44 protein-coding genes, 1 other RNA gene and 2 pseudogenes are annotated in these 45754 nt (G+C 73.5%); 21 read left to right on the top strand and 26 right to left on the bottom strand.

All coding sequences use genetic code 11. From position 1 onward, the window contains the following. Together CWIS_RS05040 and CWIS_RS05035 are read left to right on the top strand one after the other, a co-directional pair. On the top strand, positions 1-352 hold a 352-nt coding region (locus tag CWIS_RS05040), incomplete at its 5' end, for a hypothetical protein (RefSeq protein ID WP_197080766.1). A 4-nt stretch (positions 353-356) separates the two neighbouring features. Next, entirely contained in the window at positions 357-6437 is a 6081-nt protein-coding gene (locus CWIS_RS05035; protein ID WP_048342148.1) for a hypothetical protein, read from the top strand. Here CWIS_RS05035 and CWIS_RS05030 read toward each other — a convergent pair. The 3 genes from CWIS_RS05030 to CWIS_RS05020 form a co-directional block, all read right to left on the bottom strand. After that, complete coding sequence (locus CWIS_RS05030) at positions 6424-7137, bottom strand: BTAD domain-containing putative transcriptional regulator (protein WP_048342179.1); 714 nt, start codon at positions 7135-7137, stop codon at positions 6424-6426. The two genes, CWIS_RS05035 and CWIS_RS05030, sit on opposite strands and share 14 nt — an antisense overlap. Before the next feature lie 278 nt (positions 7138-7415). Beyond that, positions 7416-10463: a bifunctional [glutamine synthetase] adenylyltransferase/[glutamine synthetase]-adenylyl-L-tyrosine phosphorylase gene (locus tag CWIS_RS05025; protein WP_048342147.1), complete on the bottom strand. Its 3048-nt coding sequence runs from the start codon at positions 10461-10463 to the stop codon at positions 7416-7418. A gap of 4 nt (positions 10464-10467) precedes the next feature. After that, positions 10468-11805, bottom strand: coding sequence for a glutamine synthetase family protein (locus CWIS_RS05020; RefSeq protein ID WP_048342146.1), 1338 nt, complete (start codon positions 11803-11805; stop codon positions 10468-10470). Positions 11806-12321: 516 nt separating this feature from the next. Between CWIS_RS05020 and CWIS_RS05015 the strand changes: the two genes are divergently transcribed. The 3 genes from CWIS_RS05015 to panB all read left to right on the top strand — a co-directional run bounded on the left by CWIS_RS05015 (position 12322) and on the right by panB (position 16404). Further along, the gene (locus CWIS_RS05015; RefSeq protein ID WP_156186555.1) at positions 12322-13227 is read left to right on the top strand and encodes a hypothetical protein; all 906 of its coding nucleotides are present in this window, start codon (positions 12322-12324) and stop codon (positions 13225-13227) included. Between the two features lie 482 nt (positions 13228-13709). Then, positions 13710-15503: an NAD+ synthase gene (locus tag CWIS_RS05010; RefSeq protein ID WP_048342145.1), complete on the top strand. Its 1794-nt coding sequence runs from the start codon at positions 13710-13712 to the stop codon at positions 15501-15503. Between the two features lie 88 nt (positions 15504-15591). After that, positions 15592-16404, top strand: a complete 813-nt coding sequence (panB, locus tag CWIS_RS05005; protein WP_048342177.1) for a 3-methyl-2-oxobutanoate hydroxymethyltransferase — start codon at positions 15592-15594, stop codon at positions 16402-16404. A 37-nt stretch (positions 16405-16441) separates the two neighbouring features. On the opposite strand, the gene CWIS_RS05000 is transcribed toward panB, so the two are convergent. Continuing rightward, positions 16442-16624, bottom strand: a complete 183-nt coding sequence (locus tag CWIS_RS05000; protein WP_048342144.1) for a hypothetical protein — start codon at positions 16622-16624, stop codon at positions 16442-16444. 81 nt (positions 16625-16705) lie between these two features. On the opposite strand from CWIS_RS05000, the gene map reads away from it, so the two are divergent. The 4 genes from map to CWIS_RS04980 all read left to right on the top strand — a co-directional run bounded on the left by map (position 16706) and on the right by CWIS_RS04980 (position 20441). Then, complete coding sequence (gene map / locus CWIS_RS04995; protein ID WP_048342143.1) at positions 16706-17569, top strand: type I methionyl aminopeptidase; 864 nt, start codon at positions 16706-16708, stop codon at positions 17567-17569. Then, positions 17566-18318, top strand: a complete 753-nt coding sequence (ppgK, locus tag CWIS_RS04990) for a polyphosphate--glucose phosphotransferase (protein ID WP_048342142.1) — start codon at positions 17566-17568, stop codon at positions 18316-18318. Before map ends, ppgK begins: the two co-directional genes overlap by 4 nt. Before the next feature lie 26 nt (positions 18319-18344). Continuing rightward, positions 18345-19205 (top strand): MBL fold metallo-hydrolase, encoded by an 861-nt coding sequence (locus CWIS_RS04985; protein WP_053071558.1) that lies wholly within the window; start codon positions 18345-18347, stop codon positions 19203-19205. 204 nt (positions 19206-19409) lie between these two features. Next, positions 19410-20441 (top strand): DUF817 domain-containing protein, encoded by a 1032-nt coding sequence (locus CWIS_RS04980; protein WP_082156236.1) that lies wholly within the window; start codon positions 19410-19412, stop codon positions 20439-20441. Between the two features lie 92 nt (positions 20442-20533). On the opposite strand, the pseudogene CWIS_RS19245 reads toward CWIS_RS04980, so the two are convergent. The 3 genes and pseudogenes from CWIS_RS19245 to CWIS_RS04965 all read right to left on the bottom strand — a co-directional run. Beyond that, a pseudogene (locus CWIS_RS19245) lies at positions 20534-20788 on the bottom strand (copper resistance protein CopC); the annotation flags it as partial. 92 nt (positions 20789-20880) lie between these two features. Next, positions 20881-21675, bottom strand: coding sequence for a YcnI family protein (locus tag CWIS_RS04970; RefSeq protein ID WP_048342141.1), 795 nt, complete (start codon positions 21673-21675; stop codon positions 20881-20883). Positions 21676-21756: 81 nt separating this feature from the next. After that, positions 21757-22392: a hypothetical protein gene (locus tag CWIS_RS04965; RefSeq protein WP_053071555.1), complete on the bottom strand. Its 636-nt coding sequence runs from the start codon at positions 22390-22392 to the stop codon at positions 21757-21759. Between the two features lie 258 nt (positions 22393-22650). On the opposite strand from CWIS_RS04965, the gene CWIS_RS04960 reads away from it, so the two are divergent. Together CWIS_RS04960 and CWIS_RS04955 are read left to right on the top strand one after the other, a co-directional pair. Then, positions 22651-22884: a helix-turn-helix domain-containing protein gene (locus CWIS_RS04960; protein ID WP_156186553.1), complete on the top strand. Its 234-nt coding sequence runs from the start codon at positions 22651-22653 to the stop codon at positions 22882-22884. A 234-nt stretch (positions 22885-23118) separates the two neighbouring features. Further along, entirely contained in the window at positions 23119-23598 is a 480-nt protein-coding gene (locus tag CWIS_RS04955) for a helix-turn-helix domain-containing protein (protein ID WP_197080764.1), read from the top strand. A gap of 100 nt (positions 23599-23698) precedes the next feature. Here CWIS_RS04955 and CWIS_RS04950 read toward each other — a convergent pair whose 3' ends face one another. Beyond that, a complete protein-coding gene (locus CWIS_RS04950) occupies positions 23699-24583 on the bottom strand; it encodes an ATP-dependent Clp protease proteolytic subunit (RefSeq protein WP_197080763.1) in 885 nt (294 codons plus the stop codon). Next, positions 24580-24753 carry a hypothetical protein gene (locus CWIS_RS18625; RefSeq protein ID WP_197080762.1) on the bottom strand — a complete coding sequence of 58 codons (174 nt, stop codon included), beginning with the start codon at positions 24751-24753 and terminating at the stop codon, positions 24580-24582. Before CWIS_RS18625 ends, CWIS_RS04950 begins: the two co-directional genes overlap by 4 nt. A gap of 277 nt (positions 24754-25030) precedes the next feature. Between CWIS_RS18625 and CWIS_RS04945 the strand changes: the two genes are divergently transcribed. Then, complete coding sequence (locus CWIS_RS04945; RefSeq protein ID WP_156186551.1) at positions 25031-25498, top strand: hypothetical protein; 468 nt, start codon at positions 25031-25033, stop codon at positions 25496-25498. Positions 25499-25510: 12 nt separating this feature from the next. Here the strand turns inward: CWIS_RS04945 and CWIS_RS04940 are convergent, their stop codons facing one another. From CWIS_RS04940 to CWIS_RS04900, 10 genes are all read right to left on the bottom strand, one after another. Further along, entirely contained in the window at positions 25511-27352 is a 1842-nt protein-coding gene (locus CWIS_RS04940; protein WP_048342137.1) for a hypothetical protein, read from the bottom strand. Further along, positions 27345-27674, bottom strand: a complete 330-nt coding sequence (locus tag CWIS_RS04935) for a hypothetical protein (protein WP_156186550.1) — start codon at positions 27672-27674, stop codon at positions 27345-27347. Before CWIS_RS04935 ends, CWIS_RS04940 begins: the two co-directional genes overlap by 8 nt. 102 nt (positions 27675-27776) lie before the next feature. Beyond that, positions 27777-28565: a hypothetical protein gene (locus CWIS_RS04930; protein ID WP_048342135.1), complete on the bottom strand. Its 789-nt coding sequence runs from the start codon at positions 28563-28565 to the stop codon at positions 27777-27779. Next, the gene (locus CWIS_RS04925; RefSeq protein ID WP_048342134.1) at positions 28562-28894 is read right to left on the bottom strand and encodes a helix-turn-helix domain-containing protein; all 333 of its coding nucleotides are present in this window, start codon (positions 28892-28894) and stop codon (positions 28562-28564) included. Before CWIS_RS04925 ends, CWIS_RS04930 begins: the two co-directional genes overlap by 4 nt. A gap of 95 nt (positions 28895-28989) precedes the next feature. After that, the gene (locus CWIS_RS19820; RefSeq protein WP_082156227.1) at positions 28990-29286 is read right to left on the bottom strand and encodes a WhiB family transcriptional regulator; all 297 of its coding nucleotides are present in this window, start codon (positions 29284-29286) and stop codon (positions 28990-28992) included. Further along, complete coding sequence (locus CWIS_RS04920; RefSeq protein ID WP_048342133.1) at positions 29283-29789, bottom strand: hypothetical protein; 507 nt, start codon at positions 29787-29789, stop codon at positions 29283-29285. Before CWIS_RS04920 ends, CWIS_RS19820 begins: the two co-directional genes overlap by 4 nt. A 1-nt stretch (position 29790) precedes the next feature. Continuing rightward, positions 29791-30645, bottom strand: coding sequence for a helix-turn-helix domain-containing protein (locus tag CWIS_RS17450; RefSeq protein WP_231583663.1), 855 nt, complete (start codon positions 30643-30645; stop codon positions 29791-29793). Positions 30646-30647: 2 nt separating this feature from the next. Next, a complete protein-coding gene (locus tag CWIS_RS04910) occupies positions 30648-30896 on the bottom strand; it encodes a hypothetical protein (RefSeq protein WP_048342132.1) in 249 nt (82 codons plus the stop codon). Positions 30897-30960: 64 nt separating this feature from the next. Continuing rightward, complete coding sequence (locus tag CWIS_RS04905) at positions 30961-31677, bottom strand: hypothetical protein (protein ID WP_048342131.1); 717 nt, start codon at positions 31675-31677, stop codon at positions 30961-30963. Then, complete coding sequence (locus CWIS_RS04900) at positions 31674-31862, bottom strand: helix-turn-helix domain-containing protein (protein ID WP_048342170.1); 189 nt, start codon at positions 31860-31862, stop codon at positions 31674-31676. Before CWIS_RS04900 ends, CWIS_RS04905 begins: the two co-directional genes overlap by 4 nt. 92 nt (positions 31863-31954) lie before the next feature. Between CWIS_RS04900 and CWIS_RS04895 the strand changes: the two genes are divergently transcribed. The 3 genes from CWIS_RS04895 to CWIS_RS04885 are packed head-to-tail and all read left to right on the top strand — an operon-like array spanning position 31955 to position 34095. Next, positions 31955-32545 (top strand): helix-turn-helix transcriptional regulator, encoded by a 591-nt coding sequence (locus tag CWIS_RS04895; protein WP_082156226.1) that lies wholly within the window; start codon positions 31955-31957, stop codon positions 32543-32545. After that, the gene (locus tag CWIS_RS04890; RefSeq protein WP_048342169.1) at positions 32520-33611 is read left to right on the top strand and encodes a site-specific integrase; all 1092 of its coding nucleotides are present in this window, start codon (positions 32520-32522) and stop codon (positions 33609-33611) included. Before CWIS_RS04895 ends, CWIS_RS04890 begins: the two co-directional genes overlap by 26 nt. Beyond that, positions 33601-34095 carry a hypothetical protein gene (locus CWIS_RS04885; protein ID WP_048342129.1) on the top strand — a complete coding sequence of 165 codons (495 nt, stop codon included), beginning with the start codon at positions 33601-33603 and terminating at the stop codon, positions 34093-34095. The genes CWIS_RS04890 and CWIS_RS04885 overlap by 11 nt, the downstream gene beginning before the upstream one ends. 27 nt (positions 34096-34122) lie before the next feature. On the opposite strand, the gene rnpB is transcribed toward CWIS_RS04885, so the two are convergent. Next, an RNA gene (rnpB, locus tag CWIS_RS17455) (RNase P RNA component class A) lies at positions 34123-34519 on the bottom strand. A gap of 60 nt (positions 34520-34579) precedes the next feature. Between rnpB and CWIS_RS04880 the strand changes: the two genes are divergently transcribed. The 4 genes from CWIS_RS04880 to CWIS_RS04865 all read left to right on the top strand — a co-directional run bounded on the left by CWIS_RS04880 (position 34580) and on the right by CWIS_RS04865 (position 37403). Further along, positions 34580-34999 (top strand): VOC family protein, encoded by a 420-nt coding sequence (locus CWIS_RS04880; protein ID WP_048342128.1) that lies wholly within the window; start codon positions 34580-34582, stop codon positions 34997-34999. 69 nt (positions 35000-35068) lie between these two features. Beyond that, the gene (locus CWIS_RS04875; protein WP_048342127.1) at positions 35069-35401 is read left to right on the top strand and encodes a DUF6191 domain-containing protein; all 333 of its coding nucleotides are present in this window, start codon (positions 35069-35071) and stop codon (positions 35399-35401) included. A gap of 53 nt (positions 35402-35454) precedes the next feature. Beyond that, complete coding sequence (locus tag CWIS_RS04870; protein WP_048342126.1) at positions 35455-36234, top strand: YaaA family protein; 780 nt, start codon at positions 35455-35457, stop codon at positions 36232-36234. Then, positions 36231-37403, top strand: coding sequence for an SLC13 family permease (locus CWIS_RS04865; RefSeq protein ID WP_048342125.1), 1173 nt, complete (start codon positions 36231-36233; stop codon positions 37401-37403). Before CWIS_RS04870 ends, CWIS_RS04865 begins: the two co-directional genes overlap by 4 nt. A 93-nt stretch (positions 37404-37496) precedes the next feature. Here CWIS_RS04865 and CWIS_RS04860 read toward each other — a convergent pair whose 3' ends face one another. The 5 genes from CWIS_RS04860 to CWIS_RS04840 all read right to left on the bottom strand — a co-directional run bounded on the left by CWIS_RS04860 (position 37497) and on the right by CWIS_RS04840 (position 42826). Continuing rightward, entirely contained in the window at positions 37497-38702 is a 1206-nt protein-coding gene (locus CWIS_RS04860) for a bifunctional RNase H/acid phosphatase (RefSeq protein WP_048342124.1), read from the bottom strand. After that, complete coding sequence (locus CWIS_RS04855; protein ID WP_048342123.1) at positions 38699-39439, bottom strand: zinc ribbon domain-containing protein; 741 nt, start codon at positions 39437-39439, stop codon at positions 38699-38701. Before CWIS_RS04855 ends, CWIS_RS04860 begins: the two co-directional genes overlap by 4 nt. 79 nt (positions 39440-39518) lie before the next feature. Then, positions 39519-40706, bottom strand: a complete 1188-nt coding sequence (locus CWIS_RS04850; RefSeq protein WP_048342122.1) for a Nif3-like dinuclear metal center hexameric protein — start codon at positions 40704-40706, stop codon at positions 39519-39521. A 50-nt stretch (positions 40707-40756) separates the two neighbouring features. Beyond that, positions 40757-41926 (bottom strand): hypothetical protein, encoded by a 1170-nt coding sequence (locus CWIS_RS04845; RefSeq protein ID WP_048342121.1) that lies wholly within the window; start codon positions 41924-41926, stop codon positions 40757-40759. Between the two features lie 69 nt (positions 41927-41995). Further along, positions 41996-42826, bottom strand: a complete 831-nt coding sequence (locus CWIS_RS04840) for an MOSC domain-containing protein (protein WP_048342120.1) — start codon at positions 42824-42826, stop codon at positions 41996-41998. Positions 42827-43025: 199 nt separating this feature from the next. Here CWIS_RS04840 and CWIS_RS04835 point away from each other — a divergent pair, with 199 nt between their 5' ends. Together CWIS_RS04835 and CWIS_RS04830 are read left to right on the top strand one after the other, a co-directional pair. After that, complete coding sequence (locus tag CWIS_RS04835) at positions 43026-44771, top strand: FAD-dependent oxidoreductase (RefSeq protein WP_048342119.1); 1746 nt, start codon at positions 43026-43028, stop codon at positions 44769-44771. 62 nt (positions 44772-44833) lie between these two features. After that, on the top strand, positions 44834-45109 hold the full coding sequence (locus CWIS_RS04830; RefSeq protein WP_048342118.1) for a metal-sensitive transcriptional regulator: 276 nt from the start codon (positions 44834-44836) through the stop codon (positions 45107-45109). A 28-nt stretch (positions 45110-45137) separates the two neighbouring features. Here CWIS_RS04830 and CWIS_RS19240 read toward each other — a convergent pair. Beyond that, positions 45138-45754 (bottom strand): annotated as a pseudogene (locus tag CWIS_RS19240) (hypothetical protein); the annotation flags it as partial.

Raw genomic sequence — 45754 nt, 5'->3', positions numbered from 1 at the left:
CCTCGACGCGCTGCTCGCGCAGGTCGCGGGCGCGATCCGCGGGCTGGACCCCGCCGGTCTCATGCCCGACCTCTCGGGTGTCGCCGAGCAGGTCGCCCGCATCGCCGACGTGCTGCCGATCGCCGCGCTCGACGGCGTGGGGCAGCAGCTCGTGGAGGTCGGTGACCAGCTCCGCGAGCTCGACGTCGACGGCATGATCGCCACCGTCAACGCGATCCCGCCGCAGGTCGCCGACGCGGTGTCCACCCTGGTCGACTCGATCCGCGACGAGCTCGTCGCGCTCCTGGAGTCGATCCGCTACGCGGGCGGGTCCGCATCGGCGTCCGTCTCCGTCTCCGGATCCGTGGGGTGACGCCATGACCATCACCGACCCGACCCGCACGCCCGCGGCCGCCCCGGCACGGCCCGGTCCGGCACGTCCCGGTCCGGCACAGCCCGGTCCGGGACCGGACCTCGGCACGCAGACCGACGAGCTCGACCTGGGCGCCGCGGGAGTGCTCGAGATCGAGCGGGACGGCTCGTCGGGTGTCCTCGTCGCGCTGCGCGGCGGCGGGCGGGACTACCTCGTCGTGGACCGCCACGGCACCCGGACGTGGCCGGGCGTCGCCCGGAGCGTCGAGCGGATCGGTGAGGGCTCGCTCGTGCGCGAGGTGCATCCGGTCGTCGGCCCGTCGTGGAGCGAGCACTACCGCTGGGAGGGCGACGACCTCACGCTCGTCGACGGGGTCGAGGTGCGCCGCGACGCGCTCGGCCGCGTGGTCGCGTGCCTGCCCGGCGGCCCGGACCCGGCGCCCTCGTCGCACCGCTGGTGGTACACCCATGGTCCGCACGGGCTCGTCGAGGTCCGCGGCCCGGGCACCGCACGCCGCCTCGTGCTCGGCCCGGACGGCCGCGTGCGCGAGGTCCACGACGAGACCGGCACCCGGGTCCTGACGTACGACGACCGCGGCCGGCGCACGGTCGCGGCCCGGCCCGCGGGCGACGTCGTGGACGACGACGGCCGCACCTGGGTCACGCGGGACGCCGACGGCCGGGTGCGCGCGGTGTACCTGTGGGACGGCATGCGGTGCCTCGCGCGCGTCGACGGCCCGCTCGGTGCGCCGCTGGGCGCCGTGTTCAGCCTCGACCCGTCGGGCACGCCCGTGCGCGTGCTGACCAGCCGCGACGCGCTGCGGATCCCCCGCGACGCGTACGGCGAGGCGCTGCTGCGCCACCCAGGGGTCCCTGGGCTGTTCGGCGGCCGCGTGCACGGGCAGGTCGTCCATCTGCCGCTGCGCCGCCTCGACCCGACCACGGGCACCTTCGGCGAGCCGGACCCGTGCGACGGCGGGGACGACGACCCTCGTCGGCCGGCGGGGTACGAGGGCCCGCTGCCGGTCGAGAGCGCGCCGCGGTCGGCGTACGAGGTGTGCCGGGGCGACCCGGTCGGCCGGTCGGACCCCACGGGCGGGGTGTCCGGAGGCCTGGTCCTGTCGACGCTGACGTGGTCGTTCCAGAACAACATCATGTCGTTCTTCGGGATCGACTGGTGGTTCAACCTCTTCATGAGCCTGATCGCCGCGCCCTTCGCGGGCAGCCAGTACGACTTCTTCAGCTCGACCGGCATGAGCACGACCGACCGGCTCGGCGCGTTCGGCGTGCGACGCGACGGCTTCATGAACGTCATCACGGGCGGCCGCGCCTTCACCACGCAGCACATCGTGTGGGCGCCCGACAGCGCGTTCGAGGAGCTGCAGCGCGGCGAGGTCGTCGACCCGCTCGGTCGGTACGAGCCGACCCACTACGGCACCTACCTGTCCCTGGCCCCGACGGGAGCGGCGGCGTCCCTCCTCGCGTGCGGCCCGACGAGCGCGCCGTGGTTGCCCGGTGACCTCACCGCGTGGACGCGGCACGGTGGCGTGGGCGTGCCTGCCGCACCGGGCACGCTCACGCCGTGGTTCCCGTCGGGTGGGCTGCACCTCGACCGGACCCGCCTGGACACCCGGCACGACGTGACCGCCACGCTCACCGAGCTGCGGGCCGGGCCCGTGGCGGCCGGCGACTTCGAGCTCCGCTCGGTGCTGACGGCGCCCGCGCCGACCGGGCTCGCCGCCGGCGCACGCATCCTCGTCGACGACGGCACCGCGATGGCCATCGCCACCGTGCTCGGCGTGCTGCCCGTGCCCATGGGCGAACGCGTCCAGCTGACCGAGGACCTCCCGCTGACCGGCGCCGCGCTGACCGTGACCCCGCTCGCCGCGGCGCCCGCGTCCAGCGAGTCCCGACCCGCCGGCGCGCCGGCGAACTCCTTCAGCGCGCGCGGCACCACCGCGACGTACGCCGCGGGAGACCTGCTGCGGCTGACCGCGGCGACCGGTCAGGTGCTCGTCGCGCGCGTGGCCCGGCTCGAGGCGCGGCTCCCCCTCGAGCGCCCGCTGCCCGGCACGCTCGCCTCCCCGATCTCCGTCGCGGCCGGGACGCTCGGCCCGAACCAGACCGTGACCCCGAGCGGCACGACGCTCGACTTCGGACCGACGACACCCCCCGGCCAGGGCGCGACGGGCGTCGTCGAGGGCGGCACGCGCACCGGGGTGCGCGTCGAGGCACCGCCCGCGGGGAGCGTCGTGACCATCGACGTCGCCGCACCCGCCGGCACGACGTCGTTCCGGAGCGTCACCGCCGGGACGGTGCTCGGCGCCCGCGCGGACGCGGTCGAGACCGACCCCGCCCTGACCTACACGCCCGTGTCCGCGGGCACCGCGCCCGACGGGTCCGCGGGCACGGTCGTCCTGAGGGTCGAGGGCGGGGGCCTCGCGCACGCGCGCGTCGTGCCCGGTGCACCGACGCACGACGTCGTCGTGCTCGACCGCCCGCTCGTCGGCAGCGGGCCGTGGATCGTCGAACGGTGGACGACCTCCGGCTCGGCGATCACGTCGGTCGTCAGCACGAACCTGCTCGCGATCGCCGTCCCCTCGCCCGAGCGCTTCGAGGGCATGCCCGTCATGCTCACGCGCGTCACCGGTGAGCCGCCGACGGCGACCTCGCGGCTGACCGGCGACGCGGTGTCCGGCACGTTCACGCCCACGCCCTCCACGGCCACGCCCCCGGTGCCCGCGCTCGCAGCGGCGCTGCAGGTCGGCCGGCCCGTGCTCGTCGGGACCGAGCTGACCGCGATCCGCTCGCTGCGCTGCGCCGTGACGTTCGCCCCCGCGGTCGATCTCGGCGCGACCGGCCTGAGGCTCGTCCGGCTCGCGCCGACCGGCTACACCTACGACGCGGTCGTCGCCTCGGCCGCCGCCGTCGACCTGCGCGGGACGGTCACCCCGCCCGGTGGCACCACGGTCCCCGCGCCGTTCCTGCGCGCGGTGCCCGGCGACATCCTGGCGGTGACCCCGGCGGGCGCCACGACCACGTGGCACCGGGTCGCGTCGGTCGCGAACGGTCGCCTGACGCTGGCCGGCGGCCCCGCGCTCACCGCAGCGGTCGGGACGGCGGTCACGGTGCAGCAGGCCGCGGTCTCGGACCCGGACACCGGCGGACCGTTCCTCGGCACCGACGGCACTCGCACCGGGACCGGCGCGACGACCACGGCCACCTTCACGCTCTGGCGCTCCGACGACCTGCGCGGCACCACCTCGGTGCTCGGGATCGTGGACGGCGAGGTCACCCACCCCGTGATCCTGAACGGCGACGCGCCCGTCGCGGAGGTCACGTTCTCCACACCGGTGACCGCGACCGGCGCCGCGCTGTCGACCTTCGCGCACACGAGCACGACCACCGGCTCGACCCTCACGCGTGACACCGCCTTCTTCGACGCCGTCACGCGCGACGGCGCGTTGCTGCTGGCCGAGGTCCCGGCGGGGGTGACCCCGCTGACGACCGCCGCGAACCAGTCGGTCGTCGTCGTCGCGCTCGAGCCGGTCGGCGACGCGCGGACCGCGACGCTGGGGCCGGGCACGTTGCTCGTGCCCGACGAGGAGCCCACCGAGATCGACCGCGGGCAGTCCCTCGTCAACCACGAGCTCACGCACACCGTGCAGTACCACCGCTGGGGCCCGCTGTGGTTCTGCGCGTTCCCGATGATCGCGCTCGAGCTGCCCGGCATCCTGGCGAGCGACACCGAGCTGCCCGAGTTCTCGGCGTTCCTCGACGCGACGGTGGCCACCGGGACCGGCGGCACGTGGTCGGTCACGATCCCGCAGCACGCCACCGTCTCGATCGGCTCGGGCGCCACGTTGCAGGTCGTGCAGGGCGCGCGGATCGTCGAGGCGTCGGTGACCGCCGTGACCGGCGACGAGTTCAGCGTCCGGGTCGAGAACGGCGCGCTGCCCACGGGGCGCGTCGCCGTGCGCAAGAAGCAGGCGGTCGGGGGCTTCGACGTCCCGTTCGCGATCCTCGACCTCATGACCCACGGGGGCCTGGTCAACCTCCTCGCGGGCACGACGTGGGGCGGCATCTTCTGGCTCGTGGGCAAGGCGTTCTACGGGCTGGGCCGCGCGATGGTCGGCACGGGCGACCTGTTCGCGGCGACGGTCGGCGCGGGCGGGACGACGCTCACGCTCGCGCAGGCCGCCGACGCCGAGAAGCTCCCGGCGACGGGCCGCGTCACGATCCGGCGCGGCGAGGACACCGTGATCCGGTCCGCGACCAAGGACGGCACGACCCTCACCCTCACCGAGGCCGTCGCCTTCACCGGCGACGTCCGGGTGGGCGGCTACGACTCGCACGAGCCGGAGAGCGCGTTCGACTGGTACTCGTACAAGGCGGGGACGATCGACGCCGCGAACCACTTCGCGATCGACCTCGGCAGCGGGCACGGCCTGTCGCCGGAGGACCGCGTGGTCGTCCGCTACCGCGCCGGGCGGCCGTTCCGGACGGACGTGCTCGCGGTGAGCGGCGGGCGCGTCGAGCTGTCCACCGCCGTGCCCGTCACGGGCGACGAGCTGTCGGTCCGCGTCGCACGCGTGGGCGCGAGCGACCCGCTCGGCAACGCCGACTCCTCGGCGATGGTCGAGATGGGCATGGGCTGGATGAAGTGGCTGTTCGACCCGTACGGGCAGGTCGAGCCCGCCGTGGCGCCCGGCGACTGGACGCGCTGGCTGCTGCGCGTGATGCGCTGGCTGCTCGGCACGCAGAACTTCTCGCTCCTGCCGTTCGGCCACCTGTGGTGGGACCGGATGTTCCCGGGTGACGCCAACGCCCACAAGTCGCAGATCGAGCAGGAGGCCTCGAGCGAGTCCGGTGACGTGTACTCCCCGCTCGGGCGTCTGACGGGCGACGTCACGCACGACGGGCTCACCACCGCCCACGCCGTCGTCGGCGACGTCATGCGGTACCGCTACTGGCCCGAGTCCTCCAGCACGTCCTTCGTCGAGGACGGACGCCTCGACGCGCCGGGGGTCCACCTCACGCGCGACCTGCGGCTCATGCCGAACGGAGCCGCCGTCGGCACGTCCGCCGCGCCGAACGGCACGACCGTCCCCGACCCGACCGTCACCGACCCGGGCACGTTCGTCGCGAGCGACCTCACCGAGCGCGACCCCGACCCTCGCGCGATCGCCGTGACGGACCCGGCGGCGGGAACGCCCGACCCGCTCGGCTTCCGGGCCTCCGACCTGGGCACGGTGCCCGCCGGCGCGCGCATCGAGCGCAACCAGGCGGTCTACGCGGCGTTCACGCGCCCAGGAACCCACCGCGTGACGACCCGGAACGGGATCGGCGGCGCCCAGCAGTCGGTCGACGCGGTCGCGGCTGGGCGCCAGCCCCTGTGGTTCGACGTGCGGGTCGACGACGTCACGGTGACCGGTGCCGGCCAGACGCTGGACGCGTCCGCACCCGGCACGAGCGACCACCTGACCCTCGTGCCGTTCCAGTCGGTCGACCTCGTGATCGCCCCGGCGGTGCCGCGGATCCACCAGGTCACCGCGCTCGAGCCCACGGGTGCGCTGGTGATCGACACGGCCGCGCGGCTCACGGCCCGCTCCGCCACCACGACGCCCGTCCCGGTCGAGGTCAGCCGTCTGCACGCCGCGACCGACGGGCACTACCAGGGTGGGCTGGCCCTCGCCGGCATGCACCTGTCGCGCGACCTGCACGTGCCCGTGCGGACCCTGACCGTCGAGGTCGTCGCGACGCTCCCGCTGCGCGACGCTGCCCGTCGGGAGGCCACCGAGCTCACGACCCTCGCGCGCGGCACCGAGGCCTTCCTCCTGGTCCCGGCGCCGGTCACGACTCCCCCGGCGATCACCTCGATCAACGGCGCCGCACCGCCCTCGGGCACGGCCGACCCGGTCTCCCGCGCGGACGCACCCGACGCCGCAGCCTTCCTCGGGGCGACCGGCTCGGCGTTCCGCGTGCAGTTCGCCGACACCGCGACCACAGGGACCTACACGCTGTCGGTGCAGGTCGGTGACGGCGGTTCGTCCCAGACACTCACCTGCGACTTCACGCTGAGCTGAGCGCACGGTCGGGCACGAGGCGCGCGACGAGCGCCGCGGTTGCGGCCGACGGCTCGACTCCGAGCTCGCGGCGCAGCAGCTGACGGCACGCGGCGAACGCGCGGCGGGCCTCGGCCAGGTTGCCCTCCGCGAGGTGCACCGCGATCACGGTGCGGTGCGCGCTCTCGCGCAACGGGTCGGCGCGCAGCGCCGTCAGCGCGAGGTTCACCGCCGCCGCGAACCTGCTCTCGGACGCGAGCCGGCGGGCCACGGCCTCGAGCAGGTGCAGCCGCAGCTGTCGCACGCGCTCACGGTCCTCCGCGACCCACTCGTCGTCCCAGTCCGGGAGCAGGTCGGCGTCCGCGAGCCGCGACAGCGACGTGACCTCGTCGTCGGGCTCGTCGACGGCCAGCGCCCGCTGCGTGAGGTCCTGCACGTCCACCGTGACCGCGGGTCCCAGCTCGACCCAGCCGCGGTCGACCCGCAGCACGAACGGCGCCACGAGGCCCACCCGCCACAGTGCCGTGCGCAGGTTCGCCCCCGCGCGCTGGTCCGCGACCGACGGCCACAGCGTGCCCGCCGCACGTGCCCGGGGCACCGCTCCGCGCAGGCACACCAGGGCGACGACCCGCCGGCACGACCCGCCGAGCTCGACCGACCTCCCGGCCACCTGCAGGCGGAAGTCGCCGAGCAACGTCACGCGTGCGCCGGGCTCCTGCACGCCCGTCCGCGGCTGAGCCGCGCGCTCCGTCCCATGGTCGCCCATCGCCCGCCGCCCGTCACGCCCGGCCGGACCCGGGCGGTGCGGGCACGGGCGTCGTCACGTTCTCGCCGGACCTCGTCGTCACAGCGTCCCCCCACGCTCGGACCACCACGGACGACACGAAGGAGCGCACGAACGGCGCCGTAGATACTCGTGCGGCCGCGGGCTGAGTCAGTGCATCAAGGGCACCACCGTGGCACCGCCGCCGAGCTCGCGCTCGTCGGGGCGCGTACCCGTCAGCCGTAGAAGACGCGCTCGACCACCGCTCGGGCGCGCCGGGCGGTGCGCAGGTACGTCTGCTCGAGCTCGCCACCGGAACCCGACGGGTACCCGATGACGCGCGCGAGCCCGCCGAGCGCGTGGTGGTCGTGCGGCAGGGCGTCGGCGTGTGCGCCCTCCGCACGGCCGGTCCACAGCACGTTGGCGTCGCGCAAGCGCGACGCGAGCTCCCAGGCCTGGACCAGGGCGGTCAGGTCGTCCGCCTCGAGCAGGCCCGCACCGCACGCCGCGGCGAGCGCGTCGAGCGTGCTCGTCGTGCGCAGCCCCGCCACCTCGTGGGCGTGCTGCAGCTGCAGGAGCTGGGCGGTCCACTCGACGTCCGCGATCCCGCCCCGGCCGAGCTTGAGGTGCCGCGCGGGGTCCTGGCCGCGGGGCAGTCGCTCCGCCTCGACGCGCGCCTTGATGCGCCGGACCTCGCGCAGCGTGCTCGCGTCCAGTCCGCCCTCGGGGTAGCGCAACGGGTCGACGAGCGCGACGAAGCCCTCCCCGAGCTCGGCGTCACCGGCCACGGGCCGCGCACGCAGCAACGCCTGGCTCTCCCACGGCGACGACCAGCGCTCGTAGTACTCCGCGTACGCGTCGAACGACCGCGCGAGGGGGCCGTTGCGGCCCTCCGGGCGCAGGTCGGCGTCGACCGCGAGGGCGGGCTCGGGACCGAGCGCGCCCAGGAGCTGGCGCAGGGCGGTTGCCACCGCGACCGCGAACTCCTGTGCCGCGCGCGAGTCCGCGCCCGGCTCGGGATCGTGCACGAACAGCACGTCGGCGTCCGACGCATACCCCATCTCGCGCCCGCCCAACCGGCCCATCGCGACGACGAGCATGCGCGTCGGGTTCCGGTCGAGGCCCCGCGCCTGGCGGGTCTCGGCCTCCGCGACGCGCAGCGCCCCCGCGAGGACGACGTCGGCCGCGGCGGTCACGCTCTGGGCCGCCCGCGCGCCCGTCACGACTCCCAGGACGTCCGCGACCGCTGTGCGCGCGAGCTCACGACGACGCAGCCCACGCAGGAACGTGACCGCCGGCACGGGCTCGTGCGCACGCGTCAGCGCCGCGTCGACCTCGGCGGCCAGGCGCTCACGACCGCGGGGCTCGAGCTCGTCGTCGCCCGCGAGCCAGGTCACCGACTCGGGCGAGCGGGTGAGCGCGTCGGCCACGTAGCGCGACGTCGACACCGCGTGCGCGAGGCGCTGCGCGGCCGTGCCCGAGTCCCGCAGGAGCTTGAGGTACCAGTGCGTCGTACCCAGCTGCTCGGACAGGCGTCGGAACGCGAGCAGGCCGCCGTCGGGGTCCGGGCCCTCGGCGAACCAGCCGAGCATGACCGGCAGCAGCTGGCGCTGGATCGACGCGCGCCGCGAGACCCCCTCGGTGAGCGCGGCGATGTGCCGGGCCGCACCGGCCGGGTCGCGGTAGCCGATCGCCGCGAGCCGGGCGCGCGCGGCCTCGGGAGCCAGGCTCGCCTCCTCGTCGGACAGCCGCGCCGTCGCGGGCAGCAGTGGCCGGTAGAACAGCTCCTCGTGCAGGTGGCGCACGTCGCGCCGCACCTGGCGCCAGCGCTCGAGCAGTCCCTCGGCGCCTTCGGCGCGCATCCCGACCGAGCGCGCGAGCCGCCGCAGGTCCGCCTCACCCGTCGGCAGCAGGTGGGTGCGCTGCAGCCGGTGCAGCTGGATGCGGTGCTCGAGCAGCCGCAGGAACCGGTAGCAGACCGCGAGCCGGGCCGCGTGGTCGCGGCCCACGTACCCGTCGGCCGCAAGCGCCGCGAGGGCCGTGAGCGTGCTGCCGCTGCGGATGGCCTCGTCGGACCGGCCGTGCACGAGCTGCAGCAGCTGGACCGTGAACTCGACGTCCCGCAGCCCTCCGACGCCCAGCTTGAGCTGACGGTCGGCCTCCGCGGCGGGGATGTTCCCCTCGACGCGTCGGCGCATCGCCTGCGAGTCCTCGACGAAGTGCTCGCGCTGCACCGCCGACCACACGAACGGCTGCGTCATCTCGACGTACGCGCGTCCCAGGGCGACGTCTCCCGCGAGCGGGCGAGCCTTGAGCAGCGCCTGGAACTCCCACGTCTTGGCCCAGCGCTCGTAGTACGCGCGGTGGCTCGCGAGCGTGCGGACCAGCGGCCCGTCCTTGCCCTCGGGCCGCAGCGCCGCATCGACCGGCCACAGCGCAGGCTCGCCCGCGGGCGTCGAGCAGGCCCGGGCCAGCCCTGAGGCCAGCCGGGTGCCCGCCGCGAGCGCGTCCGCCTCGCTCAGGCCCGAGCCCTCGGCGGGCTCGCACACGTAGATGACGTCCACGTCGGACACGTAGTTGAGCTCACGGCCGCCGGCCTTGCCCATCCCGATCACCGCGAGCCGCACGCCCGCGCCGTGGTCGGGCAGGTCCGCCCGGGCCAGCGCGAGCGCCGACTCGAGCGCCGCAGCGGCCAGGTCTGCGAGCGCGGCCGCGACGCCCGGCATGCGGTTGAGGGGGTCGGGCACCGTCAGGTCGGTCGCCGTGATCCGCAGCAGCCGCGACCGGTACGCCCGGCGCATCGCGTCGATGCCGTCCGTCCCGACGACCGTCGCGACCGGCACGTCGTGCGTCGGGTCGGCACCCACGGCGCGCAGCAGCTCGGCGCGGACCTCCGCCGCCGGCACACCCGTCCCGGGGGTCGGGTCGGCGACCAGCCGCAGGTTGGCCGGGTGCGCGCCGAGCGTGTCGCCGAGCGCGACCGACGCGCCGAGCACGGCGAGCAGGCGGTGCCGCGGCTCGTCGTCGTGCGTGAGGGTCTGCGTGAGCAGCGCGCTCAGCCCGGCGTCGTCCCGGACCGCTCCCGCGAGCTTGGCGAGCGCGAGCAGCGCCGCATCGGGGTCGGCGACGTCGGCCAGGGGCCCGACGAGGACCTCCGCCGCGTCGGGCAGCACCTCGAGCAGCGCCGCGTCCGCGAGCAGCCGCTCTGCCCGCGGGACGTCGTCGACGCCCGCGCGCGTCAGGCGTGCGGCGAGCGACGCTCCGCGCTCGGGACGTTCGCTCATCGGTTCACAGGACCGGCAGGAACCGCTTCAGTTCGTACGGCGTGACCTGCGCGCGGTACTCGTCCCACTCGCGACGCTTGTTGCGCAGGAAGAAGTCGAACACGTGCTCACCGAGGGTCTCGGCCACGAGCTCCGACTTCTCCATCACCGCGATCGCCTGGTCGAGCGACTGCGGCAGCGGCTCGATGCCCAGCGCCCGACGCTCGGCGTCGGTGAGCTCCCACACGTCGTCGTCGGCACCCTCGGGCATCTCGTACCCCTCCTCGATGCCCTTGAGGCCGGCCGCGAGCAGGACGGCGAACGCGAGGTACGGGTTGGTCGCGCTGTCGACCGCGCGGTACTCGACGCGGCTCGAGTTGCCCTTGCCCGGCTTGTACATCGGGATCCGGACGAGCGCGGAGCGGTTGTTGTGACCCCAGCAGATGTAGCTCGGCGCCTCGGCGCCGCCCCACAGGCGCTTGTAGGAGTTCACGAACTGGTTGGTCACGGCGGTGATCTCCGCGGCGTGCTTGAGCAGTCCCGCGATGAAGTGGCGCGCGACCTTCGACTGCTCGAGGTGCGCACCCGGCTCGTGGAACGCGTTGCGGTCGCCCTCGAACAGCGACAGGTGCGTGTGCATGCCGGAGCCGGGCTGGTCGGCCAGCGGCTTGGGCATGAAGCTCGCGAACACGCCCTGCTCGAGCGCGACCTCCTTGACGACCTGGCGGAACGTCATGATGTTGTCCGCGGTCGTCAGCGCGTCGGCGTAGCGCAGGTCGATCTCGTTCTGTCCCGGGCCGGCCTCGTGGTGCGAGAACTCCACCGAGATGCCCATGGACTCGAGCATCGTGATGGCGGCACGCCGGAAGTCGTGCGCGGTGCCGCGCGGCACGTGGTCGAAGTAGCCGCCCTGGTCGACCGGGACGAGCGGCAGGCTCGGGTCTGCGGGCGCGTCGAACAGGTAGAACTCGACCTCGGGGTGCGTGTAGAACGTGAACCCCTTGTCGCTCGCGCGGCTCAGCGCGCGCTTGAGCACGTTGCGCGAGTCGGCAAGGCTCGGCTCGCCCTCGGGCGTCAGCAGGTCGCAGAACATGCGCGCGGTCCCGTGCCGCTCGCCACGCCACGGCAGCACCTGGAACGTGGACGGGTCGGGGCGGGCGATCATGTCGGCCTCGTACACGCGCGTCAGGCCCTCGATGGCGCTGCCGTCGAACCCGATGCCCTCGGAGAACGCGGCCTCGAGCTCGGCGGGAGCGACCGCCACCGACTTCAGGATCCCGAGCACGTCGGTGAACCAGAGACGGATGAAGCGGATGTCCCGCTCCTCGACCGTACGGAGCACGAACTCCTGCTGCCTGTCCATGCCGCCCATCCTGCCTGATCCCACCCCCTGCACACGTGCCCATCCCACCCACCGGCGCGCCCCGCTCCGAGCCGCCCACCCCCGACCCCGCCTTGCACCCCCCACCCACGCTCCCGTCCAGCGCAACGACACCCCGCCGCACCCCCCGAGCGCCACCACCCCCACCCCGCCCCCCTACCCACCTGCCATCGCTGCGTGGGTGCATGGATGAGTGCAGGCTTCATGCGCTCGACCACCACCCACCCTGCATTCATCACTGCAACGACGGGCGGAAGGGGGCGGCGTCGCGGCGTCGGAGCTCAGCGTGAGCGGGTGGCCGCCGGCCGGGGCTGGGCAGGGCGAGCCGATCTCAGCGTGCGGAGCGGGGCGAGCCGACCTCAGCGCTCGGGGCGGGGTGGCGCGTCCACAGGTGGGGCGGTCGTCGCGACGATCGTGCGGGGACACGCGGTGAGATGCGGTGTGGTCAGGACATCGATCGGCGAGCCACTGCTCGCACTGGCTGACGTGCAGGAAGGCATGCTCACACGCGCCCAGCTGCGCGCAGCCGGGGTCAGCGACGCGATGGTCCGAGGTCGGCTCGTCAGCCAGTGGCGCGCGGTGCTTCCCGGCGTGGTGCGACTCTCCCGCGCGCCGCTCGACGAGCACGCGAGGTACCTCGCCGCGACGCTCATGGCCGGACCGGACGCCGTCATCACCGGCATCGCGGGCGCACGGCTGCACGGTCTCACCAACGCCGGGACGCCCGAGGTCGTCGACCTGCTCGTCCCGGCTCGCCGCGCCCCGCGGCGCGCGGCGTTCGTCCGCGTGTCCCGCACGCACCGCATGCCGCACGCACGGCGTCAGCTCGGACCGCTGCCGGTCGCTCTGCCCGCCCGCGCGGTCGCCGACGCATGCCGGGCGAGCACCGACGCACGGTTCGCCGAGGCCCTCGTCATCGAGGCGGTGCAGCGCCGGGCGACGACGCTCACGCTGCTGCACGACGAGCTCTACGCCGGCCCACGCCAGCGCTCGGCGACGTTGCGGGCGGGCATCGCAGCGGCTGCGACGGGCGCCTGGTCCGTCGCCGAGCACGACCTGGTCCGGCTCGTCCGCCGGAGCGCGGTGCTGCCGACTCCCCTGCTCAACCCCGAGCTCGTCGGGCCCGACGGCGTCCGGCTGCCGACCCCCGACCTGTGGTTCGACGACGTCGGGCTGGCCGTCCAGGTGCACTCGCACGCGTACCACGCGAACGGTGACGCGTGGACGCAGACGGTTCGCGCCGACAGCGCACTCGCCGAGGCAGGAGTGATCCGCATCGCGTTGACACCCCGCGAGATCCGCGTCAGTCCGGACGACGTCCTCGCGCGTCTCGAGCGCACGTACCTGTCACTCCGGACACGTCCCCGTACGGCCGCCCGAGCAACCCCCCGCCCCGTCCGCTGACCGCGCCCACGACCCGCCCGGCCACGCCCTGCTCGCGCCGCCCGCGCGGCCGTTCGCCCGCCCATCAACGGCCCACGCCGCGCTGTCCGCGCACCGAACCGGTCGCAAGTCCTCACCGCCGTCCGACGGTGCAGCGATGAATGCAGGAAGCGCGCAGAGTGCGCTCTTCGTCGCTGCATTCATCGCTGCATCGACCCTCGAGACGCGGGCGCGGGTCGGCGGGGCGGCACGGCGGCGAAGCGCATGAGGTCCGGTGGGGCGGCGCGGGTGCCGGCCGACGGGGTGGGGTGGTGGGAGGTGCGCGACGGCGGTGGGCGTCGGAGGTGTCGAGCGCGTGGCACGACGCGGGCGGTGTCGGGCGCGGGTGGGAGGCACGCCGTGGCGGTGGGGGTGGAGTGCGATGGGGGTGGAGTGCGGTGAGGGTGGAGTGCGGTCGGGGTGGAGTGCGGTCGGGGTGGAGCGAGGTCGGTAGGGTCGGGGGCGTGGGTCGGGTGAGAGTGGCAGCGGCGCAGGTCGACACGTGTGTCGGGGACCTCGAGGGCAACGCGCGCCTCGTGCTGGAGTGGACGCGCAGAGCCGCCGACGAGGGTGCGCAGCTCGTCGTGTTCCCGGAGATGACCCTCACGGGCTACCCGATCGAGGACCTCGCGCTGCGTGCGTCGTTCCGGCGCGCCGCGCAGGCGACGCTCGAGCGGCTCGCGGTCGACCTCGACGAGGCGGGCCTGGGTGACGTCGCCGTGCTCGTCGGGTCCGTCGGGGAGCGCGCGGCGCGCCGGCTGCGGAGGGACCGGCAGGCCGACGACGGGCCGGCGGACGGCGCGGGGCCCGAAGGGCTCGTCGAACCGGGCACACCGACGGCGCCGCTGCCGGACTCCGAGCTCGTCGGCGACGTGGTCGCGGGACGCCCCGAGGCGTCCGACGCCGTCCGGCCGACCAACGACGCCGTGCTGCTGCGCGGCGGCCGCGTCGAGACGCGCTACTCCAAGCACCACCTGCCCAACTACGGCGTGTTCGACGAGTACCGGATCTTCTCCCCCGGCGACGAGATCTGCGTGATCGACGTGGCCGGTCGCCGCATCGGCGTCGTGATCTGCGAGGACATCTGGCAGGACGGCGGGCCCGTCTCGCTCATGGACGAGAACGAGGTCGCGGCGCTCGTCGTGCTCAACGGCTCGCCGTTCGAGGAGGGCAAGGGCCACGTGCGGGCCGAGCTCGCCGCGCGACGGGCCGAGCAGGTCGACGCACCGGTGCTGTACGTCAACCTCGTCGGCGGGCAGGACGACCTCGTGTTCGACGGGGGCTCGTTCGTCGTCGACCGCGACGGCACCCCCCTGGCGACCGCGCCGCAGTTCGTCGAGCACCTGCTGCTGTGGGACCTCGCCGACGAGGGCGAGCCGTCCCTCCCGGGTCCGCAGGTCCCCGCGCTCCACGCCGACGAGGAGACGTACCGCGCGGTCGTGCTCGGGCTGTCCGGGTACGTGCGCAAGAATGGTTTCCGGTCGGTTCTGCTCGGGGTCTCGGGCGGGATCGACTCGGCGCTCACCGCGGTGATCGCGGCGGACGCGATCGGCGGCGAGAACGTCGTGGGCGTCTCGATGCCCTCGGCGTTCTCGTCCGAGCACTCCAAGGACGACGCGCAGGACCTCGCCCGGCGCATCGGGGCGGACTACCGCGTGCAGCCGATCGCGCCGGTCGTCGACGCGTTCCAGGGCCAGCTCGCGCTCGACGGCGTCGCCGAGGAGAACCTGCAGGCGCGCGTGCGCGGCGTGATCCTCATGGCGATCTCGAACCGCGAGGGTCACCTGGTGATCGCGCCGGGCAACAAGTCCGAGCTCGCGACCGGCTACGCCACCATCTACGACGCGGGCAGCATCGGCGGGTACGCCCCGCTCAAGGACGTCGACAAGTCGCGCGTGTGGGCGCTCGCGCGCTGGCGCAACAACCACGCGGTCGACCGGGGCGACATCCCGCCGATCCCGGAGTCGTCGATCACCAAGCCGCCCAGCGCCGAGCTGCGGCCCGGCCAGACCGACCAGGACTCGCTGCCGCCCTACGACCTGCTCGACGAGGTGCTCGACGCCTACGTGGAGCACGCCGAGGGTCGCGCCGAGCTCCTCGCCCGCGGGTTCGACGAGCACGTCGTCGACCGGGTGCTGCAGCTGGTCGACCGCGCGGAGTGGAAGCGGCGGCAGTACCCCCTGGGCCCCAAGGTCACGGCGCTGGCGTTCGGTCGTGACCGACGGCTGCCGGTGACGTCACGCTGGCGCGAGCCCTGAGCCCACGGGCCTCCGTGCGGCCGATCCGCAGGCCCACCCCGCAGACCCATCCCGCAGGACCTACCCCGCAGCACCGAACGGAGTGACGATGACCGAGACACCCAAGCGCGTGCGCGTCCACCACCTGCGCGAGGCGAAGGAGGCCGGGCGCCGGCTCACGATGCTCACGGCCTACGACGCGGTGACCGCCCGGATCTTCGACGAGGCGGGTGTCGACATGCTGCTGGTCGGCGACTCGATCGGGAACACCATGCACGGTCACACGACGACGCTGCCCGTGACCGTGGACGACATGATCCCCGCGGCGCGTGCGGTCGCGGGCGCCGCCCGGCGCGCGTTCGTCGTCGTCGACCTGCCGTTCGGCTCGTACGAGTCCGGACCGCAGCAGGCGCTCGAGACGGCGGTGCGCGTCATGAAGACGACCGGCGCGGACGCGGTGAAGTTCGAGGGCGGCAAGCGCTCGGCGGCGCAGATCCGCGCGGTCACGGCCGCGGGCATCCCGGTCGTCGGGCACCTGGGCTACACGCCGCAGTCGGAGAACCTGCTGGGCGGGCCCCGGGTCCAGGGCCGCGGCGACACGGCCGCGGAGGCGCTGTCCGAGGACGCGCTCGCGGTCGCCGAGGCGGGCGCCGTCGCCGTGGTGCTCGAGATGGTCCCGGCGCCGGTCTCGGCGCGCATCACCGAGATCGTCGCCATCCCGACGATCGGCATCGGCGCGGGCGCCGAGTGCGACGGCCAGGTGCTCGTCTGGGTCGACATGGCGGGCATGGGCGACTGGTCGCCGCGGTTCGCCAGGCGGTTCGGCGAGGTCGGGGCCGCGCTCCGGGCCGCCGCGACCGCCTACGTCGACGAGGTCCGCGACGGCACGTTCCCGGACGCGGAGCACAGCTTCCTGCAGTGAGCCGGTGAGCCCTCGGGCGCCGGCCGCGCGCGTGGGGTCAGCGCTCGGCCTCGTCCTGCGCGTCCCAGGCCGCCGACCGCGCGCGTGCCTGCTCGAGCGCGTGACTCGCCGCCTCGCGCGACGGGTACGGGCCCATGACCTTGCTCCAGTCGCTGCGGCGCCCCTCCTCGACCTGCCCGGTCTCGGTGTTGTACCAGTACTCCCGCGTGTCCTCGCCCACCGCTGCCTCCCTCGTGCGACCGACTCGTCCGACCAGCGCGCACTCCGCGTGGGCGTGCGCGCGCTCCGTAGACTGCCAGGCATGTCGCCCGTCCGCTCCATGCTCGTCCCCGGCACGATCAGTCCACGGCGTGCCGTCCCGTCCACCATCGCCCGTCCCGAGTACGTCGACAAGCCGGGACCGCAGCGCTACACCGGGCCGGACGTCCTGGACGACGAGACGATCGCGGCGGTGCGCGTCGCGGCCCGCCTCGCAGCGCAGGCGCTCGCCGAGGTCGGCGCGCACGTGCGCCCCGGCGCCACGACCGACGAGCTCGACCGCATCGGGCACGAGTTCCTGCTCGACCACGGCGCGTACCCCTCGACGCTCGGCTACCGCGGCTTCCCGAAGTCGCTGTGCACGAGCCTCAACGAGGTGATCTGCCACGGGATCCCGGACTCGACCGTGATCGAGGACGGCGACATCGTGAACGTCGACATCACCGCGTACATCGGCGGGGTGCACGGCGACAACAACGCGACGTTTCTCGCCGGGGACGTCGACGAGGAGTCGCGGCTGCTCGTCGAACGGACCCGGGAGTCGCTCGACCGCGCGATCAAGGCCGTCAAGCCGGGCCGCGAGATCAACGTCATCGGTCGCGTGATCGAGAAGTACGCCGCACGATTCGGGTATGGCGTGGTGCGCGACTACACCGGGCACGGCGTGGGACCCGCGTTCCACACGGGTCTCGTGGTCCCGCACTACGACGCGGCGCCGCAGTACGACACGGTCATCGAGCCCGGCATGGTGTTCACGATCGAGCCCATGCTCAACCTCGGGACCCCGGACTGGGTCATGTGGGACGACGACTGGACGGTCCTGACGGCCGACGGTCGCCGCTCGGCGCAGTTCGAGCACACCTTGCTGGTCACCGATGACGGAGCGGAGATCCTGACACTGCCATGAGCCACCACCACCTCGCGTTCGGCATCGACATCGGCGGCAGCGGCGTCAAGGGCGCCCCCGTGGACCTGGCGAAGGGTGAGTTCGCCGACGACCGGCTGCGCATCCCCACGCCGCAGCCCGCGACCCCGGACGCGGTGGCCGCGACGGTCGGCGAGATCGTCGACTCGTTCGACCTCGACAAGAAGGTGCCGATCGGCATCACGTTCCCCGCGGTCATGCTGCACGGCGTCGCGCAGTCGGCGGCGAACGTGGACGACTCGTGGATCGGCACGGACGCGCAACGGCTGTTCTCGAAGGCCACCGGCCGGTCGGTCGTGGCGGTCAACGACGCCGACGCCGCGGGTTTCGCCGAGGCCCGGTACGGCGCGGCGAAGGGCGTCGAGGGTGTGGTGCTCGTCGTCACGCTGGGCACGGGGATCGGTTCCGCGCTGGTGGTCGACGGCCGGCTGGTCCCGAACACCGAGCTCGGGCACCTGGAGATCGACGGCTACGACGCCGAGACCCGCGCGTCGGACGCGGCCCGCGACCGCGACGGCCTCGACTTCGAGCAGTGGGCGCAGCGCCTGCAGCGCTACTTCTCCGTGGTGGAGAACCTGTTCTGGCCGGACCTCATCGTGGTCGGCGGCGGCGTCAGCAAGCACCACGAGAAGTTCCTGCCCCTGCTCGACCTGCGGACGAAGATCGTCCCGGCAGAGCTCCTCAACGCGGCGGGCATCGTGGGCGCTGCGGCGCTCGCGGCGGACCACTGACCACCGCCGGATCGCCCGACGCGCGCGTGCTCGTCGAGGTCGCGCCCGGCGTACATGTCGCCACGAGCGAGGTGTACACGACGACGAGCACGATCGTGGTCGGTGACGACGGCGCGTGCCTCGTCGTCGATCCCGCCGTGACCGCGCGCGACGTCGCAGGACTCGGGGCCGCCCTGCGGGCGCGGGGATGGCGCGCCGTCGCCGTCTGGTCGACGCACGCCCACTGGGACCACGTCCTCGACGGCGCCGGGCTGTCCGGTGTCCCCCGCTGGGCCACGTGGTCCGGCGAGGGCATCGACGACGTGACCGTGGCTCGCCTCGCCGCTCAGCGCGACGCCGACGACGAGCTCGCCCGCGCGCTGCGCGACCGCCCGGACGACCGGCCGGCGCCCATCGCGCCCCTGCCCCGGCCCGCGGCGCTGCGCCCCGAGACGCCAGGAGCCGCGCCGACCGGTGCCTGGCGCGTCCTCGACCACGAGGCGACCGGCTGGCCCGGCCCCCGCACCCTGGTCCTGTCACACCGCGCGCACGCACCCGGCCACAGCGCGCTGCTGCTGCCCGAGACGGGGGTGCTCGTCGCGGGCGACATGCTCAGCGACCTCGAGATCCCGCTGCTCGACGACCACGCGGCCGATCCCGTGGGCGACCACCTGGCCGCCCTGGACGCGTTCGCGTCGTGCGGTGCGGGCATCGTCGTCCCGGGTCACGGGACCGGGGGCGCCGACCTCGCCGAGCGCGTCGCGGCCGACCGGGCCTACCTCTCGGCGCTCGCGCGCGGCGAGGACACCGACGACGCGCGCCTCGCCGCACCCGCGCAGCGAGCGGCGCACGAGCAGCAGCGCGAGCTCGTCCTCCGTCGGCCCGGGCGACCCACAGCGCCCCGCTGACCCCGTCGCGCTGATCCCCGCTGGGCTGCGGCCGCCGCACGGGCGCGGACCAGCCATGACGCCCGACACCTGCGCGCCACTCGCCCACAACCTCCACACGAACCGAGCCCGCCGGTGGCGCCGCCGTGCTGGGCTGAGCCTGTGCTCCTCGCCCACCGGCTGGCCCGGCCACTGACGCAGGCACGCTCGGCCGTCGAGCGCGGGATGACGTCCGTCGAGCAGCGGATCGACGCCTGGGCGCACCGGCGGCTCGACCGGCTGCCGACGGACGGGCCGCGGGCCTGGCTCGTCGAGCTCGTGGTCTTCACGCTCAAGCAGGCGTGGGCGTGCCTGTTCGGTGCGCTCCTGCTCGCGGCGATCCTCGCGACCCGCCTCTGGTACCCCGCCGACGCGCCGCTGGCCCGCAACGACGCCCTGACGCTCGTCGCGGTCGCGATCCAGGTGCTCATGCTCGCGACCCGGCTCGAGACGGCCCGCGAGATGCGCGTCATCCTGCTGTTCCACGTCGTCGGGACCGCGATGGAGGTCTTCAAGACCGACGCCGGATCGTGGTCGTACGCGTCCGGCGGTGTGCTCGCGATCGGCGCGGTGCCATTGTTCTCGGGCTTCATGTACGGCGCCGTGGGCTCGTACCTGGCGCGCGTCATGCGGATCTTCGACCTGCGGTTCGACCGCTACCCCCGGCGCTGGCTCACCGCGCTGCTCGCCGGCGCCATCTACGCGAACTTCTTCACGCACCACTGGTGGTGGGACGCGCGCTGGCTCCTGGTCGCCGCGGTGGTCGTCCTGTACGGGCGGTGCGTCATGCACTTCCGGGTGCTCACGCGCGTGCGGCGCATGCCGGTGCTCGTGGCGTTCGTGCTCGTCTCGGGCGTGATCTGGATCGCCGAGAACCTCGGGACGCTCGCGGGCGCCTGGCTCTACCCGGCGCAGGCCGCGGGCTGGCACCTCGTCTCGGTGCACAAGCTCGTGGCCTGGTTCCTGCTCATGCTGATCTCGGTGGTACTGGTGGCCTGGCTGCACGTCCCGCGCCCGCCCGACGAGGGGACGCGGGACGTGTCGGCTCAGGCCCCCGGACCGCGCGAGCGTCGGGCCGAGACGAGCACCGCGACCACCCCTGCTGCGAGGACGACGAACAGCCCGCCGATCACGAACGTCGCCGGACCGCCGCTGCGCGGGCCCGGGTCGATGGTCGGCAGCGCCGACGGCGTGGGATCGACCTGCGGCGACGGCTGACCGGTCGTCGCCTCCGCGGCGGGCTCGGGGTCGGGCGACGGCGTCGCCGTGGGCTCGGGCTCGCCGACCGCGCCCGCGGCCGAGAACGTGAACGTCCCGTCCACCGGGTGCCCGTCGGCGGACGTCGCGCGCCACTCGACGGTGTACTCCCCCGCGGGCAGGTAGCCCGCGACGGGCTGGCGGATGGTCGAGTCGACCAGCTCCGGGGCACCGTCGGCCGCGTCACGGCCGTCGGGCGTGCGCACGACGATCTTCGTGCCCATCGCGAGCGCGGGTGCCGAGAACGTCAGCGTGATCGCCTCGGGTGCCCGCTCCACGACGGAGCCGGGTCGCGGGTCGCTCGACACGAGCACGTCGTGCGCCTGGGCGCCCGTGCCCCCACCGATGACGAGCAATCCGGCGGCGAGCAGCCCGGCGAGAAGCCTCGCGATGCGCACGGTCACTTCCTTCCCTCGGTCGTCGATCGGCGGCCGACGAGCGCGATCACGACCGCCGCGGCGCCGAGCAGCAGCCCGGCTCCGCCGAGCGCACGCGCGAGCCCGTCGGGCCGGCTCGTCGCAGCGACCGTACCCGACGCGCTCGGACGCTCCGGCTCGGCCGGCGCCGCGACAGGGGCGGCAGCCCCGGCCTCGTCCTCGGCCTCGGCCTCCGTCACGACGAGCACGGGCGCGGGGTGCTCGGGCTCGCCGTCGCCCGAGGCGACGTCCGCCCAGCGCACGACCGTGCCGTCCGAGTACGTCTGCTCGGCAGGGAGCACGACGACCGTGCCCGCGTCCTCGGGGAGCGGTCCGACCGAGATCTCGAACTCCTGGAACTGCCCGGGCGCGACGGCGGACTGCGCGTCATCGACCGTCCAGGTCACGCGCGCGGGTGCCTCGGTCAGCGTGGTGCCGTAGAAGTCCACGGGCTCGGGCAAGGGCGCCCGCTCGAGCGTCGCGGTCCAGCCGGGGACGGGCCGGGTCGACACCGACAGGAACGGGACGTCCGACGGCAGCTCGACCGACAACGCGACGGTCGACGCGGTGTCCGACTCGGTGGGCACGCGGAACGTCAGCGCGCTCCACCCGCCCGCGGCGGTCGACTCGGGCACGACGCGCACGTGCGCGGACGCCGGCCCGGCGGGTAGGGCCACGAGCGCACCGAGCGCGACGAGGACGAGGGTGCGGCGCACCCGGCTGGGACGTGCGGCGGGGACGGATCGGGGACGCGCGAGGGCGCGCAGGGATGGGGTCATGGCGAGGGGTCCTCACGGGAGTGCCGCGTCGGCGGCGGGAACGACGACGCACCGCTCGACGCCGACGACCCTCTCGGGCCGTCAGGCCGGCGGTGTGCCGGTGGGCGGGAGCGCCACCGACGGAGGACCCCGGCGAGAGGGCGCGCCGCGCAGGTGCAGCGTGGCGACGGGAGCGGACGAGTCGTCGCGCGGCAGGACGCGCACGAGCACGGGGGCGACCAGCTCCGCGGGCACCCGCAGGAGCGGCGCGAGCACCGCGGCCACGTGGGCGGCCCCGCGCTCGGCGCCCGCGACGGCGAGCGCGGTGAGCACGGTCGCCAGGACGTGCCACGCGAGCATGCTGCGGCCGTCGACGAGCGCGTCAGCGGCGACCGCACCGCCGCCGCACGCCTGCGCGGTCAGGTGCGCCGTCGCCCCGTGGTGGGCGTGCGCGCCCGCGTCGGGCGCCACCTCACCGCATGAGCCGACCACGGCGAACGCGTGGTGCAGCACGAGCTGCCCCACGGCCAGGACCGCGAGCGCGGCCGGCCACGTGATCCGGCGGCCCGCGACGAGCACGGTGACAGGCAGCGAGAGCGCGACGAGCGCCAGCACGAGCCCGGGAGCGGGTGCGGACCCGCCGCCGAGCGCGTGCGCGAGCGCCGCCAGCGCGACGACCAGCACGGACAGTCCGGCGGCCCGCGCGAGGCGCGGCGCTCCGGACGTCGGCGTGGTCACGCGGCCACGCTAGCCCGCGCGCAGGACCAAAGTCCCGCTCGCGGCCTGTGAGGATGACCGCACCTGAACGGTTAGGGCGGATGAGTCAGCCGATACGCCGGGTTTCGCACGGCGTTCTGACGGCTAGTGACGGCTAGTTGCGGAACGTGCTGGTTTCGGCGTCTGACCTGCGCAGATGACCGACGGTACGTGATGGCAGGTGACGGTGCGTTGTGGTGCTCGTGCGGACTCTCTGCGGACTGGGGCAGGCTGGGGCACGTGACCCAACACCTCACCGTGACGGACTTGGCCGAGCGATGGAAGCGACCCGCGAAGTGGGTGCGCGACCAGGCCGCCGCGAGCGCGATCCCCGCCGTGAAGCTCGGCGGTACCTGGCGCTTCCCGCTCGACGAGATCGAGGCCCACGAGCGCCGCCAGCACAACGCCTATCGCGACCCCATGAGCATCGCGCCGCGCGCCGCCGCGCGGCGTCAGGGCAGGAGTCGACGCTAAGCACCTGCGTCAGGGGGACGCCCTCGGCGACGTCAGCCAGGCTTACGTCAGCCTGGCGTGCCCCGTCGGCGCCGGGACGTCGGCAGCCCCTCGTGCCACGCGAAACGGCGCCGGAGGCGGCCGTTCTGGCGCGTCCACCGGCGTCCTGCGGCGTCGCGGAAGGTGATGTCGAGGTTCCGGAGGCGCTCTGTGTTCCCACGCTCGGACGACCTGCAGCGGAAGCTCGCGCGCGACGTGGACGACTACGAGCGTGAGGTGCTCGACTGGGTATCGCTCACACTGCCGCAGGCGGTGCGCCGCTACCGGATGGACTGGCTCCTTCTCCGGTGGCGCATCGAGATCGACATGACGCCGCACTTCTTCGACCGACCGGGCTCACGCCTGCTCGTACGTTCCGCCGAGATCGAGCCCTGGTACCGCGAGGCGATCCGGCTCGGACTCGCGAACAGGCCTCGCGCCGAGTGGCCCCTGGACGCCATCGTTGACCGCGTGACCGAACAGCCAGTGTTCTCGTTCATCTCGTGCACCGTGAAGAAGGCGGCCGAGAAGACCGGGGTCTCCGAAGGCACCATCCGTCAGGCTATCGACGACGGCGTGCTGGCGAGCCATCGCGCCGGCGCCCGGGGCGGGCGCATTATCGTGCGCGCGGTCGACCTCGATGCGTGGGTCCAGGCGCTGCCCGCCTGGGGCTGGCGGGACAGGCGGTGGCGGTGACGGGCGGACCTCACGGCGGGCGCTCGGGGCCGCTTGCGGCCAGCCTTCGGCCCTAGCCGCACGACGGGTGCCGTCGAGACCCCTGCAGATGCCGTGCCCGTCAGTCGCCGGACGCGGGGCGCGGGAGGAACTGAGAGGCGAAGCGACCTTCGTAGATTCCGTTCGGGCCGGCTGGCCATGCGCCTACCTGGAAGTACCGCGTCCAGAGGAGCCAGAGCAACCGCCACGCTTCGCCGTCGAGCTCTGCGTCGCGCACTGGCAGGCCGAGTTCCTTGGCTCGCTCCGGGCCAAACGAGGCGCCGTGGTACACAGCGTCGTCAACGAGCGGACCCCTTAACGCCTCGGCGAGCGAGTCGCACTCCTCAGGTGACCGCCTTGCACAAGCCAGCGCTTCTCGAATCAAGTCGTAGCTCCGAGCCTTTGCCGACCGAGCCTGCTCGACCATGAGCATGTTGACGTCTGCGAGCAGGCCCGCGTACAAGGGAAACGCGTCGGGCGAAGCAGCCACACGCGCCTCGGCGCTCGCTACCGCCTGCTCGATGTCTCGCGCACCAACGAGTCGGCCATTGACTGGGAACTGTGGGTCAACCGGGCCCAAGTCGCTCGCTGGCCCCATCAGCAGCTCATCGGCGCCTAGGCACATGATCGTCCCGGCCGACTTCGCCATGTCGGGCACGACGATCGTCAGGCGTGAGCAGCGCGCCTGCATTGCGCGCACTAGTCGAACTGCGACCTCCCCGTCACCGCCGGGGCTCGAGAGGAGCAGGTGCATCGGCTGCTCTGGATCGCCGCCCATTACGAGTTCTTCGATTAGGGTGACGCTATAGTCGAAGATCTGGTCAATCATGACGATCAACCGCGATCCCGTCAGTTCTTCGTAACGCTTGATCTGGTCCTGACGGTCGTAGCGTGCCGCATTCTGCGCCTGAAAAAGCGGCGTCTTTGGATAAGTCGATGCGGCGTCCGCATCGTCTCCGGACTTCACCTGGTTCCCTGGAAGCCGGCAACCGGCCGGAAGCTGCTGGGCTTTCCCTTTCGGGCGGCAGCCACCACCACGCGCGCCTTCTTCGCGACTTCGATCTTCTCGCGCCATCGAGGATCGACGCCGTGAGGCACCGCGATCACAGTCGGCGTGCTCTCGTCGCGTGACTTCATCGACTCGCAACCCTCCCTTCTGGTTCCGGTTGACAAGATCCTCTCGGATGCCACCGACATCGGCATGTCGTGGGCCAGCCTTGAACGATACCGCTGAGCGGAGCAGAGGTGTGGCGCTCGCAGCCGCCGCGCGGGTCGAGCAGCACTCGCCGAACGGGGTCGCCCGAGCCACACCAGCAGGTCGTGTCAGAGTGCGGGGCGATGCAGCAGTCGATGTAGCGCTGCTGGGTGTCTGAGCGACAAGATCGGTGCGTCCCCGCGTGTGAGGAGTGCGTCCGTGACCGAGAGCACGAGCGTGATCGAGAGCACGAGCGTGATCGACATCTGGAACGTGGTCCTTGCCTTCGTCGCCGCGGTGACGGGCGTGCTCGCCATTGTCCTCTGGTTCGTCGAGCGGCGGCGCCACAAGGCGGAGCGGCCAATCGTGGACCTTCACCTCTCGGTGGAGTTCGACGAGCGGCCCGGGCTCCATGTCTCTGGCCGGCGCTACGGCAAGCTCACGGCCGTGAATGCCGGAGATGCGGTCGCAAGGCACCTCGAGTTCCGCGGCGGCCCGGACTTCGAGGTGGGGCACCATCACGAGGAAGCAGGGCTGGCCGTTCTGGCGCCTGGCGCGCTCGTCACCGTGCCCGTCTCGTGGCGAGAGGCGGACGAGTTGGTCGTGGAAGCGTGGTGGGCCAGCGGTCCGGGGAACCAGGTAGAGGCGGATCACACGCGACTCACCCTCACCCGACGTCGTTCGTAGCCTCGTCGGCCGTCACGCTCGCGGCCATGCGACCACCCCCGCGTCGATCGGGCGCACCGCTCCGGTCATCCCCCCGCCCGCCTCGACCCGCATTCGGCCGATGAGAGCCCCATCGGAGTCGACGACGACGAGCTCGCGCGGCATCGACGCTCCCGAGCCAGCAGCGCGCTCGAGCATCCCGTCGAGCCGCGACAGAGGCAGGACCGCCTCGGGCTCGGAGCCCTCGCCGAGGATCGCCGCCGTGGCAGAGGTGACCACGCCGCCCTGTGCGAGCAGCGGGATCTTCGGCACCGTGAAGCCCTTGCCGCCGACGCCCGGCACCCAGTCGGGGAACGTGAAGCTCAGCGACCCGACCGTGCGGTTCCAGAAGCCGGCGATCGCGTTGAACGCGGACCGGAACGGCGAGGTCAGGTTCGACCCGATGCCCGAGAAGAAGCCACCGATCTTGCTCGGCACAGCCTTGAAGAAGTCCAGGATCTTGCCCCAGATGTCCTCGACGCCGGTCTTGATCTGGGTCCAGTGGGACGCGATCTGCCCGACGATGGTCCAGCGCTTGAAGAAGTCGAGGATCTTGCCGGGGACGCCCTTGATCCAGCCGGCGATGCCGTTCCATGCCGACGTCGCGCCGGACCGGATCGAGTCCCAGTGAGAGGCGATCTGCCCGACCAGCGTCCACTTCATGAAGAAGTCGACGACCCGGCCCGCGGCGTCCTTGATCCACCGGACGACGGCATCCCAGCCCGCGCGCACGCCCGCGACGATCTTGTCCCAGACGCCCTTGAGCCAGTCGACGATGCCGCCCCAGACCTTCTTGAGCCAGGCGACGACCGAGTCCCAGTTCTTCACGAGCAGCACGAGCGCGGCGATCAGCGCGACGATGCCGACGACGATCCATGTGATCGGGTTCGCGAGCAAGGTTGCGCTCCACTGGATGGTCGCGATCTTGGCGACGCCCATCGCGAGGGCGATCGCCGAGACGCCGCCGGCGAACGCGCCGAGCACCCACGTGTTCTCCGAGACCCATGCGAACACGGACGTGAGGGTGCCCTGCAGAGAGTCGATGATGGGCAGGAGCAGCGTTCCGATCGTCTCCTGCAGGTTGCCCCAGCCGACGGACATCTTCTCGGCCGCCGTCGCGGACGCCGCGGCCGTGCCGCCGACCTGACCCTCGACCTCGTCGAGGATGATCTTCTGCGCACCGAGGACGTCGCCCGTCTCCATCAGCGCCTTGACCTGGTCCTTCTGTGCCTGCGTGAACGTCACGCCCGAGCGCGACAGCGCGGCCATGCCCTTGACGGGGTCGTTGAGCGCCTTGCCGAGCTGCTTGCTCGCGCCGTTCAGGTCGCCGAAGCCGGCCGCCGAGAGGTCCGCCGCGGCCGCCGTCGCGCGGTCGAAGATGTTCGCTCCGTCGCCGACCTCGTTCTTGACGTTCTTGAAGGTCAGCAGCAGGTTCGCGCCCGACTGGATCGCCTCGTCGTCCATGCCCGTCTTGAGCGAGATCGACGTCGCCAGAGCGCCGACCTGGTCGGCCGTGACCTTGGCCGCACCGCCGGTCGTCTTGATGATCTGCTCAGTGGTCGCGCCGACCTTCTGGGCCTCGCGCGCCTCCGCGATCGACGAGCCGATGAAGTCCTTCGCCGCCGCCGCAGCGCCGCCGATGACGGCCGCGCCGAGTGCCGCCTTCATCACGCCGCCAACCGACGTCGAGAAGCTCTTCCCGTACGCCCCGCCGGACGACTTCCCGGAAGCCTGGGCGGCCTTGTTGATCGGGCCGTCGAGCTCGCGGGAGATGCCCTTGTCTCCCCCCTTGAACGAGGGGATCAGGGAGACGTAGGCGCTCGCGATCTCAGACATCGCCGTAGCCCTCCCGGTTGAGGATCTCGTGCACGAGGACTTCGGCGCCGAGGGCCGCGGCGTCAGCCTCGATGGCGGGCGCGCCCGCGGTCATCGCGCGGCGCATCCGGTCACCGTCGCCGCCGGCCTGGATCAGTACGCACTCGCGCCAGATCGCGACGGCCGCGGCGCAGAGCCACGCGAGCTCGGCTCGGGACGAGGCCCCCGCCTCGTTGATCTGCTCGAGCACTGCCCGGTCGTCTCCCTGCCCGATCGCCCGCGCGATGGCGGCCAGCCGGCTTCCTGCCCTGTGTGCCACGTCGTGCGGCTCGCTGTCCGTCATGTGCATGCTCCTCCGGGTGGTGTGGAAAAAAACGCGGGGAGAGATCGGCCCTAAGCCTCGGGGTGGCCCTTGCCCTAGGGGGGAGGGGGTGGTGCCCCCCTATCAGGACAGCGAGGGGTTGAGCACGACCGCGTGGCCCTCGGCCCGCACGGCGGCGTCGATCGCCTCGTTCAGCACCCGGTCAGCGAGGGTGTTCATCGCGAGCACGATCCCGGCGGCGCCCGTCTGCGGGTTCGTCAGCTCGTCGTAGGCGCCGCGCAGCTCGCCGATCCTGCCTGCTGGCGCGGACTTCGAGAGGATGTCGCCGACGTAGACGGACCATGCAGGGATGAACTCCTCGGCGTCACGCGACATCAGGTAGTCCTCGACCCACGACGTGCACAGGACCCAGGCGCGCAGGTTGTCCCCGTCACGCAGAGCCCGCTCGAGCAGCGATCGCAGGCGCTTGGTCAGGTCGCTACCGGTGCCGGGGGGCGCGAGGACCATCTGCAGGTCTGCCTTCACGCCGAGGATCGCGGTCTCCTGTGCGGCGTCGTGCGGCTCAGGTCGCTGCGGTGAGGAAGCGTCGCGAAGGATCTCGACGGTCCGCTGCACAGCGGCGGCGACCGCCGCTGCAGCCGGGGCGATCTTCGTCCGCGCCGCCGCCTGAAGCTCCTTGAGCTTGCGAGTCCGCGCCTGCGGTGTGAGGTCGCGGTCCAACGACCACCGCGATGCGACGCTAATCAGCGTCTGCAGCTCCTCTCGGATCGACCGCAGCCCGTCCGGCACCGGCGCCCACGCTGTGCGCGCTGAGCTCGGGACCGCCGACTGGTAGAGCACAGCGTCTGCGGTCGCCAGGCCGTCGCCGATCAGCTTGTTCCACGCGTTGATCCACGGGTATCCGATGCTCACTGTGCCGTCTCCTTCGCCTCGATCCACCAGCACCCCGCGACCTTGGTCGCGGCGAGCGTGCCGGCTCTCGCCCGCTTGGTGATCGCTTGAGGGCTGACCCCCAAGCGACTGGCCGCCTGTGCCGCCGTGATCCACGCTCCCCCTGGAGCGCCCGCCCGTGCCTCGAAGGGTTGTGACTGCGCAACCTCGATCAGGGTGACGACGGCTCGCGCCGGCTCGACGACGCTGGAGGCGTACGGCAGTGGCGTCAGCCCGCGACGCTGTCGGCCGCGGTTCGTCATCTCGACGAGACCCCCGAGCTCAAGAAGCGTCCACTCGTCGTCGATCACGAGCCGAGGGCGTCCGTCGGGCGCGATCTCCGCGCGAGCTGCAGTCATCGCGGGCAACCGGGCCCTCGAGGCGGGGAGAGGAGTAGCGCCCCCGCTCATGCTGCGTCCCCGCTGATGTCGATCGGTGTGGCCTTGTGTCCCGTCCGGTGGTTGCGCTCACGGTCGGTGATACCGCCGTACACGCCCCACTCATCGGGCTCCGCGGTCACGAACTCCCTGCACGCACCGAGCGCATCGCACCCGAGGCAGGCTCGTGCGGCGACGGCCTGCTCTCCAGAAGCGTCAGACGTCCACGCTCCTCGTGCCTCGGGCCCGGCGTCGAGACACGGCACGCGCCCTCCAGACGACCAGAGCCGAGCCAACTGCCGGTTCAGCTCGCCGCGCGTCGTCATGCCGCGTCCGGTCCGCCCGGCCGCGTCGCAGCGCGCATCCGGGCCTGCGCGTCGGCCGCGTACTGCTCGAGCAGCCGGTACGCGCGCTCACGGGCCCCGTCGTCGGGGAAGGCCGCCTCGGGGTCGCAGCCGTGCGCGGTGCAGGCCTGCACGTACGCCTGGCGCGGTGTCAGGCCGCGGTCGACGGCCTCGTTGTAGGTCCGCTGCCACGGGATCTCGCGCAGCGGGTCACCGTCCAGCGCTTGCGGCGGCGGGAAGTGCAACCGGGTCCGCGACGTCGCGCGCTGGCGCCGCACCCAGGCGTTCACCACCGCGGGGGTGAAGCGCGCGTTGGACTCGCGGCGGTGGTCGACCAGCGCCTTGGCGACCTGGTCGCGGGTCACCCCGACGTCGAGGAACGACAGGAACGTGTTGAGCAGCACGTCGCTGACCTCGTACCCGTACAGCGACGCGTCGGCGGTCAGCAGCATCTGCAGGCTGTTCCGCTCGGCAAGGGTCGACATCTCAACGGCCTCCGATCTGACGGCGCTCTTGGCGTTCCTGCTGGAGCCCCTGCTCGAGGAGCTCGAGCCCGCCCCGGGCGTGCTCGTCGAGCTCGTCCGGCGCCCCACGCAGGTTCCGCTCGAGGGAGCTGAAGTTCCTGGCCTGGACCGCCTGCTGCGCGGTCTGCGGCTGATGGCGAGCCGGCAACGGCAGATCCGTCCACCGCTCCCCGTTCAGCCACGTGCTCGCGTGCGGGACGAACTGCGCCTCGGGCAGGTTCGGGTCGTCGGCGTACTCCTGGGCCCGCTGGACGAGCGCGGCCGGGTCCTGGCTCCTGATCGCCTTCGCCCACGCCTGCCGTGCGCGCTTCTTGTCGGACCGCCGCGGGTACGCGGCCCAGAACTCCTCGAACATGTCCGGGGCGGTCCCGCTGTGGCTCGCGCGCGGGGGTGAGGGTTCAACTGCGGGTTCAGTGAGGGTTAGTAGAGGGTTCTGGGTGACGCCTACGCCGGGGGCGGGTGACGCCGGCGCCGGGGGTGGGGTGACGCCTGCGCCGGGGGCGGGGGTGACGCCCACGTCAGGGGTGGCGGGCGCGCCGGGGGCGACGCCTACGCCGGGGGTGACCGTGTAGGCGGTGGCCCTTCCACGACGCTCCTCGCGCGCGACCGCGCCGACGCCGACGAGCACGGCCAGAGCCCGCTGGACGTTCCGCTCGTCGCGGTTGACCCGCCGCGCAAGGGTTGCCACCGACGGCCAGGCGCGCCCCTCGTCGTTGGCCGCGTCCGCGAGCACGAGCAGCAGCGCCGGGGCACAGCCCGCGAGCGAACCCGCGGGCTGTGCCTCGATGTACCTCACGGCTGCGGTGAGGGCCTTCATGCTCACTTGCGCCTCCCGTAGCGGTCGGCCAGGTACTCGGCGTCGAACCCCTGCTCACGCAGCTCGGCCACGTACGCCTGCCGCTGCTGCCGCCTGGACTCCCTGCGACGGCGGTGCCGCACCGGCTTGAAGACCATCCGGTCAGGCTTCTCACGAGCCGCCCGGGCACGCGCGGCGGCGTACCTGTCGGCGGTGTCGTCTGAGGCGAGGGCGTCCGCGATCATCGCCCGCACGACCTCGAGGGGCTTCACCCGGCATCAGCCTCCTCAGCGGTGCCCGCCAGCGCGGCACCGTGGCCAAAGCTGGGCCGGGCGTTCATCGAGCAAGGCCCGAAGGACGGACGAGTCCGAGCACGATCCTCCGGCCGAGCTCGGTCGTGCCGTCCTCGAGGGCGTACTCGACCTGCTCGCGGTAGGTCTTGCCGACGATGCCGAAGTGGATGCGGATGTGCTCGCCCTGGCCGGGCGCCCTCCGGTACCGCACGCCCCAGAGCCCCCACTGGTGGTCACCCCTCACACGCTCCTCGTCGGAGGACTCGGCGGTACACCAGTCCGGGCACGGAGTCGCAGGGGGCTTCGGCGTGATGAGCTCGCAGAAGTGGCGCTGCAGGCCTGAGAGCCAGCTCGAGAACTCCCGCACGAGCGGCAGCGACAGCGCGTCGGGCGGGTCGATGACCACGACGAGCGGCGACTCGTCCTCGGACCAGTCCGCGCGCCAACGCTGTACGTGCGCGGACGCCGGCCGACCACCCTGCTCGTCCCACGTCGCGGGCGCCGACAGGTGGACGACACCGCGCTCGAGGCCGTCGCCCCACATGTCGTCGCGGTAGCAGTGGGCGGGGTCGCACCACGAGTAGTGGAACTCGACCGGGTCGCCCTTCTCGAGTGCTCGCTGCTGGCCAGTCGTCATCGGCTCTGCCATGATGATCGTCACGACGCCTTCTCCTTCTGTCTGGTCGGGGATCGAGTCCACGCCCGAGACCGGCTGCAACCGGGGCTCGGGCTTCTCCTTGGTGGCGGTCGCCGCAGTCACGCCGCGCCGCCGGTCGCCGTCTCGTAGGCCTCCTGGATCCAGGCCTCGATGTCCTCGCGCTTGTACATCCGACGACGCCCGAGCTTGAAGCTCTTCGGTCCCTCGCCACGCTGCACCCAGTAGTGGAGCGTTCGCACAGGGATCCGGTATGACGCCGAGGCCTCCTCGATCGTGAGCATGTCCATCTGCTGCACTCCTTAACAGTCGCCTGCAACTCTCAGCATGTCGAGATTGTCACCCTCGCTCACCTGCTGTCAAGCGCAGTACGCTGCTCGCCATGGCAAGTGTCGAGCGACAAGACGTGGACGCCCTCGTTGGCGAGAAGGTCCGTAGCTACCGGGAAGCAAAGGGCATGACGCAGCGCGAGCTAGCGGACGCGCTCGGAAGGCTCGGATGGGACGTCGATGCGACAGCGATCACGCGGATCGAGAAGGGCAGCCGAGCGCTGCGCGTCAACCAGCTCCAGCTCATCGCGGCCGTCCTGGGTGCGCGCGTCACGGGTTTCCTGGTCGACGAGAGGAACCAGGTCAGCCAGCGCGAGGACGCGCTGGTGGACGACTTTCTCCAGGCCCGTCACTCACTGTCGCGCGCCGTGATGAGACTGGGCGTGCTTGTCGACATGTACGACAACGAGCTGCCCGCGCTTCGCGATGCGGTTCGTTCGCTCTCGCCGACCCCGGAGCAGCTGGTCCGACGAGTAATGGACCGAGTCGGCGTTCAGGTCGACGCTTGGACCGAACCAGCGCTGGCCGGCGTCGACTTCCCAGCGGACCTGGCGCCCGACGTCGTGGCGCTCCTCGCGATGCTCATCATTGACCTCGTGACCACAGAGGATGGCGGCGATGGCAAGCATCCAGAAGCGAGCTGACGGCGTCTGGCGCGCCCGCTACCGCGACGCCGCAAGCAAGGAGCACGCGAAGCACTTCGCCCGCAAGACGGACGCACAACGGTGGCTCGACGAGGTCACCGCGAGCATCGTGACGGGCCAGTACGTCGACCCGAAGGCGGGCAGAACCACCTTCCGCGCATACGCCGAGGAGTGGCGCACGATCCAGGCCCACCGCGCTTCGACGCGCGAGCAGGTCGCGCGGCACCTGACGCTGCACGTGTACCCGCGGATCGGCGAGCGTCCGTTGGCGAGCATCCTGCCGTCACACGTCAAGGCGATGTTCGCGCAGATGTCGGAGAGCCTCGGGCCCGCGACCGTCCAGGTGATCCACCGTCACGTGGCCGCGATCTTCAAGGCCGCGGTAGCTGACCGCAAGATCGCGACGAGTCCATGCGTGAAGATCAAGCTCGCGGCCCCCGAGCGGCACCGGGTCGTGCCGATCGAGACCGGCAAGGTGCTCGAGCTCGCGAGCGCCATGCCGGACCGGTGGCGCGCGATGGTCCTCCTCGCGGCCGGGACCGGGATGCGGTTCAGCGAGGTCGCAGGCCTCACGACCGACCGCGTGCAGTTCCTCCGGCGGCTCGTGATCGTCGATCGCCAGCTCGTCGTGCTCACGGGCGTCGCGCCGCACCTCGGGCCGGTGAAGACCGCCTCGTCGAACCGCGAGATCCCACTCCCCCAGAGCGTCGCGGACGCGCTCGCCGCCCACCTGCAGGCGTTCCCCGCCTCACCGGGCGAGCTCGTCTTCACCACGCCCTCGGGCCGCGCAGTGCGCCGGTCTGACTTCGGCGCTGCATGGCGGCCGGCGGTCGCTGCAGCAGGGCTCCCGGGGTTCGTGTTCCACGGCCTGCGGCACTACTACGCCTCGCTGCTGATTCGACACGGCGAGTCCGTCAAGACGGTCCAGGCGCGCCTCGGGCACAAGTCGGCCACGGAGACGCTCGACACCTATAGCCACCTGTGGCCGGACTCGGACGACCGCACGCGCGAAGCCGTCGACCTCGCGCTCAGTGCGCACGACGTGGGGATCACTTGTGAGGCCTGAGCTCCCGAGCGACTACTACGAGGCACTCGGCCGCGTCACGGCCGCTGCGGCGGTGCTGGAGATCACTCTGTACGAGGCCACATGTTGCCTCAGTGGTCACCCGACTGCCCTAGACCTCGAGACGCTGTGGTCCGAGATCTCCCACGGAGTACTCAAGGAATTCGGCGCCGCGGTAGAACGAACGTCCGCCATCCACCTGAAGCCCGCGGCCCGAGACCTCCACAAACGAGCCTCCGACGCGCTCCGAGAGCGCCACGAGGCCGTTCACTCTGCCATCGTGCTGGATCCCAGCACGGACCAGAACTGGCTCGCACATCACCCGAAGACCGGCAGAGAGACCCCGATCGACGCGGCTCGAGTCCGCGAGCTGCGCGACCTCGCGCGTCGCATGTGGTTCATGTGCGAACAGGCGCGGCGCACCGCCATCAGTGCAGCAAGACACCACGCCGCGGACTCCCCGCGGACTGCGGTCGGGACCGAGTAGTCCCGCCGCAGGTCAGAGCCCTTAGGGCGGATGAGTCAGCCGATACGCCGGGTTCTGTCCCCGTGCGCAGTTGCCCGCGCACAGGTGACGGCCATCCATCTACGACGTACGTTGCCGCACGCCTCCAGCGGTCTACCCGGGAGCTCGGGCGGGCAGCCCTCGAGCACTCCCTGTCTGACCTTGCTCCGGGTGGGGTTTACCGAGCCGCACCGGTCACCCGGTGCGCTGGTGGTCTCTTGCACCACCGTTTCACCCTTACCGCCCCGGTCCGGCGAACCGGTCCGGGGAGGCGGTCTGTTCTCTGTGGCACTGTCCCGCGGGTCACCCCGGGTGGGTGTTACCCACCACCCTGCCCTACGGAGCCCGGACGTTCCTCGGCGGACCGACCCGAGGGTCGGACCGACGCGGCCGCCTGGCTGACTCATCCGCGTCGCCGATGCTACCCGCCGAGCGGGGCCGGCCGGTGCGCCCTACGGTGTCGGGCATGGCTCCCGTGGTCTCCCAGCTGACGATCGACTCGCGCGACCCGCACGCCCTCGCGGCCTGGTGGGCGGAGGTCCTGGACTGGCGCTACGTCTGGGAGCCGGCACCGGACGACGACGAGATCGAGATCAGCCCGCCGTCGGGCGACGCGACGAACTGGCTCTTCATCCGCGTGGAGGACGCGAAGTCGACGAAGAACCGCGTGCACCCGGACCTGCGGCCCCCGGACGGATCGGACCAGGCCACCGAGCTCGCGCGGCTCCTGGCGCTCGGCGCCACGCGCGTCGACATCGGTCAGGGCGAGGTCCCGTGGGTGGTCCTCGCGGACCCCGAGGGCAACGAGTTCTGCCTGCTGCGCGGGACGCCGCCGCAGGCGGCCGCCGCCCTCGCCGCCGAGCTCGAGGACAACGCCGAGTCCTGAGCCGGCCACCGCGTGCCGACGGTGACCGGTTCCCGGCGTCGCCTCCCGGGGGCGTGCGAGCATGGGTCGATGGGATGGTGGGTCACCCTTGCGGTCGTGGCGGTGCTGCTCGTCGTCGTCGACCGCCTGACCGCACGCGGCGCGTTCGACCGCTTCCTGGACCGACCGCGCGTCGAGCGCGAGGGGACCGGGTCGATCGGCGGGCTGTTCGACTCGCTCGGGGACGTCTTCCAGCCGAACCGTGAGCACCTGACCGCCGAGAAGGAGCGCCAGCGGCTGGACATCCAGTACGCGGGCGACGACGCGCCGCCGTTCGACCTGGACTCCGGCACGGTCGTGCTCCCGGCCGCGACGAACGAGCCGCCCGGTCCACCGAGGACGCCGGGCGCCGGGACGAACTGACCGCCGCACGGACCGCGTGCGCCGTCGACACCTGCGCGGCCTACAGTCGTCCGGTGCTCGTGCTGCTTCCTCCCTCCGAGGGCAAGACCGCCCCGCGCCGCGGCGCCCCGGTCGACCTCGACTCGCTGTCCCACCCCACCCTGACCCCCGCGCGTGCCAAGGTGCTCGACGCGCTCGTCGAGACCTCGACCCGGCCCGACGCCGCCGCCCTCCTCGGGGTCTCGCCCGGGCTGGCCGACGACGTCGCGCGCAACACGGGTCTGCGCGACGCACCAGCAGCTCCCGCGCGCAGCGTCTACACGGGTGTCCTCTACGCCGCCGCCGGCCTGGACCGGCTGACGCCGGCGCAGCGCAGGCGCGCGGACGGGCACGTGCGCATCTTCTCCGGGCTGTGGGGCGTCGTGACGCCCGAGGACGTGATCCCCGCGTACCGCCTGTCGGGCGGCGTGGACCTGCCCGGCGTGGGCCCGCTGGCGGCGTTCTGGCGCGCGGGCCTGCCCGAGGTGCTCGACGACGAGGCCGACGGCGCGCTGGTCGTCGACGGACGCTCGGCCGACTACGTCGCGATGTGGCGCCCGCCGACCACCGCGGACTGGGTCAATGTGCGCGTCGAGCGTGAGCTCGACGGCAGGCGCGCGGTCGTCTCCCACAACGCCAAGCACGCCCGCGGCGTGCTCACCCGGCACCTGGTCACGCGGCGCCCGCGCCCGCCACGCGACGCCGCCGCGCTCGCGACCGCCGCGAACGAGCTCATCGGGTCCGCGTTCCTCGCGGTCGAGCTCGGGGACCGGCCCGCGCGCGGCCCGCGCACGCTCACGCTCGTCGTCCCATGAGCGCCCCGCCACGCGGTCGTCCGTGGTGGGCGCTCGCCCTGCTCGTGGGTGTGGTGGCCGTCGCCACCGGGTGGCTCCCCCGCGAGGACGCCGTCGCCCTGGCCGAGCGCACCGGTCCGGTGCTGCTGTTCGTCGCGGCGCTCACCGTGGTGGCCGAGCTGTGCGCGGGGGCCGGGCTGTTCGCCGCGGCCGCGGCCGTGGCGGCTCGCGCGGCCCGAGGTCGACGTTGGGTGCTGTGGGCCGGCGTCGTCGTGCTCGCGACGCTCAGCACCGCGGTGCTCTCGCTCGACACGACCGCGGTGCTGCTGACCCCCGCCGTCATCGCGCTCGCTCGTCGGACGCACACGCCGCCCCTGCCGTTGGCGCTCGCCGTGGTGGCGCTCGCGAACACCGCGTCGCTCGTGCTCCCGGTCTCGAACCTCACGAACCTGCTCGCCGACCACGAGATCCGACGGGCGGGAGCGCACTACCTCACCCTCATGTGGGCGCCCGCGCTCGCCGCGATCGTCGTCACGGTGATCGTGCTCGCGGTGCGCGACCGACGCGCCGTCGTCGGCCGCTACGAGCCCGTGCACCCGCCGCACGCCCCCGACACGGTCCTGCTGCGCGTCACGGGCCTCGTGGTCGCCGCGATGGCGGTGGCGTTCGTCGTGGGAGTCGTGCCCGTGGTCGCGGCGTCGGTGGCTGCGGTCGTGCTGCTCGCGGTGACGCTGGCCCGCCGTCGACCGCTGCCGGTGTCGCCGGGCGACATGGTGCCGTGGCGCACGCTCGTGGTCGTCGCGGGACTGTTCGTGCTGGTCGCGACCGCGCACGCGCAGGGTCTCGCCGACGTGCTGCACGGCGCCGCGGGCGACGGGCACGGTCCGGCCGACCTGCTCCGCCTCGCCGCGGTCGGTGCGCTGGCCTCGAACGCCGTCAACAACCTGCCCGCGTTCCTGGCGCTCGATCCGGCCACCGCCGGCGACCCGCTGCGGATGGCCGCGCTCCTCATCGGCACGGGCGTCGCACCGATCCTCACGCCGTGGGGATCGCTCGCCACGGTCCTGTGGTGGCAGCGGTGCCGTCAGGTGCTGCTGGACGTCCCGGTGTGGACGATCGTGCGCCAAGGGCTCGTGCTCGCGCCGCTCGCGCTCGTCGCGTCCGTCGCGGCGCTCGTCGCGACGTCCTGACCTGGCGGCGGCGGGCCGCGCCGAGCCGCCAGGCAGAGCCCGCCGTGGGCGCCGAGCGGATCGACCGTCAGGGAGCGCGCTCTGCGGCCTCCGTCAGGACCAGCCCTCACTCGGGGCCCCGGCCACGGCGATCTCGTGCCGCCGGTCCCCGAACAGCCGGACGATGCTCAGCGACGCGGGAGCGACCCGCAGCTGGCTCCACGACCCCGGGTTCGCGCCCATCGCGAGGCCCAGCGCGGCCCGGATGGCCACCGCGTGCGACACCACGACGACCGTGCGGCCGCGTGACGTCCGGAGCAGCTCGTCGTACAGCGACTCCAGGCGCTCCCCCACGTCGACGATCGACTCGCCGTCGGGGGGCCGCACGTCGGCGCGCGTGTGCCACGGCTCGAGCTGACCCGGCCAGCGCTCCTCGATTTGCACCGCGGTCAGGCCCTGCCACTGCCCGAAGTCGGCCTCCTTGACCCGGTCGTCGGTGTGGACGGGCAGACCGAGCCGCTCGGCGACGATCCCCGCGGTCTCCTGCGTGCGGACCATCGGCGACGCGCGCACCTCGCTCGGGTACTCGATGTCGCCCCACAGGTCGCGGCCCACGCGGTGGACGAGCGCCGCGGCCGCACGTGCCTGCGCGCGACCGTGCTCGTTGAGCGGCGGACCGGGCTCGCTCGAGCCCGAGTAGCCGCGCGAGACCGTCATCGCGGTCTCGCCGTGCCGCACCAGGACGACCGTCACCGGCGTCTCGTCGTCGAACCGCACACCGGCTCCCGACGGCCGCGGCACGCGCCCCGTGCCGGGGTCCGGCGCGGAGCCGGACGGCGCAGAGGCGGACGGCGCGGAGCCGGGGGGTACGGACGGGCTCGCCTCGGGGGCGTCGTGGTCGGTCACGATCGCAGTCTTCGCGTCCATCGCCCGGTTCGCCAGCCGGTCCGCAGCACCGTTGTCGGCGCGCGGCACCCACGTCCAGGTCACGGTCGCGGGGTCGACGAGAGCGCGCGCCTCGTCGGCGAGCCGTCGCATGTCGTCGTGCTTGATCTTCCACTCGCCGCTCATCTGCCGGATGACGAGCTGGGAGTCCATCCGGACCTCGATCGTCGCGCTCGGGTCGATGGCGAGCGCGGCACGCAGGCCCGCGACGAGGCCCGAGTACTCGGCGACGTTGTTCGAGGCGATGCCCAGGTACTCGGCCCGTTCGGCGAGCACGCGGCCGGTCGCCGCGTCGCGCACGAGCGCCCCGTACCCGGCGGGCCCCGGGTTCCCCCGGGAGCCGCCGTCCGCCTCGACGACGAGCCGGCGCGTCACTGGCCCTCGGGCAGCCGGACCAGGATGCGACCGCACTCCTCGCACCGCACGACCGCGTCTTCCGGCTTGGCCTTGATCCCGTCGAGGTCGAGCGGGTTCAGCTCGAGACGGCAGCCCTCGCACCGGCGTCCGCGCAGCGCCGCGGCTCCCGAGCCGCCGAGCTGAGCGCGCAGCCGGTCGTACAGCGTGACCAGTCCCGCGTCGAGGCCCGTCGCGACCGTGGCGCGCTCGGCCTGCACCTGCGCCACCTCGGCGTCGAGCTGCGCGAGCGCGGCGTCGCGCTGCGCCTCGATCTGCGACTTGCCCGTGACGAGCTGGGCGTGCGCGTCCTGCACCTCGGTGAGCGCACGTTCGTGCGCCTCGAGCCGCTCCATGACCTCGAGCTCGACCTCCTCGAGGTCACCCTGGCGCTTCGCGAGCGACTCGAGCTCGTGCTGCAGCGCCTGCAGGTCCTTCGCGGTGCCCTGGCCGCTGTCGAGCCGGCTCTGGTTGCGCGCGGCGCGGTCACGGACCTGCTGCACGTCGGCCTCGGCCTTGGCCAGCTCGCGCCGCAGGTCGGCCACGGCCGTCTGGGACGTGACGAGCGCGGTGTGCAGGTCGGCGACCTGCGCGTCGAGCTCGGCGATGCGCGCGAGCTCGGGAAGCGTCCGGCGCTTGTGCGCGAGCTGGTCGAGGCGCGTGTCGAGCGCCTGCACGTCGAGAAGTCGTCGCTGGTCCGCTGCGGGGGCGTTCGGCACGGGTGTCCTTCCGGCGCCCGCCCGGTGGGGCGGGTGTGGGGCTGGTGCGGGTGGGCTGGTCTGTCGCTGTGGTCGTCGGTCAGCTCGGGGCGTCGGCGCGGCTCGCGCGTCCCGTCCACGGGTCGGTGCGCCGCACGCTCACGCGGGTCTCCACCGTAGTGCCCAGGGCCTGCAGATCGGCCGCCAGGTCGCGTGCGGCGAGAGCGAGCCACGGCCACTCGGAGGCGAAGTGCGCGAGGTCGACGAGGTAGGGGGTCGCCGCGCGGCCGGACCGGGCGGCGTCGAACTCGGCGCGCTCGCGCTGCTCGGAGGCCGGGTGGTGGCGCAGGTCGGCGGTGACGTAGACGTCGGCCCCGGCTGCGCGCACGTCGTCGAAGAACGGGTCGCCCGACCCGCCGACGACCGCCACGCGCTCGATCGTCGCGTCGGGGTCGCCCGCGAAGCGCACCCCCTGCGCCGTGGCGGGCGTCGCGTCGGCGGCCGCCTGCGCGAAGGCCCGCAGGGTCGTCGGCTGCGGCAGGCGGCCGACGCGGCCGGTGCCGGTCGGGCCCGTCAGGCTCGCGAGCTCGAGCACGTCGAACGCGGGCTCCTCGTAGGGGTGCGCGGCCCGCATCGCCGCGACGACCGCGCTGCGGCGCGCGCGCGGCGCGACGAGCTCGACGCGCGCCTCGACGACCGTCGCGCGCTCCCCGACCGCCCCGATCGCGGGCGACGCCCCCGCGAGCGGGGTGAACGTCCCCTCGCCGGTGGTCGTCCACGCGCACCGCTCGTACTGGCCCACGGCCCCCGCACCGGCGCCCGACATCGCGTCCACGACGGCCTCGGCGTCGGCCACGGGGACGAACACCAGGTGCTTGTCGAGCGGCGCGACGGGGTCCGCGACGAGCGGGACGACGTCGAGCAGGCCGAACGCGTCGGCCAGGGCGTCGGCCACGCCGCCGGTCGCCGCGTCGGCGTTGGTGTGCGCGGCGAGCAGCGCGCACCCGCCCCGCACGAGCCGGTGCAGCAGCGCGCCCTTGAACGTGGTCGCGGCGACGGAGTGCACGCCGCGCAGCAGCAGCGGGTGGTGCGTCACGACGAGGTCGGCGCCCCACTCGAGCGCCTCGTCCACCACCGTCGCCACGGGGTCCACCGCGAGCAGGACCTTGCGCACGGGTGCGTCGGGATCGCCCGCGACGAGCCCCACGGCGTCCCACGGCTCCGCGGTCGCAGGCGGGTAGCGCTGCTCGAGGAGACGGACGACGTCGGCCAGGCGGGGTGCGCTCACACGAGCACGCTACCGGCGACCACCGGCGCCACGGATCAGGCATGAGGGGGTCATGGCGTCACCCAGGTCGCTGGGCCGATCGTGCCGACGCTGACGTCGTGCCCGTCGACGCCGCCCGGCTTGTAGGCACGCACCCAGTACCCGCTCGACGCCGGCGCGTCCCAGACCACCGTGAACCGGCCGTTGGCGCGCACGCGGCTCGACGCCTCGGTGCGCCACGTGCGCCCGACGAGCCGCTGCAGGTGGATCGCCGGGTTCGCCGCGGCGAGGACCGACGGTGCGGGCCACGCGTTGCCGGTCATGACCACGTCGCCGCGCTCGGCCGCGAGCCGCGCCCTCGCCTGCCACTTCACGGGCGGTTCGAGCTGGCCCGTCGCGGCGACCGTCAGGTACCGGCGCGCGCCGGAGCCCCACCCCGCGAGCGACCCGACGAAGCGCGTCTCCCCCACGCCGTACGTGGGCAGCGTGAGCACGCCGGACGACGAGGACCGCAGCGGGAACACGGTCGGGTACTGCGCGAGGAACTGCGGCGTGACGAGCGTGGTCCGCCAGGTCCAGTCGGGCTTGTCGACGACCCCCGGGCTCGACGCCGCGCTCACCGCCCCGGCGACCGGCGCCCGGTCGTCGCGCCGCACGAGCCGGAGCTGTGGCGTCCACCGTTCGGCGCCGGTCACGACCTTCACGGGGGCGTTCAGCACCTCGTACTCCCACGGGAGGCTCGGCGGCCCGCTCACCACGACGCGCGGTCCGCCCGCCACCGGGATCGTCGTCGTCGCCAGGTCGTCGTCCGTGACGACCAGCCGGGTGACGGTGATCGTGCCCGTCGAGACCGACGTGACGACCGCCGTGCCCGTCCAGGTCCCTGACGTCGACGTGCCCGCGGTCCGGTCCAGCCGGTCCCAGTACAGCTCCGACCGCCGGAGGTCGGTGGGGCGCACCGTCGTCGAGGGCACGACGCTCGCGTAGCCGACCGGGTACGGCTCGGTCTCGAAGTTCGTCAGGGTGTCCGGCAACCCGTCGGGGTCGCTCAGGCGGACCTCGAGCTCGAGCTCGGTGTACCCGCCGGGCATGCCGGGCCGAGTGTCGACGACCGTGAGGCCGTCCAGCGTCGTGGGCGTGTCCTCGGCCGCCGAGGCCGGGGCGAACGACGCGAGCGACGCAGTCGTGATGACCGCGACGGCCGCGAGCGTGAGCGGACGGCGTGCAGAGTGCGGGCCCATGGCGGCTCCTCGTCGAGCGGACCTCTCGGTGGGTCCACCGTACGACCACCGCACCGCGCGTGGAGACCGTCAGCCCAGCGGGACCACGGGGTCGCCGACGACGAGCTCGCCCGCGGTCTCCGGCACGAGCCGCACGCCGAACCAGACCTTGCCGTCCGCGCGACGGTGCCGGGCGAGCGTGCGCGTCGGCTCCCGACCCGTGCGCAGGGTCGTCAGGTCGACCGTCGTCATCACGCAACGGTCGCACCGCTCCGCGAAGCGCAGCACGACGTCCCCCACGCGCACCCGCTGCCAGGCGTCCTCGGCGAACGGCTCGAGGTCGCCGTCCACGACGAGCGTCGGCCGGAACCGCTCCATCGGGAGGGGCGCGTGGTCCTGCTCGGCCGCGAGCCAGTCGTTGAGCGCCCCGAGCGACGCGGCGGTCGTCAGGAGCACGGGCGCCGCGTCGGCGAGGCTCAGCGGGTCGCCGGGGCGCCCACCGTGGTGCGTCGACACGCTGCGTCGTCCGGGGTCGTCCAGCCAGACGAGCCGCACGGCGCGACCGAGCGCCGCCGACAGCCACGCGTCGACGTGCTCCGGGCACCCGGTCGCCCAGCCGACGCGCGACAGGGTCACGCCGACGCGCGGGCCGTCGCGCGGTTCCTGGACGACGATCGGGGCGAGGCCGGGCGCGGAGAGCTCGATCGCACCGTCGAGCGGGCGCGCCGTCAGGCCGAGCATGATCGGCACCTCGCGCGCGGTGACTGTGTCCCCGGCCCCGTCGACGACCATCCACCGCCGGTCGCCCCGCGGACCGAGCCGGTCCAGTGCCAGCCGGGAGACCTCGACCCCGCGCAGGGATTTCACGGGACGCACGGCGAGCGTCGAGACGTGGAGAGCCGGGCGGGTGGGGGCGGTCATGCGTCGTCCCTTCGATGCGAGCATGCAGGAGGGCGGTGCAGGTGGGTCGGTGCAGTTGGGTCGGTGCAGTCGGGGCGGTGAGTCGGGGCCGCTGGTTCCCGACTCCGCTCATGGCGGCCCGGGGGCAAGTATCGCCTGGCCAGACGCCTGTCGGCGGCCCGTCGTTGATATACCCCCAGGGGTATCGTACGATCGTGGCATGAGCTCAGCAGCGACGACCCCTAAGCCCCGCGAGCAGGCGCGCCCCGAGGGCGCCACGCGGATCGTCATCGTCGGCGGCGTGGCGGGCGGCATGAGCTGCGCCGCGCGCGCCCGGCGTCTCGACGAGTCCGCCGAGATCGTCGTGCTGGAACGCGGCGCGCACGTCTCGTTCGCGAACTGCGGCCTGCCGTACCACGTGGGCGACGAGATCCACGACGCCGACCGCCTGCTCGTGCAGACCCCTCAGTCCCTGCGGGCAGCCCTCGACCTGGACGTCCGGACCGGGCACGAGGTCACCGCGGTCGACGTGGAGCGCCAGTCGGTCCGCGTCCAGACGTCCGAGGGCGCCTTCGACCTGGGCTACGACGCGCTCGTCCTCGCGCCGGGGGCCCGGGCGACCCGACCGCCGATCGAGGGCCTCGACTCCCCCCGCGTCCGCACGCTGCGCACCGTCGAGGACGCGGTCGCGCTGCGCGGGCTGGTCGACGACGGCGCCCGCCGTGCCGTCGTGCTCGGCGCCGGCTTCATCGGGCTGGAGGCGGCCGAGGCGCTCGCGCACCGCGGTGTCGACGTGACGATCGTCGAGCTGGCCGCGCACGTGCTGCCCCCGCTCGAGCACGAGCTCGCGCACCTCGTCACGCAGGAGCTGCGCTCGCTCGGGGTCACGGTCCGCGCCGGGGTGTCCGCCACGGCGATCGAGCCCGGTGACGACCAGGACGTCGTCGTCCTGGCGGACGGCACGCGCATCGACGCGGACCTCGTGGTCCTGTCCGTGGGCGTGCGCCCGAACACCGAGGTGTTCGAGGCGTCGGGGATCGAGTGCGAGCGCGGTGCGATCGTCGTCGACGAGCACGGGCGCACCTCCGCCGACAAGGTGTGGGCCGTCGGCGACGCAGTCGTGTCGACCGACGCCGTCACCGGGCTGCGGCGCCCCGTCCCGCTCGCCGGCCCCGCCAACCGCGCGGGCAGGCTCGTGGCCGACGACATCCTGCGGCCGGGCACCGCGCGCGCCATCCCCACCCCGCTCGGGACCGCGATCGTGCGCGTGGGCGCCCTGACCGCCGCCACCACCGGCGCCAACCGCGCGGCGCTCGCGCTCGCCGGCCGCGCGTTCCGCACGCTGCACCTGCACCCCCTGCAGCACGCGGGGTACTTCCCGGGCGCGAGCCAGATGCACCTCGTCGTGCACGTCGACGCGGACTCCGGCCTGGTCCTCGGCGCCCAGGGCGTCGGGCACGACGGCGTCGACAAGCGCATCGACGTCCTGGCCACGGCGATCCGCTCCCACCTGCACATCGGCGACCTGATCGACCTCGACCTCGCCTACTCCCCGCCCTACGGGCAGGCGAAGGACGCGGTCAACCTCGCGGGCATGGTGGGCTCGAACGTCATGGACGGCACGCTGCGACTCTGGTACGCCGAGGACCTCGACCAGGTCCGGCAGGAGGCGCTGCTGCTCGACACGCGCACCGCGCAGGAGTACGCCACCGGGCACCTTCCCGGCTCGCTCCACATCCCGCACACCGAGCTGCGCGGACGCCTCGACGAGGTCCGTGAGGCCGCGCAGGGCAGGCCCGTGCGCGTGCTGTGCGCCTCCGGGGTGCGTTCGGCCATCGCCCACCGCGTGCTCACGCAGGCAGGGTTCGACTCCGCATCGCTCTCGGGCGGCATGCTGACCCTGCGCGCCGCGCTCGGCGACCGTGCCGGCCGCGCCCTCGTGACGCCCGAGCTCGTCCCGGCATGACCGCCACACCCGAGCACGACCCGTCCACCCGTCCGTCCAGCTCGCCCACCCGAGGAGCACCCGTGGCCACGAACGACACCGACGCCCAGCGCCGCGTCCTGAACCGCCTGCGCCGCGCGCGCGGCCAGCTCAACGCCGTGATCGACGCGGTGGAGGCGGGCGGCTCGTGCCGCGACGTCGTCACCCAGCTCGCGGCCGTCTCGTCGGCCCTCGACCGCGCGGGCTTCGCGATCATCGCGACCGCGATGAAGGACTGCGTCATCGACCCCGACGGGGTCAACCGCGCCGAGGGCATCACGACCGAGGAGCTCGAGAAGCTCTTCCTCACCCTGGCCTGACGCCCAGCCCCCGCACGACCGGCAGCACCTACCAGACGCGGGTCCGGCCCGACCCCGTCGTCAGGCCCGCAAGGGGGCCGGCGGCGTACGACGTGCCGCCGGACTTCACCATGCCGACCAGGTCCACGTCGGCCCGGAGCGCCGACCCGTCGGGCGCCTCGAACTCGGCGGCCGGGAAGTGCGCGTACCCCAGCGTGGCGCCGTCCACGGGCGGCACCGTCGCGAGGTCGACGCCCGCCGGCAGGGTGATCTCGAGGTGCACCTCGGCGCCCTCGTCGGCGACGGTCACCTGCACCTCGTCGTCGGGCGCGAGCACGAGCGGCCGGACCTCCGCGTGGAACGCCTTCGCGCCGTTCGCGTACACGTTGTCGCGGATCTGCACCGGCAGCGTCTTGCCGTGGAACTGCGCGTGGTCGCCGAGGGACGGGTCGAGCCGGGCCCGGTACTCCTCCATCGTCGTCGGGTAGGCGTCGTACCCCGCGGTCCCGTAGCCGGCCGCGCGGTGGTGGGCGCCGCCGGCGTACGCGTCGTCGACGTCGCCGCCCAGGAACACGTTGCCGATCCACCGGTCGTCGCCGCCCGGGACGACCGCGAAGCCCGCGACCTGGGTCGAGTGCGGCACGTGGTACGGCGTGGAGCGGTCCA

Source organism: Cellulomonas sp. A375-1 (genome assembly GCF_001040865.1).
GTDB lineage: Bacteria > Actinomycetota > Actinomycetes > Actinomycetales > Cellulomonadaceae > Cellulomonas > Cellulomonas gelida.
The sequence above is the reverse complement of the archived record's forward strand: the minus strand, read 5'-3'. Positions and strand labels throughout refer to the sequence as shown.

Excerpts from the sequence above, each read along its gene's own strand:
- CWIS_RS05035 (WP_048342148.1), top strand. The coding sequence starts at position 357 with ATGACCATCACCGACCCGACCCGCACGCCCGCGGCCGCCCCGGCACGG.
- CWIS_RS04920 (WP_048342133.1), bottom strand. The coding sequence starts at position 29,789 with ATGTCGACCCTTGCCGAGCGGAACAGCCTGCAGATGCTGCTGACCGCC.
- panB (WP_048342177.1), top strand. The coding sequence starts at position 15,592 with ATGACCGAGACACCCAAGCGCGTGCGCGTCCACCACCTGCGCGAGGCG.
- CWIS_RS04865 (WP_048342125.1), top strand. The coding sequence starts at position 36,231 with ATGAGCGCCCCGCCACGCGGTCGTCCGTGGTGGGCGCTCGCCCTGCTC.
- CWIS_RS04900 (WP_048342170.1), bottom strand. The coding sequence starts at position 31,862 with ATGGACATGCTCACGATCGAGGAGGCCTCGGCGTCATACCGGATCCCT.
- CWIS_RS17450 (WP_231583663.1), bottom strand. The coding sequence starts at position 30,645 with ATGAAGGCCCTCACCGCAGCCGTGAGGTACATCGAGGCACAGCCCGCG.
- ppgK (WP_048342142.1), top strand. The coding sequence starts at position 17,566 with ATGAGCCACCACCACCTCGCGTTCGGCATCGACATCGGCGGCAGCGGC.
- CWIS_RS04890 (WP_048342169.1), top strand. The coding sequence starts at position 32,520 with ATGGCAAGCATCCAGAAGCGAGCTGACGGCGTCTGGCGCGCCCGCTAC.
- CWIS_RS04835 (WP_048342119.1), top strand. The coding sequence starts at position 43,026 with ATGAGCTCAGCAGCGACGACCCCTAAGCCCCGCGAGCAGGCGCGCCCC.
- map (WP_048342143.1), top strand. The coding sequence starts at position 16,706 with ATGTCGCCCGTCCGCTCCATGCTCGTCCCCGGCACGATCAGTCCACGG.
- CWIS_RS04840 (WP_048342120.1), bottom strand. The coding sequence starts at position 42,826 with ATGACCGCCCCCACCCGCCCGGCTCTCCACGTCTCGACGCTCGCCGTG.
- CWIS_RS04845 (WP_048342121.1), bottom strand. The coding sequence starts at position 41,926 with ATGGGCCCGCACTCTGCACGCCGTCCGCTCACGCTCGCGGCCGTCGCG.
- CWIS_RS04895 (WP_082156226.1), top strand. The coding sequence starts at position 31,955 with ATGGCAAGTGTCGAGCGACAAGACGTGGACGCCCTCGTTGGCGAGAAG.
- CWIS_RS18625 (WP_197080762.1), bottom strand. The coding sequence starts at position 24,753 with ATGAAGTCACGCGACGAGAGCACGCCGACTGTGATCGCGGTGCCTCAC.
- CWIS_RS05020 (WP_048342146.1), bottom strand. The coding sequence starts at position 11,805 with ATGGACAGGCAGCAGGAGTTCGTGCTCCGTACGGTCGAGGAGCGGGAC.
- CWIS_RS04875 (WP_048342127.1), top strand. The coding sequence starts at position 35,069 with ATGGGATGGTGGGTCACCCTTGCGGTCGTGGCGGTGCTGCTCGTCGTC.
- CWIS_RS05025 (WP_048342147.1), bottom strand. The coding sequence starts at position 10,463 with ATGAGCGAACGTCCCGAGCGCGGAGCGTCGCTCGCCGCACGCCTGACG.
- CWIS_RS04880 (WP_048342128.1), top strand. The coding sequence starts at position 34,580 with ATGGCTCCCGTGGTCTCCCAGCTGACGATCGACTCGCGCGACCCGCAC.
- CWIS_RS04935 (WP_156186550.1), bottom strand. The coding sequence starts at position 27,674 with ATGACGGACAGCGAGCCGCACGACGTGGCACACAGGGCAGGAAGCCGG.
- CWIS_RS04970 (WP_048342141.1), bottom strand. The coding sequence starts at position 21,675 with ATGACCCCATCCCTGCGCGCCCTCGCGCGTCCCCGATCCGTCCCCGCC.
- CWIS_RS04980 (WP_082156236.1), top strand. The coding sequence starts at position 19,410 with ATGACGTCCGTCGAGCAGCGGATCGACGCCTGGGCGCACCGGCGGCTC.
- CWIS_RS04940 (WP_048342137.1), bottom strand. The coding sequence starts at position 27,352 with ATGTCTGAGATCGCGAGCGCCTACGTCTCCCTGATCCCCTCGTTCAAG.
- CWIS_RS19820 (WP_082156227.1), bottom strand. The coding sequence starts at position 29,286 with ATGACGACGCGCGGCGAGCTGAACCGGCAGTTGGCTCGGCTCTGGTCG.
- CWIS_RS05015 (WP_156186555.1), top strand. The coding sequence starts at position 12,322 with ATGCTCACACGCGCCCAGCTGCGCGCAGCCGGGGTCAGCGACGCGATG.